This is a genomic window from Vibrio sp. 10N.261.51.A4, from assembly GCF_041471945.1.
In the GTDB taxonomy this organism is placed as follows: domain Bacteria; phylum Pseudomonadota; class Gammaproteobacteria; order Enterobacterales; family Vibrionaceae; genus Vibrio; species Vibrio crassostreae_C.
The window spans coordinates 1-51,815 of the sequence record NZ_JBFRPJ010000073.1 but is presented as its reverse complement, the minus strand read 5'-3'; the positions used below and the strand labels follow the sequence as shown (position 1 = coordinate 51,815).

Annotated in this window: 42 protein-coding genes; 16 read left to right on the top strand and 26 right to left on the bottom strand. The window is 43.5% G+C overall.

Features of this window, described 5'->3' with window-relative positions; translation table 11 throughout:
- Positions 1-57: 57 nt before the first annotated feature.
- The 7 genes from AB4384_RS16465 to AB4384_RS16435 form a co-directional block, all read right to left on the bottom strand.
- The gene (locus AB4384_RS16465) at positions 58-822 is read right to left on the bottom strand and encodes an aspartate/glutamate racemase family protein (RefSeq protein WP_017070494.1); all 765 of its coding nucleotides are present in this window, start codon (positions 820-822) and stop codon (positions 58-60) included.
- A 228-nt stretch (positions 823-1,050) separates the two neighbouring features.
- On the bottom strand, positions 1,051-2,769 hold the full coding sequence (locus AB4384_RS16460; RefSeq protein ID WP_029235239.1) for an autotransporter assembly complex family protein: 1,719 nt from the start codon (positions 2,767-2,769) through the stop codon (positions 1,051-1,053).
- 231 nt (positions 2,770-3,000) lie between these two features.
- Positions 3,001-4,290 (bottom strand): DEAD/DEAH box helicase, encoded by a 1,290-nt coding sequence (locus AB4384_RS16455; RefSeq protein ID WP_017059810.1) that lies wholly within the window; start codon positions 4,288-4,290, stop codon positions 3,001-3,003.
- Positions 4,291-4,433: 143 nt separating this feature from the next.
- Positions 4,434-5,174 (bottom strand): DUF1223 domain-containing protein, encoded by a 741-nt coding sequence (locus AB4384_RS16450; RefSeq protein WP_372129824.1) that lies wholly within the window; start codon positions 5,172-5,174, stop codon positions 4,434-4,436.
- Positions 5,175-5,349: 175 nt separating this feature from the next.
- The gene (locus tag AB4384_RS16445; protein WP_017059812.1) at positions 5,350-5,538 is read right to left on the bottom strand and encodes a hypothetical protein; all 189 of its coding nucleotides are present in this window, start codon (positions 5,536-5,538) and stop codon (positions 5,350-5,352) included.
- Positions 5,539-5,851: 313 nt separating this feature from the next.
- The gene (locus AB4384_RS16440) at positions 5,852-6,853 is read right to left on the bottom strand and encodes a TerC/Alx family metal homeostasis membrane protein (protein WP_372129823.1); all 1,002 of its coding nucleotides are present in this window, start codon (positions 6,851-6,853) and stop codon (positions 5,852-5,854) included.
- Between the two features lie 574 nt (positions 6,854-7,427).
- Positions 7,428-9,167 carry a bifunctional UDP-sugar hydrolase/5'-nucleotidase gene (locus AB4384_RS16435; RefSeq protein WP_372129822.1) on the bottom strand — a complete coding sequence of 580 codons (1,740 nt, stop codon included), beginning with the start codon at positions 9,165-9,167 and terminating at the stop codon, positions 7,428-7,430.
- Between the two features lie 238 nt (positions 9,168-9,405).
- Between AB4384_RS16435 and AB4384_RS16430 the strand changes: the two genes are divergently transcribed.
- A complete protein-coding gene (locus AB4384_RS16430) occupies positions 9,406-11,157 on the top strand; it encodes an ATP-dependent endonuclease (RefSeq protein ID WP_017059816.1) in 1,752 nt (583 codons plus the stop codon).
- 171 nt (positions 11,158-11,328) lie between these two features.
- On the opposite strand, the gene AB4384_RS16425 is transcribed toward AB4384_RS16430, so the two are convergent.
- Both AB4384_RS16425 and AB4384_RS16420 read right to left on the bottom strand, forming a co-directional pair.
- Positions 11,329-11,823 carry a DUF1097 domain-containing protein gene (locus tag AB4384_RS16425; RefSeq protein WP_017059817.1) on the bottom strand — a complete coding sequence of 165 codons (495 nt, stop codon included), beginning with the start codon at positions 11,821-11,823 and terminating at the stop codon, positions 11,329-11,331.
- A 204-nt stretch (positions 11,824-12,027) separates the two neighbouring features.
- Complete coding sequence (locus tag AB4384_RS16420) at positions 12,028-12,933, bottom strand: LysR substrate-binding domain-containing protein (protein WP_136978571.1); 906 nt, start codon at positions 12,931-12,933, stop codon at positions 12,028-12,030.
- Between the two features lie 273 nt (positions 12,934-13,206).
- Here AB4384_RS16420 and focA point away from each other — a divergent pair, with 273 nt between their 5' ends.
- Positions 13,207-14,658 carry a formate transporter FocA gene (gene focA / locus AB4384_RS16415; protein ID WP_017064629.1) on the top strand — a complete coding sequence of 484 codons (1,452 nt, stop codon included), beginning with the start codon at positions 13,207-13,209 and terminating at the stop codon, positions 14,656-14,658.
- 273 nt (positions 14,659-14,931) lie between these two features.
- Here the strand turns inward: focA and AB4384_RS16410 are convergent, their stop codons facing one another.
- From AB4384_RS16410 to AB4384_RS16400, 3 genes are all read right to left on the bottom strand, one after another.
- A complete protein-coding gene (locus AB4384_RS16410; protein WP_065675357.1) occupies positions 14,932-15,501 on the bottom strand; it encodes a YceI family protein in 570 nt (189 codons plus the stop codon).
- Positions 15,498-16,037, bottom strand: a complete 540-nt coding sequence (locus AB4384_RS16405; RefSeq protein WP_050650437.1) for a cytochrome b — start codon at positions 16,035-16,037, stop codon at positions 15,498-15,500. The genes AB4384_RS16410 and AB4384_RS16405 overlap by 4 nt, the downstream gene beginning before the upstream one ends.
- 153 nt (positions 16,038-16,190) lie before the next feature.
- Entirely contained in the window at positions 16,191-16,436 is a 246-nt protein-coding gene (locus AB4384_RS16400; RefSeq protein WP_017059821.1) for a DUF2164 domain-containing protein, read from the bottom strand.
- A 252-nt stretch (positions 16,437-16,688) separates the two neighbouring features.
- On the opposite strand from AB4384_RS16400, the gene AB4384_RS16395 reads away from it, so the two are divergent.
- Both AB4384_RS16395 and AB4384_RS16390 read left to right on the top strand, forming a co-directional pair.
- Positions 16,689-17,324, top strand: a complete 636-nt coding sequence (locus tag AB4384_RS16395; protein ID WP_017069925.1) for a hypothetical protein — start codon at positions 16,689-16,691, stop codon at positions 17,322-17,324.
- 576 nt (positions 17,325-17,900) lie between these two features.
- Positions 17,901-18,638 carry an EAL domain-containing protein gene (locus AB4384_RS16390; RefSeq protein ID WP_017059824.1) on the top strand — a complete coding sequence of 246 codons (738 nt, stop codon included), beginning with the start codon at positions 17,901-17,903 and terminating at the stop codon, positions 18,636-18,638.
- 179 nt (positions 18,639-18,817) lie between these two features.
- Here AB4384_RS16390 and AB4384_RS16385 read toward each other — a convergent pair whose 3' ends face one another.
- The 3 genes from AB4384_RS16385 to AB4384_RS16375 are packed head-to-tail and all read right to left on the bottom strand — an operon-like array spanning position 18,818 to position 24,017.
- On the bottom strand, positions 18,818-21,877 hold the full coding sequence (locus AB4384_RS16385) for an efflux RND transporter permease subunit (protein WP_017059825.1): 3,060 nt from the start codon (positions 21,875-21,877) through the stop codon (positions 18,818-18,820).
- The gene (locus AB4384_RS16380) at positions 21,874-22,929 is read right to left on the bottom strand and encodes an efflux RND transporter periplasmic adaptor subunit (protein WP_372129821.1); all 1,056 of its coding nucleotides are present in this window, start codon (positions 22,927-22,929) and stop codon (positions 21,874-21,876) included. The genes AB4384_RS16385 and AB4384_RS16380 overlap by 4 nt, the downstream gene beginning before the upstream one ends.
- Positions 22,929-24,017 (bottom strand): efflux RND transporter periplasmic adaptor subunit, encoded by a 1,089-nt coding sequence (locus AB4384_RS16375; protein WP_076645376.1) that lies wholly within the window; start codon positions 24,015-24,017, stop codon positions 22,929-22,931. The genes AB4384_RS16380 and AB4384_RS16375 overlap by 1 nt, the downstream gene beginning before the upstream one ends.
- A gap of 150 nt (positions 24,018-24,167) precedes the next feature.
- Between AB4384_RS16375 and AB4384_RS16370 the strand changes: the two genes are divergently transcribed.
- Positions 24,168-24,908 (top strand): TetR/AcrR family transcriptional regulator, encoded by a 741-nt coding sequence (locus tag AB4384_RS16370; RefSeq protein ID WP_017081129.1) that lies wholly within the window; start codon positions 24,168-24,170, stop codon positions 24,906-24,908.
- Positions 24,909-25,035: 127 nt separating this feature from the next.
- Here the strand turns inward: AB4384_RS16370 and AB4384_RS16365 are convergent, their stop codons facing one another.
- The 3 genes from AB4384_RS16365 to AB4384_RS16355 form a co-directional block, all read right to left on the bottom strand.
- Complete coding sequence (locus AB4384_RS16365) at positions 25,036-26,307, bottom strand: DEAD/DEAH box helicase (RefSeq protein WP_372129820.1); 1,272 nt, start codon at positions 26,305-26,307, stop codon at positions 25,036-25,038.
- Positions 26,308-26,364: 57 nt separating this feature from the next.
- Positions 26,365-26,976: an ACP phosphodiesterase gene (locus tag AB4384_RS16360; RefSeq protein WP_048612524.1), complete on the bottom strand. Its 612-nt coding sequence runs from the start codon at positions 26,974-26,976 to the stop codon at positions 26,365-26,367.
- Positions 26,977-27,181: 205 nt separating this feature from the next.
- Positions 27,182-27,310, bottom strand: a complete 129-nt coding sequence (locus AB4384_RS16355) for a hypothetical protein (protein ID WP_017059831.1) — start codon at positions 27,308-27,310, stop codon at positions 27,182-27,184.
- A 446-nt stretch (positions 27,311-27,756) separates the two neighbouring features.
- Here AB4384_RS16355 and AB4384_RS16350 point away from each other — a divergent pair, with 446 nt between their 5' ends.
- Entirely contained in the window at positions 27,757-28,980 is a 1,224-nt protein-coding gene (locus tag AB4384_RS16350) for an aromatic amino acid transport family protein (RefSeq protein ID WP_017059832.1), read from the top strand.
- Between the two features lie 148 nt (positions 28,981-29,128).
- Complete coding sequence (locus tag AB4384_RS16345; protein WP_017064641.1) at positions 29,129-30,553, top strand: methyl-accepting chemotaxis protein; 1,425 nt, start codon at positions 29,129-29,131, stop codon at positions 30,551-30,553.
- 408 nt (positions 30,554-30,961) lie between these two features.
- Here AB4384_RS16345 and AB4384_RS16340 read toward each other — a convergent pair whose 3' ends face one another.
- The 3 genes from AB4384_RS16340 to AB4384_RS16330 all read right to left on the bottom strand — a co-directional run bounded on the left by AB4384_RS16340 (position 30,962) and on the right by AB4384_RS16330 (position 34,356).
- Entirely contained in the window at positions 30,962-31,687 is a 726-nt protein-coding gene (locus AB4384_RS16340; RefSeq protein WP_017059834.1) for an HAD-IA family hydrolase, read from the bottom strand.
- A gap of 305 nt (positions 31,688-31,992) precedes the next feature.
- Positions 31,993-33,801, bottom strand: a complete 1,809-nt coding sequence (locus AB4384_RS16335) for an HD domain-containing phosphohydrolase (protein WP_372129819.1) — start codon at positions 33,799-33,801, stop codon at positions 31,993-31,995.
- A gap of 60 nt (positions 33,802-33,861) precedes the next feature.
- Entirely contained in the window at positions 33,862-34,356 is a 495-nt protein-coding gene (locus AB4384_RS16330; protein ID WP_372129818.1) for a hypothetical protein, read from the bottom strand.
- A gap of 248 nt (positions 34,357-34,604) precedes the next feature.
- Between AB4384_RS16330 and AB4384_RS16325 the strand changes: the two genes are divergently transcribed.
- From AB4384_RS16325 to AB4384_RS16310, 4 genes are all read left to right on the top strand, one after another.
- A complete protein-coding gene (locus AB4384_RS16325) occupies positions 34,605-35,084 on the top strand; it encodes a CreA family protein (RefSeq protein WP_017064645.1) in 480 nt (159 codons plus the stop codon).
- A gap of 129 nt (positions 35,085-35,213) precedes the next feature.
- Positions 35,214-36,518 carry an inosine/guanosine kinase gene (locus tag AB4384_RS16320; protein ID WP_017069885.1) on the top strand — a complete coding sequence of 435 codons (1,305 nt, stop codon included), beginning with the start codon at positions 35,214-35,216 and terminating at the stop codon, positions 36,516-36,518.
- Between the two features lie 295 nt (positions 36,519-36,813).
- Entirely contained in the window at positions 36,814-38,562 is a 1,749-nt protein-coding gene (locus AB4384_RS16315; protein WP_372129817.1) for a formate--tetrahydrofolate ligase, read from the top strand.
- 237 nt (positions 38,563-38,799) lie between these two features.
- The gene (locus tag AB4384_RS16310) at positions 38,800-40,704 is read left to right on the top strand and encodes a diguanylate cyclase (protein ID WP_065584255.1); all 1,905 of its coding nucleotides are present in this window, start codon (positions 38,800-38,802) and stop codon (positions 40,702-40,704) included.
- 63 nt (positions 40,705-40,767) lie between these two features.
- Here AB4384_RS16310 and AB4384_RS16305 read toward each other — a convergent pair whose 3' ends face one another.
- Entirely contained in the window at positions 40,768-41,373 is a 606-nt protein-coding gene (locus tag AB4384_RS16305; protein ID WP_017069882.1) for a beta-phosphoglucomutase family hydrolase, read from the bottom strand.
- 87 nt (positions 41,374-41,460) lie between these two features.
- Between AB4384_RS16305 and arfB the strand changes: the two genes are divergently transcribed.
- Positions 41,461-41,871, top strand: a complete 411-nt coding sequence (gene arfB / locus AB4384_RS16300) for an alternative ribosome rescue aminoacyl-tRNA hydrolase ArfB (RefSeq protein WP_017059842.1) — start codon at positions 41,461-41,463, stop codon at positions 41,869-41,871.
- Between the two features lie 93 nt (positions 41,872-41,964).
- Here the strand turns inward: arfB and AB4384_RS16295 are convergent, their stop codons facing one another.
- Positions 41,965-42,282 (bottom strand): helix-turn-helix transcriptional regulator, encoded by a 318-nt coding sequence (locus tag AB4384_RS16295; RefSeq protein ID WP_017059843.1) that lies wholly within the window; start codon positions 42,280-42,282, stop codon positions 41,965-41,967.
- 200 nt (positions 42,283-42,482) lie between these two features.
- Here AB4384_RS16295 and AB4384_RS16290 point away from each other — a divergent pair, with 200 nt between their 5' ends.
- Positions 42,483-42,809 (top strand): hypothetical protein, encoded by a 327-nt coding sequence (locus tag AB4384_RS16290; RefSeq protein ID WP_029236416.1) that lies wholly within the window; start codon positions 42,483-42,485, stop codon positions 42,807-42,809.
- Positions 42,810-42,909: 100 nt separating this feature from the next.
- Here the strand turns inward: AB4384_RS16290 and AB4384_RS16285 are convergent, their stop codons facing one another.
- The 3 genes from AB4384_RS16285 to AB4384_RS16275 form a co-directional block, all read right to left on the bottom strand.
- Entirely contained in the window at positions 42,910-43,971 is a 1,062-nt protein-coding gene (locus AB4384_RS16285; protein ID WP_372129816.1) for a trypsin-like serine protease, read from the bottom strand.
- A 279-nt stretch (positions 43,972-44,250) separates the two neighbouring features.
- On the bottom strand, positions 44,251-45,384 hold the full coding sequence (gene gcvT, locus AB4384_RS16280; RefSeq protein ID WP_372129815.1) for a glycine cleavage system aminomethyltransferase GcvT: 1,134 nt from the start codon (positions 45,382-45,384) through the stop codon (positions 44,251-44,253).
- A gap of 448 nt (positions 45,385-45,832) precedes the next feature.
- On the bottom strand, positions 45,833-46,456 hold the full coding sequence (locus AB4384_RS16275) for a helix-turn-helix domain-containing protein (protein WP_017105927.1): 624 nt from the start codon (positions 46,454-46,456) through the stop codon (positions 45,833-45,835).
- A 441-nt stretch (positions 46,457-46,897) separates the two neighbouring features.
- Here AB4384_RS16275 and AB4384_RS16270 point away from each other — a divergent pair, with 441 nt between their 5' ends.
- From AB4384_RS16270 to gcvP, 3 genes are all read left to right on the top strand, one after another.
- Complete coding sequence (locus tag AB4384_RS16270; protein WP_059018605.1) at positions 46,898-48,190, top strand: serine hydroxymethyltransferase; 1,293 nt, start codon at positions 46,898-46,900, stop codon at positions 48,188-48,190.
- Between the two features lie 51 nt (positions 48,191-48,241).
- Positions 48,242-48,622, top strand: a complete 381-nt coding sequence (gcvH, locus tag AB4384_RS16265; protein ID WP_017105929.1) for a glycine cleavage system protein GcvH — start codon at positions 48,242-48,244, stop codon at positions 48,620-48,622.
- A gap of 88 nt (positions 48,623-48,710) precedes the next feature.
- A complete protein-coding gene (gene gcvP, locus AB4384_RS16260; protein ID WP_372129814.1) occupies positions 48,711-51,590 on the top strand; it encodes an aminomethyl-transferring glycine dehydrogenase in 2,880 nt (959 codons plus the stop codon).
- Positions 51,591-51,815: the final 225 nt, after the last annotated feature.

The following is a 51,815-nucleotide window of genomic DNA, read 5'->3' as shown; positions in this document are numbered from 1 at the left end:
TATTGGGGGTCAGTTCACTTCGCGGCTTTCTCATGTTTCAAATACACGTATCTGAGCTTATAGACGGTAGGTCATCGCTCTTTGGGCTACGTAGTTCACCATATCAAGCGTTGTGAAGATCGAATTAACATCATTAATGTTGTAATCCACATGTCCACGCTCCACATATTGCTCAGCGAGACGGTAAATATCAACGACACGCTCAGCTACCGCTTCCATAGGATCAATAAAAGTGACTGTTGGAAATGCCGTTTCAAGTTGCTTTCTAACCAAAGGAAGTTCCGTGCATCCCCAAATAACCGTATCAACGCCCTTCTCTACGATGGATTGAATCGCTACAGCAAGCAGTGCGGCATTACGCTCAAACTCGCCCGCTTTGATCCCGTTGGTTTCTCGGATTGCTTGTCCACACTCTGTCATCTCACCGGTTACTTCACCATAGATAGCACTATGCACGTTATGCTCTTGCTCAAAGGAATCTGGCTTAACGAACACCAGATTCGCGTCCGTTAGGTAACGATCATAGATTCCCGAATTGTATGTGCCGTTGGTACATAAAATACCAACAACAGATTCAGAGTTCTGCTCTTTGATTTGATCAACGGTGGTTTGAAGCATGTCGACGATATAAACGTTGGTGTGCTTTTGAACCTCAGGTCTAAAGTAATGAGCGGTGTTACAGGTCATTACGCCAAACTGAACATTGGCATGTTCTAAAATGCACGCTGACTCAATCAGTTCAGGCACAGGATCGGTACCGCCTTCGTTAATCACTTCAGATCGATCGGGGATATCTGAGTTTTTCACCACTATCATGGCCATGTGGTCTTAGTCTTTAAGTGCGCCGTGTTCAATTTCTTTCTTGGCGACGATATCTTGGAACAGAGCATCTGCTTCAGGGCCCATATTACCAAATACACCGAATCGTAGCTTTTTCATTGTTTTTACCTTTGTGTTTGCTAAAGCACAAAGGTTATTACGCTCTTTCGATTTACTTGAATCCTATTAGATGGTTCGCATCCTCGCGAGTGCATAAACAGCGTACAAAAATCAGAATTGAGTACCAAAGGAAAAATGAATACGAAATTCGTCGCCTTCAGGCGCATCTAAGCCGTAAGCAAAATCGAGCTTAACTGGCATTAACTGTGAGTTCCAAATCAAACTCACGCCCGTCCCACGCTTCCAATCCGCTTGTTGATCAAATGCATCACCCACATCAAGAAATGCGCCCAACCAAATTGAACGATAGACTTGATGCTGATATTCGAGCCCAGCAGTTAACATATAACGTGCCCCCGTTAGTTCACCATTCTCGTCTCTAGGGGAGATAGATTCGTAACCATAACCTCGCAGGTTTCCATCGCCACCAGCAAAATACCGCAGTGACGACGGCACATCAGATAATGATTTGGCAATGTTGATGCCTACGTTGGAGCGGAAATGGAGCTTCTGCCTGTCACTAATATCCCATGAAAGGACACTGTTTCCTTCCAACCGCAACAGCCTTGAGTCAGAGAACAGACTAGGGTCAGAATACTCGACAGAATAGATGTGTCGATGATTGAGCTCCAACTGATCATTTTTACGATCAACCTGAGAAAAACTGATGCCAGGTAACAGCAATTGCGATTGCTCTTCCTCAGACGCCTGACGGTACTGTTCGTGCAAGTATTTGACATAAATGGTGCTTTGCCAATCACTGTCTAATTGCCAGTAACGTTCGAACTTAAGATCGTTTGTAAAGCTATTGGTGTCTCGATGATCAATTCGTTTCGATTCAAACTGAATACCAAAGTAATCCGTTGTGACTTTCTCTGTGGGGATTTTGTACCCCAACTGAAGTGATTGCTCCTGTTCAGACAAATATGTCTGTGTTTCAAAGCTGTGGCCTCTCCGGTTATACCAAGGCTTTGACCAACTGAGAGAGGCGCGTAAACCGAGATCTGTAGAATAGCCGCCACCGACCTGCACGATATTTCGAGAACTTGGCTCGGCAATGATTTCAATTGGAACTTCTAGGTTGTCATCAAGTTTGTCAAAGTCACCATGTACGATGACACTTCGAAACCATTGAGTGTCTGACAAATCAGATTGCAGTTCACCTAACTTGATGGTGTCAAAGTCATCACCTTTTTTAAAGGTGGGTATTTTCTCGATACGAGTAGGGTCAACCCCATCATCAGGAATACTTATAGAACCGAACTTGTAGCGTGGACCACTTGCAAAATACAAGTGTATATTCGCGATGTTCTCGCTAGGAATAACTTCAATCTTTGACTCGATAAACCTGCCGTCAAAATAACCTTTCCGCTTTGCTAAAGAGAAAATCGCACGCTTAGTTTGGTCATATTCTTGGTGAGACAAAGTTAAACCTGAGCCTAACTTGCTTTGATTGAGTATATTGATGAACTCCGCATCTAGGCTAGCTTCACCTGTTATTTTTACTATCGATTCTGCGATGCGCATGACAGGACCAGAATCGATGTTAATGATCACGTTATCAGAATCATTAAGGTCGATATCGAGCTGTGGGTGATAATAACCATAAGGGTTGAGTGCATCTTGAATACGTTTAGATAGCTTCGTTTTCGATAGCTGTGATGCAGGAACATCGGCTAAAGGTTCTAAATATAATTCTACATTTTCGGTGAGAGTTTTATTAACCCCTTTAACCTCAAATTCAGCAGCACTAGAAGAGTGTTGGGTAAACAGGAAAAATGAAGTGGCCAGCACTAATTGTTTAATCGAGGTCTTCACGCGGTTACCCAATTGCTCAAAACCCGAACAGGTTATGAGCAAAGCGTTAAATCGCCGAATCTCTTATGGAGGACGCTATCCTTCGAACGGCTTATCGGGTTGTTTAACACTGCAACAGTCGTTTATTAACGACTCAAATCCCAGCCCTACAGACACAAAAAAGGCGCAATTAAGCACCTTTTGAATGTCTATTACTTATTGATTTATATGGCTTGCTGACTCATATAGTTTACTGACTCAAGATCAGTTGTTGTTCAGCCACACATCTTGGTTTTTTGGAGCTTTCTTCTTCTTTTTCTTCTTGCCAGTACCGGCCGGTGGCGCAACAGGTTTTAGTGCTGCGATCAGTTCAGCTGTCGCTTCTTCATCCACTTCAAAGCCTTCAATTTGCTCACGCTCAAGACGAATCTTGTTCTTCTTCTCGATGATTTTGAAGTGGTGGTAATCTTCGTGATCGATCAGAGATAACGCAAGACCAACTTCACCTGCACGACCACTTCGGCCGATACGGTGCATGTAGTCTGACGGGCTGCGCGGTAAGTCAAAGTTGATTACCACTGGAAGCTTCTCAATATCCAGACCACGTGCCGCGATGTCTGTCGCGATCAGAACGTCAATCTCGCCAGATTTGAAATCTTCTAGGATACGAGTACGTGAACCTTGCCCTTTATCGCCGTGGAATACTTCTGCGATGATACCGCGCTTGTAAAGCTTGTCTGCTAGGTGCTCACAGCTGTTCTTCGCATTAACGAAGATCAGAGCTTGGCGCCATTCATGTTGTTGAATTAGGTGTGCGAGTAACGCTGTCTTGCGACCTTTTTCTACTTCGAATACACGTTGAACCAGTGTGCTCGCATTGGCACTTTGAAGTTGAACTTCAATTGGATCGCTTAGAAGTTCGTGAGTCAGCGTTTTAACTTGCTCTGGGAAAGTTGCAGAGAACAACAAGGTTTGTTTTTTGCTCGGCAAGAGCTTCAAGATTGCATCAAGTTCTTCGGTAAAACCTAGGCTTAGCATTCGGTCAGCTTCATCAAGCACTAACGTTTTCACTTTATCTAGTTTGATAGCGTTGCTCGAAATAAGGTCAAGCAGACGACCCGGTGTTGCCACCAATATATCAGTGCCGCCACGTAGCGCCTGCATTTGAGTGTTTACCGATACACCACCAAACACACAAACCGTTTTAATCGCGCCATTGAAATGCACAGCGTAAGATTTAACGCTGTCAGCCACTTGCTTAGCAAGTTCACGAGTAGGAACCAAGATAAGGCCAGAAACAAAGTTACCTTTGCCTGAACGACGGTCCAGAGGGGCATCTTCATGAATCTTTTGTAACAGTGGAAGTGCAAATGCTGCGGTTTTACCTGAACCGGTATTTGCGCCTGCAATCAAATCGCGTCCTGCTAACACACTTGGAATAACTTGCGCTTGGATAGGCGTTGGCTGTTGGTATTCAAGCTCAGATAAACGAGCCATCAAAGGAGAGATTAAGCCAAGATCAGAGAAGTTGGTTGGTGTAGTGGTGTTAGTCATTAATTGCAGGAACTCAAAGCTAAAATAATAGCGCGCTATATTAACGTATTTCAGCAGTATTACGTAACTAAATCGCCCCTTTCTCCCGTGTTTCAGCGATTAAGCCCCTCTAAAACACATCCAGATATCAAGTTATCGCAAATTTAGTTAAGCCAGCCCGCTACCGTTTGCTCTGGCGTGTACGAGTTGAGCTCGGTTAACCAAACAGCGACTGCGTCTGGTGTAGCGACAAGTGGCTCAAAATTGATATTAAATTGCCATTCAGACTCACCACGCTGATAACCATCGTAAACCACAACAAAATCATGTTCGAGTTTCTTACCCCTGTTCTCGCCCGCCTTAACGCTGGTGACTTCGTTCATCGCCAGCAAAGCTATATGAGCAACATAATCCCCTTTGCCTTCGTAACTTACGCTGAACGTATCGCCTTTATAGTTGACCGTTAGCTTGGGGTTATTTTGTTGTTTGAGCGAAGGCAACGTTCTGTCTAACCAGTTAAAGTAACCGCGCCACTCTTTTCCATCGACAACAAAGCCGGGTGTGTAAACCCCACTTGTTACTCCATAAGCTTTGTACAAGCGTTGCTTCTCACTAAACGCCTTACTCGCGAACTTGTCGCCCCAACCTAAGTAATCCCAATAATCGACGTGATAGGCAAGCGGAATAACTTGTGTCCAAAGTTTTGGATGGTCTTCAAAAGTACTGAGGTACTGATCAGCAGGTGGACAACTTGAACAACCTTCAGAGGTGAAGAGCTCGATAACCTGTGCGGGCTGGCCTTCATTACTCCAGGTTTGTGCAAGCGACACTGAGGAATAGAAGCCGATCGGTAAGCCAAATAAACAAAGTTTAATCAATGATGAATTGCGTTTGGCGTGTGACATACCGAGATCCTTGTACAAAGCGAATTGAATGGCGCTCAAATACAGACCGTTATGCCTAGGTTTTTCTTTCAGGTGCTTAGTTTACGAAGAGATTGAGTTTATTTCAGATACAAAAACGCCAGCTTTAGAAGCTGGCGTTTTCTTAAAATTCTATATTTACATGTTAACGCTGAGATTAACGGTTAATACCGATATCGCGTTGCATGTGACCAGATAGGTCGCTTGCGTAGTAACTACGTGGAGAGTTGTCTACGAAAAGAATATCGAAAATGTGTGCAATCAATCCTTTGAAGTTAACCGAGTAGGTTTTCTTATCCATAGAGTTAGGAACAGCGATAGTATTCATTTGTACTGCTTGAGCCATGATTGCCTCTCTATAAATTTATTAATGTGTTTCGTTCTGATGACAAGAATAATAGGTGATCTTTTGCAGGTTAAAAAATGACTAAAATTAGATTTTGGGATTAGTTTTTCTAATAAAACAAACCATTAACAATGCCACAAAATAGATATGCAGATTATGTGAGTACAAATTCAATATAGTGTTTAAATCATGCATTTAGTACAAATACCCCGCAAACAACAGTGGCCAATGTCACAGAAAATTTACATAAATAAATTTTCCACGTCATCAGCCACGTGTTCATTATCGACTTTTCGATAAGTTATATTTGTTTTTAATTTACTTGTTCAATGCCTGGCTTCTTCGCATAAACCGACGCTATAACCGCAATCGTCATCGTAGAAACCAATACCGCCAATGACCAGTAAGTTGGGATAGCCCACTCGCTATCAACCAGAAGCATTTTCACACCAATGAACACCATGATGAATGAAAGCGCGGGTTTCAAATAGATGAACTTGTCCATCATACCTTGCAGTACAAAATACAACGAGCGAAGACCAAGTAACGCAAACACGTTAGCCGCAAGTACCAAGAACGGTTCTTGTGTTACCGCAAAGATCGCAGGGATAGAATCTAATGCAAACATCACGTCCATGACTGCGATCGCACCGATGACCAACATCATTGGAGTGAATGCCCATTTAGCACCCTGTTTAACCATTAATTCAGGGCCATGGAAGTCCTCTGTTACCGGCATCACTTTACGAAGTAGCTTTTCAGGCAGAGTATTCACACTCTCCTCTTCGCCCTTGTCTAATGCCAGCTTAATACCTGTACCAATCAAGAACGCAGCGAACACGTAAAGCACCCAGTGATATTCCGCCAATAGCTGTGCGCCTAGTGCGATCATAATTGCACGAAGCACCAATGCACCAATTACGCCCCAAAGAAGCGCACGAGGTCTTAGATGCTCAGGAACTTGGTATTGAGCAAAGATCATCGCAAAAACAAACAAGTTGTCTACGCTAAGGGATTTTTCTAACAAGTAACCCGTAATGAATGACACGGTTGCTTTTTGCGCTGTGTAGTCACTGTTCGGCGCATAAATGTCCCAAAATAGGTAAATCGAGCCAGCAAACAAAAACGCAAGTACAAACCAGAAAACACTCCAGATTGCCGCTTTCTTGATAGTAACGTTACCGCCACGAGTCTGATAGATATCAATAGAGACGAGAATAACCGTTAGCAGGAAAAAGCCCGCATAAGTCGTCATGATTGGCGATGAAAAAAAGGATTCACTATTTGTAGATAATAGAGATTGAGTTGAGTTCATTATTCCTCCGGGCGGAAGAACTGTACAAAGACCTTCCGCAAACAAAGCATATCAAGCTCCATTACGGATCTTGACTGTGATTGCGTTGGTCTCGTTGAAGTGAAATATGGGATTTCACTTTTACATACCGGATAGACTCTTGGCCTAACGAGATGACGATATGTAAACTTGCGCTAACTACTCCCCAAACGCGTGGATAATAATCCTCTGGTTGTGTTTCGTCTATATAAATTTGCACGGAAAAAGCAAAAAAGGAGCAAACGCTCCTTTCTGATTGATGCCACTTTGTCAAATAGACACGCGAATTGATTCTAAGAATAAATTCGCAAGTCAAACACACTATTGCACTGCGTAATGAAGTTGCAAAAAGAGCAATTTACAGCCCTGCGGCAGGTATTAAATACACTAACGCTGACCAAACTGATACCCAACCGACAACCGCTACCGCATCTAACCAATCTTTCTTATCCATGCATATCTCCACAAGAAGGCGACCTGCAGAGATAAAGCATAAACAATGCCAATTTTATAAATAACCCAAAGTAATAGTGTTAAATATCAGTATCAGCTTTAGTTATCTAAAACACTCCATGCAATTCAACGGTTCATTGAGTTGAAGCGACTCTGGGTGGTCTTGCAGAAACTCGATGAAGCAGTCTGCCATAGAGTCAGTGGTGACCGTGCCATCACCGATCATATCCAACACAGCGTTATAGCCCTCTTTGCCTTTCATTGTATAGGCTGACGACGCGCCCCGGTAAATACGGTTGCGAGAAACAGCTTGCCAACCTGAATCATCAGAGTGAATTTCTAGATGGTGAATCCTGTGTCCTATAGGCGCTTCTTTGTGGTAACAAAACCTCAAATTATGTGTATAAGGAAAGCTACCTGAACCTGTGCCCACGACACCATTATCAATCGCGTTATTGATTGCACCTTCAAGCATGCCAGCGATCGTTTCACCTTTTACTTCATACACACCAATAGGTACGGCAAACGGTAGTAGTTTTCCGGCAATATCGGCAACAGAGACATCGCCGCTGTTCAGTGAATTTCTTACACCACCGGCGTTGTGAATGGCAAAGTCAACCTGATGCCCTTTCTTGTTCATTAGATGGTGAAATGATTGAGCAACCAAGGGGGCTAGTTGACTCGGGCCTTTAGCATCTGGAATACGTACATGGCGAAGTTTAGTGTCTGCATGAGCAATCACTTGTTGCTGAAGCTTTCGAACTCGCGGCTGGTATTTATCCGTCAGAATGCTCTGCAGCTCAGGAGCTTTCTTACACACTGCAATATTAGGGTGATTGTTTAAAAACTCACACGCCATATCGTGGGCATCGTCTTGCCCTACTTCACTCAGTTTCGCGTCTATAAAGAGTCGACGGCCTAATAACAGTTCGTTTTTACCATTGAAGTGCGTCACTTTGCCTTGAGAATCGAACTCGATTTCGCAGTGTCCTAAGCTCATGGCGTGGAAACCCGCTTGCACAACATAGGTATCGCCAATTTTCACACCGTATTCATCATCTTTAACTAAGCCGATATCAGAGAAATCACCTTGTAAGCGATGACTATGACCACCAACGATGACACCAATACCTGTTACGTTGGCTGCTAACTCTAAATCAGCTTCGTAACCAAGATGGCTAAGTAACACAATCTTGTTGATACCTGCTTGATGGATTTGCTCAATGGTCGCTTTTGCTGTTTCCCAAGCATTTTCAAACGGTGTATCGATATCTGGGTTCGCGATGCCTGCCATCTTGTCGATGCTTAAGCCGAATATTGCGACCTTCTCGCCATCAAACTCTTTCGTTATAAAAGAAGCACTTCGTGTTTCAGGCCGATAAGGCTTAACAATGTCGTTGTCCGCTAGCGTATGAGTTTTATTGATATCCTCATTCGATAGATTCCAGTTACCGGCCAACAGCGGGAATTTGATTCTTTTCGCGAAAATCGCAACGGGCTCATTACCCATGTCTAACTCGTGATTACCGAGCGTCATGGCATCTATATTAAGGGCATTCAACAAATCGGCATTGGCTTTTCCCTTGAATAAGGAAAAGTACAACGTGCCCTGGAAGCAGTCACCAGCGTGCAAGAACAAGGTTCCAACCTTCTGACGCTGGGCATCTTGTTCTATTTGTTTGAAACGTGTTGAAATTCGAGCAAAGCCACCAGCACTGACATAAGGTTCAATGATGTGGTTGTTCATTTTAAGTGATAGCTGTAACGAGGTTGGTTCAAAGTATGAGTGGGTGTCGTTGATGTGTGCCAACACTATTTTTGTCGGCTTATTCTTTTTAGTCATATTTTCTTCTCTCTTTGTCCCTTCATACTAGGTCGAGAATCATGACAGAATCGTGAATTTTATGAAACTGCACTGCAAAAAAATACTCGAGATAGATCAAAAATCTCATTTTGCACCGTATTAATAAACAACGGGTTTTATGACAGGTGAGCATACCGGATTTGGATTTTTCGATTATGATTAAAGATATCTGTTAGCTTTCAAATAATTAGCAGAGCCTTCCGTTAGGAGTAAGCCTATGCAACTAGAAAGAATCGAGATTTCTGGCTTTCGAGGTATCAAGCGCATGTCACTCGCGTTTGACGAGCTAACCACGCTTATTGGTGAAAATACTTGGGGTAAGTCTTCATTATTGGATGCCCTTTCCGTCATTCTGCCCTCAGACGGTGTGCCATATCACTTTGAAATGACCGATTTTCATGTCGATTACTCTGTTTCACACCCGCAGTCTCAACATCTTCAAATTGTTCTCGCTTTAAAAGCTAACGATAAGAGCGAACTTAACGCAGGTCGTTATCGCAAACTCAAACCTATTTGGGTTCAAGATGAATTTGGCGTATTTCGCATCTACTATCGCATCAGCGCGACGTTAGAACAGTATGAGACAACAACACACTATGCATTTCTTGGTTTGGACGGTAATCCGCTCAAGCTTCATCATTCAGAAAAGCTTGCTCAAGAATTAATGACCTTACATCCCGTTATCCGTTTGCGTGATGCAAGGCACTTTGATCGTCCTTTCAACGGCAAGTCCCTTAACCACAATGCTCACCTGCCGACTAATGTTCACGCAACTAATGCAAATTCAAACGGGAACGGGAACCATCACACGAGCAATGGCACAACAAATGGAAACGGCGCCAATAACGGTAATGGTCGACAAGCAAGAATAGAAAAACGAATAGACAACACCTGCCGCCGTCTTATGGCGATACCCGGACATGTTAATAAAGGTGAAATGCGCAGTAGCCTAGAGTCGATGCAAAGTTTGATTGAGCACTATTTTTCTTTCAAAAGTACTTCTCGTCGTAACCCTAGAAAACAGCGAGACGGATTGCTTTATTCTGCGGGTACCAATGATCAGAGTATTCATCAACTCGTCGAAGAGACCAAGAACAAACAAACTCGCTTATTATTCATGGGGTTACTTAACGCTTATCTACAAGCTAAAGGGCCAAACGACTTAAGGCGATGTGCGCGCCCTCTGTTGATCCTTGAAGATCCAGAAGGTCGATTGCACCCAACACACTTGGCAAGGGCTTGGAGCTTGATGCAGAAATTGCCCATGCAGAAAATCCTCACTACCAACAGTGGCGACCTACTTGCGGCGGTCCCACTTCAATCGATTCGTCGCTTGGTTCGTCAGTCAGATAAAACCATCGCCAATCAACTCAACATGAACCACTTCAGTAAAGACGAACTTCGACGAATTGGTTTTCATATCCGTTTCCATCGTTCAGGGGCGCTGTTTGCTCGCTGTTGGCTATTAGTAGAAGGTGAAACCGAGGTTTGGTTGTTCAATGAACTTGCCAACCAATGTGGCTATAACCTAGCAGCGGAAGGTGTGCAGATTATTGAGTTCGCCCAATCAGGACTTAAGGCGCTGATTAAGGTTGCACAAGAGTTTGGCATTGATTGGCATGTAGTGACTGACGGCGATGCGGCGGGTAAAAAATATGCCGCGACAGTGTTATCGAAACTCGGTAATGATCAGGAAAGACACAGACTCACCGAACTGCCTGATAAAGATATAGAGCATTATCTATATATGAATGGGTTTGAGAGCTTTTTCCGTGACATGGTTAAGATTCCATACGATCACCCTATCCCTCCGAAGAAAGTGGTCGCCAAGGTCTTGAAAAAACACGCAAAGCCTGACCTTGCACTTGCCATTGTTTCTCATTGCGAGAATCAAGGACAAGAATGCATTCCGCTTTTATTAAGGTGGACATTAAAACGCGTGATCACCATGGCGAATGGAAATACCTAAACATAATTTGTTTTATAGATGCTATCAGTTGCTCTACTGATGAAATATTTAGCTAGTCGCCTCAACCAAAAAAGGCACACCAAACGGTGTGCCTGTATAAATCGATATACAAATTAATTGGGGGTTATCTTGCAAGAGTTCACAGTGACTAACTAAGGTTAGGTTAACGAATTAAGCCTTTGCCTGTTTAGCGTGTTGTTCAACAACTTCCGAAGATTGAGTCGATTTCTCGTGAAGCCATAGCCCCGTTGCTTTCATCAAGTATCCAAATACACCACCAAGCAGTAAAGATGGCACTACAAGTTGCCAATCACCACCTGCAGCAAACGTCGCACAGCAACCAATGAAGGTGCCTGGGATATAACCTAGCCACGCTTGTTTCGCTTGAATACACATAAAGAATGCCACAATAGCAGTAATCATGTAGCCTAAAATCTCTAACCCTGCGAAGGTTGAGCTTTCGATAATCACCATTGCCCAGAATACGCCAGTCATGTTGGTCAATAAGCTACCTGCTAGTCCTTTAACGCCGCCTGTTGGCGAAGCAAAGTAACTGGTGCAACCTAAGAAACCTGCCCATGACAATAAGCCGAAAGAGATAGCAATCCATCCCCATAGACCTGACAAAATACCTGTTGTTAATGAAATCGCGACTAATGTACTCATACTATTTCTAAAGCCTAATTACGTAATTGAACGCAACCGGATTTAGCCTCACTTAAAATCAAGTAAGCATACTATGGGAAGATAGCCCTTATTTAGCCGATCACGATCACGTTAATAATGTATGCAGATGTGTATTTATCACTAGATAGAGACCGAAATCGCTTATTCAACATATTTGGTTATCAGTATTTTATCAATTTATCGTTACAGAAACGATGGCTTGCCTTTCATCATGCGCTTACCTTCTCGCTTAATACACTCAGCAAGTGGGTTCTCAGACATATCTGCACGCCAAATAAAGGACAAGGTTCTTTCCATTTCAAGCTCAGGGACATTTAATGTGACCAGTTGACCAGACTCAACAAACTGTTCGACATCGAGATAAGGTAAACACGTTAAATATGGGCCGTTTGCAACCAAACTTCTTAAAACAGGAACGTGTTCATACTCTCGCCAAACATCAAGATCACCAATTAAATGGTGAATAGAGCTATCAAAAACTTTGCGAGTACCCGAACCATGTTCACGTAATACCCATTTTGCTTGTTCTAATTGCGCCAAGCTTACTCGTTCACGCTTCGCAAACGGGTGATGAGCCGATGCAACCACCGTTAAATGGTCCGTACACCACACTTCTTGGTGAACTCGGTTGTCATCACAACGACCTTCGATAACACCCAAGTCATATTGATAATCTAATACGCCATCAATAACTGCGTCGGTACTTTGCACGCCAAGCGAGATTCGCATCTCAGGAAAGTCGTTATCAATAATACTGATGAGATCCGGAACGAGGTGTTCCGCTGGAGTTTGGCTAGCACCTAATTTGAGTTCGCCACTCAACAAATGCTGCTCGTAAAAACCCATCTCAATTTGCTGCGCATCTTGCAGTAAACGCTTCGCTTTTGGTCTTAACCACATGCCCCAATGAGTCAGGGCCATTTGCTTGCCCTGCCTTTCAAACAAAGGCCTGCCGAGCATTTTTTCCAACTGTGCAAGAGACATACTTGTTGCTGACTGAGTCAACGCCAATTTGTCTGCTGCCTGACTAACGCTCCCGGAGTCTGCTACTGCATCAAATACCGCGAGTTGCTTTAATGAATAACGCAAAATTCATCCTTAATGCTTTTAATTATTTGTGTCCTGATGCTCGTTTTTTATAAAGCCAATGAGCAATCAATTTCATTCTACGCGTAACCAAATCTATATCAATAAATTTGATGTGGTTTCTAAAAATTATCAATTTTACCTCTACCCCTCAACGCCCTAATCTGGAATGGCAGGACACAACGAGCCCTGCAAAACATTACTGATTAACCATTACGGATTAACCAGGTCATTAACACTAGGAATTACACATGACGGATTGTTCAAGGGGGGGATATGGCAACCAGCACTTCTGAAAATCATCAACTGTTCTCACCAACAGAAATGATGGCGGAAGCAGAGAAGTTTGCATTAAGTAAAGCAAATAAAACCAGCAGCATGACATTGAGTTTGGCAATCATGGCTGGCGCATTCATCGGGCTTGCTTTTTTATTCTACATCACGGTAACCACGGGCAGCGCTGATGCTGGATGGGGATTGAGTCGCTTAGCCGGCGGTCTTGCCTTCAGTATGGGTTTGATCTTGATTGTGATTTGCGGTGGTGAGCTGTTTACCAGCTCCGTGTTATCAAGCATCTCATGGGCTAACAAGCAAATCACCTTCACGAAGATGCTGTCTATCTGGGGCAAGGTGTATGTCGGCAACTTTATCGGTGCCATGTTCCTATTGGCTTTGGTAAGCGCAGCAGGCTTGTATCAACTGGATGGCGGGCAATGGGGCTTAAACGCTCTAAACATTGCTCAACACAAGCTACACCACAGCCCAGTTCAAGCGTTTGCTTTGGGCGTGCTTTGTAACTTGTTGGTGTGTTTAGCCATTTGGTTAACGTTCAGCTCTGCTAACGCAATGACCAAAGCAATGATGACCGTGTTACCCGTTGCAATGTTCGTAAGCTCAGGCTTTGAACACTGTGTGGCGAATATGTTCATGGTTCCTCTAGGCATCACGATTCAAACATTCGCCCCGGAAAGCTTCTGGATGCAAATCGGTGCAACACCAGCGCAGTACGCAGACTTAAACGTCATGCAATTTGTCACAGCAAACTTAATACCAGTGACAATCGGCAACATCGTAGGTGGTTCAGTATTGGTCGGCTTAGCCAACTGGAGTATTTACCGTCGCCCACAACTTAAAGCAGCAAAAATTACCGCTATTACACAAACAACAGAAATTACGTCAGTTAAGGAAATTACTATGAACACAGCAACTACTATCAAGCAAATCATGAACACTCAACCAATTACACTGAGCGTAGAAATGCCGACATCAGTCGCGATTGATACACTTTTAGACGCGCAACTTGTTAGCGCTCCTGTTTGCGATGTTGAAGGCCGTCTAGTGGGTATCTTCTCTGTTCATGACGTAATGGTTGACCTTTGGTGCCAAGATTACATCCCAACTAAAGGCCAGAAAGTCGTAGACCTAATGAGCCGTGACGTTGTGGCAATTGATGCAAACGACAAGCTAGTAGATGTTGCTGAGTTCTTATGCATCGACAAAGAGCAACTGTACCCGACGACAAGCATGGGCTTCGCCACTCGCCTGACTTCTCTTTCTCTAGAAGAGCGTGCAAAAGCGATGAAAGTTAGCCAACCACATATGCTTCCAGTGTTAGAAAATGGCGTAATGGTGGGTGTTTTGACTCGCATTGAAGTGATGCAAGCACTGCGTCCAATCTACGGTGACCGACTAAACGTGGTTCCTCAAGCTGAACTAGAAACGGCTTAACTAATCTTAAGTCGAACTATTAGGGATTAGTAGTTCAACTAGATAACTCAGTCATGGCAACGTTGACTGGCTAGAGGTAAATGGTGGCTTTTAACGTACTAAACGGTTTGACACAAAACAGACCTAAACGCGTTGCCATTTATCTCAATAAAAAAGGCGCAAAGTGAAAACTTTGCGCCTTTCTCTATTTCTAACTGTTGCTTTCTAAGTATCTATTTAACTTTTGGTGTTACATAAGAGATTGATACTAGTCAGCGATCATCAATAGCTAGATTACTTCTTTACACCTTCAACGTGTAGATCCATATCTACATAGCTTGAAGCGCCCATTACTGGGATGTTGAAGTCAGCAAGCTCTAGACGAGTTGTACCAACGAAACCTGCACGCTCACCGCCCCATGGGTCTTGACCAGCACCGATGAATTCAGCTTCGATAACGATAGGCTTAGTTACACCGTGAAGTTTCAGGTCACCCATAACTTCAAGTTTGCCGTCACCTTTATCAACTACTTTTGTGCTGTTGAATGTCGCCTCAGAGAACTTACCAGCGTCGATGAAATCACCGCTACGGATATGCTTATCACGTTCTGCGTGGTTTGAATCAAGGCTTGTAGTATCAACCGTTACGTTTACTGTAGACGCTTCAACGTTGCTTTCATCAAATGAGAAGTCACCTGAGAATGTGTTAAAACGACCTTGGATAAAGCTGTAACCTAGGTGGCTAACTTTAAAGTTAACTGAAGCATGCGCACCTTTTGTATCAATCACGTAATCAGCGGCGTTCGCAGCGAAAGGCATTGCCATTGCAAATGCTAATCCTGTAGCGATAATTGACTTTTTCATTTTGAAGCTCCTATCATTTTTCGTAGCGTATCGTCTTTGTCGATAACGTGGTGTTTTATCGCCGCTAAGGCGTGCACTGATGCCATGATGATCAGTACCCATGCAGCATAGTAGTGAATCGTTCCTGCGAGATCAGATTGGTTTGCAAACAGTTCACCCATACTTGGTACAGTGAACCAATTGAATACCTCTATCCCGCGGCCATCTGATGTCGAAATCAAATAACCTGAAATAAATAAAACCGCTAAGTTGATGTACATGAAGCCGTGAGCGATCTTCGCTGCTGCAACTTCATAGCTTTTACCTTCCACTTTAGGTGACGCGGTAACTAGCTTCCAAACCAAGCGGATAACGGTAACAGCAGCCAAAAGAATGCCTACCGAGCGGTGATAGTCTGGCGCTGTTTTATACCACTCGCTGTAGTATGAAAGATCAACCATCCACAGGCCTACACCAAATAAGCCAAATACCGCGAGAGCTGAAATCCAATGCATCGCTCTTGCTAAAGGGTTGTAATTTCTAACGTTGTTGTCCATACATCTCTTCCGAATGTTAACGAGTAGTGTAGTTTCGAAAAGCGTACCCTACACCAAGTTTGTGTAACATATTATTTACCAAGCTTTACATTGGTAACATCATTTCAAATTAAACGAGTTATTCAAATTATTTGAACAAGTTTGGGCTAAACGTTAGATTTCAACGATTTGTTCGATCTCGTAAAGCTCATCTGAGATATCTAACATTTTACGTTCCATCACTTTTTGAGCGTCTTCTATCCCCTTGTTGTAGTAAACAGCACCAAACTTTTTGCTGATGAAGTCGACCAAGAATTCCGTGTCGAACTGGCCAAGCTCCACATCGAGTTCATCTTGCAGGTATTTTTGAAGAGTATGCGTAAGCTCAGACTTTTGCTTCGAATCTAGTTGAATGGTCATGAATGTTTCCAAATAAAGAGTAAGTAGATCAATTGTGATTTGCTAACTAGACTATAATCGAGGTAACTAGCTAGAATTCCTCATAATTTAGAATACAGACCAGTAGAGCGCCAGTGCTATCAATAAAATCACTCAGCAATGGTTAATTTTGATAGAGAGATCAAGAACTCGCACTTTGACAATAGGTAACGGCACCGCAATTACCGTACTATTGCCCATCAATAAGATAGTAACTGTGTATAAGGGACTTCATTGTTATTAGATCTAGTGATTAAAAGCGTTAATCAATTTCAAGACGATTGCCTAAAGCTCTGTGAACGCCATTACCCTACGGTGCACAATCAAGGGATCAGTGAGCACCATATAGGAAAGGCATTTGCTCGCCGAATGGAGCACACCTTCGTTAGCTTTAATCATGCAAGCAACATCAGCCCACTTGAAATGCTTTCTTCTGGCGAAACGCCTCGACACTTCCGAATATCTTCCGAAATTGGTACTGTTTGGATGATCAGTCATCATATGGTGAGCGCCGGGAAAACCTGTCGTAGAAAGTTAATGTTGGACATCCATAATTGGCAACAAGAGTATGGATTTTCCATTCAACCCAATGACGTTTTGATCATTGTCTCCGACCATTGGATTAGCCGAAGTAAAAACAGTGGTGAATTATTGCATTGGTGGATGGGTGAACTCCCAGACGAGATCACGGAATATAGCCAACAAGGTATCACGCTAAGAGAGAGTGATTCTCAATTCGCTACTGACTTAAATAATAATTTTAAAATCAGCCCTTGCTTCATTAAATTTGGACACCCTTTAAAGCGGTCAGGAAATCAACAACTGGTTCGTAAATACCTGCAACTTTACGCAGTACTTCAATGGCAGTAAGAATACGGGTCAACTTTTTTAATCAGTCTTGAAAGTAAATAGTTAGACCTCCATCCCAATATTTTATAAAACCCAACTCAAGCCCTACCCAATAATCAATCAAAATTTATCTTCGATAAAATAATAACTTATCAGCTCATCGTTCATATTTTGAGAAGTAGATATCATTTATATGCAAACAGAGTTGTTTGTTAATAATGTAACTTTGACATTCCCCCATAACCTGAGGCTTTATCCTTACTTTCACCTGGTGTATTGGCGTTGAAAGCTTATATTGATTGGTGTTGATATGAGATAGATTACTCAGAGATTAAATTCACAATAGTCATTATTAATGGTGAATGATAAGTAATTTTAATGACTAATATCAATTATCATGCTGTTTTTTCGTTAATTATATTTATTTAAATATTGACTCTACAAATGAGTTTTTATTAATTGACAATTTACTTACACCTGTCAATATTGTGACAGCCGCGACATGTACGTCCGCCATTGAATAAGCCCTCTTTACTAGCGACTATGATTTTATCAGACAGAAGTGAATTTATTAGCTGTATATCCGTAGATGCTGATATGCAGTTTATTGCGAAATACCAAGACCTGACGCTTAGAAGCGTCTATCAACCTATATTCGACTCTTCTATGACTCAAATAGGTGTTGAGGCTTTGGTGCGCATTTCAAATAACAAAGGTGATATTGTTCGTCCTGATCACTTCTTCCATTCCGACGAAACCTCAAGCACAGACAAAATCAATGTAGAGAGGTTGAGTCGAGCGATTCATATCCGTAACTTCGCACAATCGACAATCCGTCATTTACATCTATTTTTGAACGTTCTTCCAAACGTTGGTGAGTTGTTTGCTGCAGAAAAGGTCAGCGATAGCTTGTTAGCTAAACGCCTTCACGAGCTTAACCTTTCATGCGAACAGATAGTGATGGAGTTGGTAGAGTTGAACGCAGAAAGTGAAGAGCGTTTGAAAGATGCCGCTCTTTCTCTTGCGGATAATGGCTTTCAAATAGCGGTCGATGATTTTGGAACACAAGCATCAACCGAACAACGCGTTCGTCACATTAACCCTCATATCATCAAGATAGACCGCTCGGTTATGTTGGACTTTGAACAAGGCGACACTCGAGAAATGGAGTTAGTACTTGATCTTGCAAACCAAATTGGCGCAAAGACAGTGATTGAAGGCATAGAAACCCAACAACAACTCCAAGCGATGCAGAGCTTAGGCTTCAATATGTATCAAGGCTATCACTTAGCCATGCCAAAGCCGATTGAATTAGACATACGGCTAGCAATCTAGAATTGCCCTATCCTTCTCAAAGCCGCTTGACCATTGAGTAGCGGATTTTTTAATCCTTGCCTATTCGTACCCTCATACCGCTCTCACGTGTCAACACATTTCAGGACGGGACAACACGCATAAAAAACCCAGTCAAATTTGACTGGGCTGGCTTAAAAGAATCTGTTTTATATCATTCCCTAATAACCCGCAGTGGACGGTTTGATTCTATATAAAATAGCGAACATCACCGGTACTACTATTAGCGTTAGTACGGTAGCAAAGCCTAAGCCTGCCATGATGGTAATCGCCATCGAGCCGAAAAATGCATCGAATACCAAAGGAATCATACCCAAGATAGTCGTTAATGCTGCCATAGATACCGGTCGTACACGACTAATCGCACTGTCGACAACCGCTAAATATGGGTCTTTACCTGTTGATAGCTCACTGTTGATTTGGTCAAGCAGTACAATGCCGTTCTTCAAAATCATGCCGCTTAGACTCAATAAGCCAAGGAACGCTGTGAAGCTGAATGGCATATTGGTACCTAACAGACCAATTGAAACACCAATGATAGAGAGTGGCACCGTAAACCAAATCACAAGCGGCTTACGAACCGAGTTAAACAGAAGCATCGTGATGATAAACATCAGCAAGTAACCCATTGGCAGTGAGCCAAACAGAGATTCTTGCGCATCTTTAGAGCTTTCGTACTCACCACCCCAGCTAATGCTGTAGCCTTCTGGTAAATCTAATGCTTCTACCTTTGGTTTCACACGAGCAAACAGACTCGCTGGCGTTTCATCACCAAGAACATCGTGGTCAGCCAATACTGTTAGCGTACGTTTTCTGTCGCGACGCTGAATCAGTGGCTCAGACCATTGAAGCTCTACGCCATCAATCACTTGCTCAACTGGGATGTAAGTTTGTAGTGATGGGCTCCAAATCTTCACATTGTTTAGCGATTCGAAATCAAAACGCTCTTCTTCCGGTAAACGCGCCACGATAGGTAACATATGAGTACCATCACGCAGTAGGCCGATGTTGTAACCGCCAAACGCCATCTGTAATGTCTCAGACAAGTCAGTTTTTGAAATGCCTAGGCGACGAGCCTTAGATTCGTTGAACAGTGGTACAAGTTCTTTAGTGCGTTCACGCCAGTCATGACGAACATTTCGAGAGCCTGGATCGGCAAGCAAGATGTCTTCGACTTCAACTGCAATGTTACGCAGTACTTGTGGATCGGCACCGATAATACGCGCTTCAATTTTTGAAGCGGGTGACGGACCAAACTCAATCAACTTGAACTGGAACGTTGGTTGCTCAAATTCGTTCGCTAAGTCTTTGTCTAGCGCCGCTAGAGCCTTAAACATAGTGTCGCGGTCAGTGGTTCTTACTTGTAACTGGGCGTACGCTTCGTAGCTTTTCTCTGGTTGGTAAGTCAGTGCGAAACGTTGCATGCCCTGCCCAACCGTTGTCGTTACAAACTCCACGTCGTCTTGCTGGCGAATGTAGCTTTCAACTTTTTCTGTCTGCTTGATCGTTTCACGAACATCGGTGCCTTCTGGCATCCACATGTCTACGTAAAACATTGGGGTATTTGACGGCGGGAAGAACTGCTGCTTCACCATACCAAAACCGACGACAGAAACTGCTAATAGAGCGACCATACTAACTACAGTAAGCCATCTAAATCGAAGTGCTACTTTCAGACACGCACCGAATACCACAAACAGGATGCCTTTGTATGGGTCTTCGTTCTCATCAACCTTGTCTTCTTCTTTAAGCAACATCTCGGCAAGGAATGGCGTTAGTGTTAGTGCAGTTACCCAACTCAAAAACAGTGAGAAACACAGTACCCAAAACAGTGAACCCATGAATTCGCCTGTCGCATCCTTCGACAAACCAATCGGTGCAAACGCTGTGATAGCGATAATGGTCGCACCTAACAGTGGCCATTGTGTTTGCTTGACGATGTCTTTCGCTGCTTGAAGCTTGGTTTTGCCTTTCTTCAAGCCCACCAAAATACCTTCAACGACAACAATCGCATTATCCACCAGCATACCCAGCGCGATGATCAGTGCCCCCAGAGAGATGCGGTGCAGTTCAACATCGTTGTAATCCATCAGGATGAAGGTACCGAATACCGTCAATAGAAGAACCAAACCGATGATCAAACCACTGCGTAAGCCCATTGCGAACAACAATACAATGATAACGATGGCTACCGCTTCAACTAGGCTGATTAAGAAGTCAGCCACAGATTTGTCTACTTCTTGCGCTTGGTTGTAGAAGTAATTCAGTTCTACACCCGCTGGCTTAATGCTTTCTAGGCGATCCAGTTCCGCATCCAGTGCTTTACCAATCTCAACCACGTTTACACCAGAAGAGAACGCAATACCCAAGTTGATTGCTGGTTTACCGTTGTACGTTAATACATTGCCCGGCTTTTCTTGAATACCACGAGTTACTTCAGCGACATCTTTCAAGCGAATTAGGTTACCCGTGTCGCGACCATGAATGATTAAGTTTTCTAACTCTTCAACCGTACTTAAAGTGCCGTTCGGTTTAATCGTTAGGTTTTGGCCATTAAGCATTACCTCACCGGCTGACACCACACTGTTTTGTTGTGATAGCAGTGACGTAACCATCGACATATCTAGATTCAGCGCGGCTAAACGCTCAAGTGACATCTCAACAAACAATTGCTCTTGTTGGTCACCTGCAATGCTTACTTTGCCTACACCGTCGACCAATTCGATTTCACGGGTTAGATAATCAGCATATTGTTTAAGCTCAACGTAATCGTAGCCATCACCCGTCAGCATGATCATCACGCCAAACACATCACCGAAGTCATCAATGATCTGAACTGAGTTAACACCACTAGGAAGCGTGGGCTGTAGATCGTTGATCTTACGACGCATTTCATCCCAGATTTGTGGTAGCTCGTCTGGACCGTAGTCCATCTTCATGCTCACCATAATTTGAGACATACCATTCGACGACGTTGAGGTAATCTTGTCGATATAAGGCAGCTGTCTTATCTCTTTTTCAAGCGGGTAAGTCAGCTCTTCTTCAACTTCCATTGACGTAGCGCCAGGGTAAGTTGAAATAATCATTGCATCTTTAATGGTAAAAGCCGGGTCTTCCAAACGGGATAGATTACCAAAAGACGTCACGCCACCAATGGCCAATATGACGAGAAACAGCCAGCTGATTACTTTGTTTTTTATTGAATATTCTGCGATGTTCATTCTGCTTTTCCTGACAATTTGATTCCGTCACGGAGTTTTCTTAGATTCGAGTTTACGAGTCGATCACCTTGCTCAACACCATGAGCGATTAATGCGCCTTGGCCACTGATCTTGTCGACTTCTACTTCGCTATTGAATGCTTGTCCGTCTTCCATTTTCCACACATAAAACTGATTCACTTCAGAACCCGCTTCTAAAGTTGTCATTGGTAATTGGTAGCCTTGAACATCGCTCAAGCCGGCTTTCGCCATATCCACGTTCACCGTAACGCTGGTGCCCGGCAGGATTTCGTTTTTAGGTTGTTGCATCTGCATCCAAAATTCGTAAGTACGCGATTGCGGGTGCAATTCACTGGTGTGCTCCAAATACGTCAGTGGATACTGGCCAGTGTGACCGCCAAAGGTCGCCTCAGGGCGATAGCTATTTGAACGCATGTCTGGACTGATTGATGCCAAGATCGAATCTGATACTTGAATTCGTACATACACCTTATCGTTCTGGTACACGCTTAATAGTGTTTCACCCGGTGTCGTGTTTTCGAAACGTTGCTTGTCCACGGTAGAAACGGTCCCGGAAAATGGCGCTAAAAGCTCTGTGTAACTTAGCTTGCGCTTTGCAGCCGCCAAATTCGCCGATGCCAGCTTATAGTTAGCCGTTAGTTGGTCTAGCTCTGACTGCGACAACATCTTGCTACCAAACATCTCCGTTCCACGGGCCAACTGTTTGCTTGCCAGTTTGAATTGAGATTGAGCATCAGTCAGATCTTGTACGTACGTTGCGTTATCTAAGGTGGCTAATAACTGGCCTTTTTCGACGTTGTCGCCGGCTTCTACCAAGACTTGTTGGATTTCGCCTGCGAGCTTAAATGCCAAGGGGGTCAATTCAGCGGGCATTACCTGACCGTTAAAACTTCTGAATTGATCAGTCAGCGGCGCGCCAACTTCAAAGGTAGAAACTAACAGAGGGGGTTGTTCACGATGTACAGCTTCACTGTTACAGGCTTGAAGTAACATAGCCGACGCGACAACAATTGATAATTTGGAAAGGTTCATTAAATACCGCCCTCACGTAACCAAGCTTTTACTTGCTGTCCATCGGATAACACATCCACACCCGCTTCAACGATAAGGTCGCCAGACGACAATCCATCAATAACCTTGCCTTGCTCATCAAGAAGGACTTGTACTTTAGAAATCAATTGAGAATCAGGGTTATAGCGCCATAGCTCACCATGGTCAGCTTCTTTGGTTAACCAAGCTGAATCAACAATGCCAATACCGTAGTCAGATTTATGCTTCTGAACTTCAACTTGCGCTGTCATCCCAGAAAGTAAATTGATGCCTTCCGGCTTTTCGATGGATACAACCGCTTGGTAGCTGTTGGTGTCTTCATCTGGTTGTGTAGAGATTTCTTTAAAGCGAGTCGGGATACGAATACCACGGTGGCTATCCATCACAACCCACATGTTTGAGCTCGTTAGGTCTTGAATAGAACGATCTTCAAGCTTTGATACTGGAATAGAAAACGTCACGTCCATCTCACTGTGATTCAAAATATTCAGTACAGGCTGCTTTTCTGCGATCAATTGATATTGTTTTCCAAACACCATCGATACCACGCCATCGAATGGAGCAACTAAGGTGGTGTAGCCAAGGTTTGTTTTTGCTTGGTCCAACTCAACGTCAGCGGCAGTAAAGGTGTTTACGGCTTGGTCGTAGTAATCGGTACTGACTAACTTTTTCGCGTACAACTCAGAAGCTTGTTTGTATTGGCTATTCGCAAGATCAAATTTGGCTTGTGCTGCATCAACCGCGATACGGTAATCCGTCGCGTCTAGTACGGCTAACACCTGACCCTTCTTCACTTCTTGTCCCATACGAACATCGAAGGTTTCTATATCTCCACCCACTTGGAAAGAAAGCGCAGCACGGTCAGTTGCATCCACTTTTGCAATGAAGCTATCAAGCTCGATATCCGTCTGCAAAGGAATCTCAAACAGCTTTACAGGCTTAACAACTTGAACCGTTTCTTCTGACTGAACCTTATTACATCCGGTCAAAGAGCCTGCGAGCAATAGTGCTGCAATCACAGCTCCCATGCGCTTGCTCGATATGGCATTGATAGACAAATTGGACTGCATGATGTCTCTCCATTTAATTATTATGATTTATTACACAGGTGGGCAGTATATTCAAAATTCCGTAATCCACAAGATTTACTTTCCACCTGTGCAGTATTTTTTATTTGAGTAAAAACAGTGTAGAATGTGGTAATCAGGTAAATGTGTGAAATGAAGATGACTGAAAAGAAACAAGGCAGAAGAAGCGCAAAAGACGCTGAAGAGACGAGATTTTTGATCATGGGTGTTGCTGCGGATATGTTCTGTGAGCATGGTTATGATAGCGTTTCGCTTCGTAACATCAGTGAGAAAGCAGGTGTATCGCATAGCCTTATTCGCCACCACTTTGGCAGCAAAGAAAAAATCTGGCATGCGATAAGCGATTGTTTACACGCCTATTTTCAGTCTTATATTGCTAAGATAGTGGAAGAGTTACCAAAAGGCGTCGCACCAAACATTACTATCTATTTATTTAGTATGCGCCTTTTTAGCAACATGATTCACTCACGAAAACCGATGCAACTTATCACTGACTCTGTTCGCCAAAAAGACAACTTGGTCGATTATTTTATCGACAATGTTGGCGATGTCGAAAAAGAAATCAACATGTTAGCTGAACAATATAACGATGCGAATCCAGAGAATTTGATCAACATTTATGAGATTAAGTGGCAAATGATCATGTATGCGCACGGAGCGGTATGCCTAACTCCCTTCATGGAGAGCACTTGGAATGAAGGCGATATGGTCACCTCGCCCGAAGATGCCCTACTTAAGCATTGGCAGCTTTTCAACACGCAGATGGTCAGCAAGTTTAGAATAGAAGACCAATGGGTGCTAAACCCAACTAGCCTAGAAGAGCTAATTTATGAAGTGCCCTGTGTATGGAAGTGCAATCAAGAACATCATTAATCCAGTGTTTTTATTTTCCTTGGTCGTAAGTTGATTTACTTAAAACAAAAATGCGCCGTTACAGAACCAACTGTAACGGCGCATTTTTATATCTATAGATCTTTAAACTGGAGCTTTGTCCAGCTTGTTAGCGACGTGCTTTACCGCGGTTTTGGTGAATCTTAAGCTTCGCTTTGATCTTACGTTTTTCTGATGAACGACTTTTACTGCGCCCACCGCGATCAGGGGCTACATCTTTTTCTAGGCTTGGTTCAAAGCCCTCTAACCACTCTTGAGGCAAGCGAGTATCAAGTAAGCGTTCAATGTCACCCAATAGGTACGCTTCATCCTGACTCATCAAAGAAATCGCTAAACCAGTATTACCTGCGCGGCCAGTACGTCCGATGCGGTGAACGTAATCTTCAGCTTTAAATGGCATGTCATAGTTCACAACTTGTTCTAGCTGCTGGATATCAATACCACGAGCTGCCACGTCGGTTGCAATCAACGCTCTCACCTTGCCTGATTTGAAATCGTCCAGTGCTTTTTGGCGCGCACCTTGGCTCTTATCACCATTGATTGATGCCGCTTTGATGCCGTCTAACTTAAGCTCTTTAACTAGAGCATCAGTGCCCTGCTTAGTTTTCGTGAACACCAACACTTGTTGCCAGTTTTTTGAGCCAATCAAATAGGCCAATAGTTCACTTTTACGCGATTTATCAACCGGATAAACCATCTGGGTAACGGTGTCAGCGGTGCTGTTTTTTGGCGTAACTTGAATTTCGCTTGGTGACTGCATCATTCGATGTGCAAGTGCTTTAATTTTATTGTCGAACGTCGCAGAGAAGAACAGGGTTTGACGCACTTCATTCATGCGAGAAAGAATACGTTTGATGTCAGGCATGAAACCCATATCTAACATACGGTCAGCTTCATCCATTACCAGTACTTCCGTTTGGCTCAACATGATGTTTCTAGTGAACATGTGATCAATAAGACGACCAGGCGTCGCGACCAGGATATCTGCACCACCGCGTAGGTTATCAGTTTGAACCTTCATGCTAACGCCGCCGTAAGCCACCACGACTTTAATGTCGGTGCCCTTTGCGTAGCTAGTTAAGTTATCGAAAACCTGTTGTGCCAATTCACGAGTTGGTACTAACACAAGCGCACGAACGAGCTTAGGGTTCGGAATAACATTGTCTTTTGTCTCGATTAATCTTTGAATAATCGGTAAACCAAACGCGGCCGTTTTACCTGTACCCGTTTGAGCACCAGCAAGTACATCTTTGCCTTCTAATACCAATGGAATCGCTTGTTCTTGAACACTGGTAGGAGCCGTAAAATTAAGCTCAGACAGCGTGGCAAGAAGATGCTCAGATAATCCTAGTTGGTTAAAAGATTTTGTAGATTCAGACATAGTATGATGCTCAAAGATTAAATAGGCGCGGATTGTAGCAAACCTGCATTACGCTGTTTACCTTTCCTTTTGATTTTTCTTCATTTGAAGCGCATTAAACTGCTTCGCTTCTTCTAAAACGTTGGGATAAAGCTCATTAAAGTGACACTGCAACGTATCGTAGTGACGTTCGAGGTCATCGTAACATGCCTCGAGCATACCGAGCTTAGGCCTTCTCAACGCCATTCGCTGCAATACCACCTCTATAGACGACATGTCTTGATAGCTCTCTAACCATCGATGCTCAGCCATTTTCTGATGAACCATAACGAAATTTTCTGGCCAGTGTGGCTCTTGATGTTCAAAGATCTGCTCATGGCTATCTAAACAAAAACGTTCTAATGTCTGCTGTGAAAACTGAGCCCAATGATTGGCTAAGCAGTGATCCCAAAACACATCGAGTGCGATAGGCGCAAAGCGTCGTGTTTGGTCTGAGAAAAGTGATTTTGCAGAACGAGATACATCATGACGATCAGTATAGCTATCAACAAATCGATGAAGCCTAATACCGTCAGAAAGGGAATCAGAATAGTGTTTATTAGGGTCGCCTTTAACAAAATCACCTAACAGGTTACCTGCTAAGTTACTGTTACAGTGCTTGGCGATGTGAAGGTGTGCGAGAAAGTTCATTGAACCTCATTAAAGTATCGAGAACTAAGTAACATGGTAAACGTACTCGTTTATCTTCGCGAACTTTAATGAGGATAGTTTTGGTATGACGTGTGAGCGAATACGATTTGCTCAGTTTAGAATTGTTTGCTTTGAGAAGCTTTAGCTAAGAAAACTTTTAGCTTTAAAACGTTTCAGTTGAAACTGAATTAAAGATCTTAAAAGCTTAGTTCGAAGACTTGAAAAGCTCTTCTGCTAACTGTTTCACTGTCTGCTCATAGTCAGACAAATCAATGCCAATTTCCATAGCATCTAACAACTCTAGACTTTCGTCATTATAAGATTGGTCACTCATTGTGCCCCCTCTATTCCTTGATGTGGACATGATGTCCGATTAACTAGTGCACCATCTTGGACTTATATTATGTCACTTTGATGAACGCACTCTACTCTACCCATTCCATATTCATAGCTTAAAGCTACTCGCGATCATTAACGCTTTTTTGCGCTAAAGGGGTATACGCGAACGACATATGTACTGCCACCTTACACCAAGTACAACAAATTACTCTATAAATTTTGAAACCGATCATGGTCAAACGTTTGCTGTGCTCAATTGAATGCTGACACGCCCCTTTGTGTAAATATTAATTTACAGTGGATGTTTTTAATTACAATAAGAATTGCATTTGGAATTAAACTCAATCAGAATACTTCAAAATCGAGATATTCTTTGGGTTTATGCGCTTAAGCTAGAAGAATTACAATGAAAACACACCCTAACGTAAAGAATTATATACAATGAATAAATCAAAGGTTTTTGGTAGTACTTTGATCATTGCAGGCACAACCATTGGTGCTGGCATGCTCGCTCTTCCACTTGCTTCTGCAGGTATTGGCTTTTCAACTTCACTTTTCTTGATGCTGGGTTTATGGGCGTTAATGGCTTTTACTGCGCTATTAATGGTAGAGCTTCACCAATTCGCAGAATCTGACGCTACCCTACACACGTTAGCTCATACCATTTTGGGGACAAAAGGAAAGTGGATTGCGAGCTTCGCGGTGATGTTTCTTTTCTACGCTCTGTGTGCGGCATACATAGCTGGCGGCGGTGCGCAATTTAACCAACGAATTTCGGATATCGCGGGTATCGAACTTAATGCTCAAATCACCACGCTTCTATTTACCCTATTAGTTGCCGGCGTTGTTACGATTGGTACACACAGTGTTGATAAAGTTAACCGCGTTTTGTTTGGCTTAAAGCTTATCGCGATGGTTTTGGTACTCAGCTTCCTAGCGCCAAACATTACCTCTCAATACTTAATGAGCATGCCTTTACAGCAAGGCCTTATTGTTGCGGCTATTCCGGTTGTGTTTACCTCTTTTGGTTTCCACGGCAGCATCCCATCAATTGTTCGATACCTAGATGGTGACGTTCGTTCTTTACGTAAGGTAATGATTATTGGCTCGGCACTGCCTCTGGTTATCTACGTTTTCTGGCAAAGTGTTACTTTGGGCGTGATTAGCCAAGAGCAGTTGTTGTCTGACACAAGCTTGGGCGCGCTATTAGTCTCGCTATCGCAAACGGTTCATCAATCCAACCTAAGCGTGATCGTCGGTGTGTTTGCAGACCTTGCACTGCTGACATCTTTTATTGGTGTGAGCTTGGGCTTATTTGAATTCATGGGCGACTCACTGAGCAAGAAACTAGGTAACGCAAAACGTGTTAAGACAGCTGCTATCACCTTCTTACCGCCACTGGGGTTTGCCTTATTTTACCCACAAGGCTTCATCATGGCTTTAGGCTACGCAGCCATTGCACTTTCAGTGCTCGCGATTCTGTTACCAACAGTGATGGTCTACAAGGTTCGTTACACTGATTTCTCTGTCAAACCACAATCTTCAGAAGCCAGTTACCAAGTGTTAGGCGGTAGCAAAGCGTTGTTTTTAGCAGGTAGCGTTGGCGTATTTATCATTGCGATTCAAGTTCTTATTTCAGTAGGGTTACTGCCTTCTTTAGGCTAATAAACCTATACAGAACTAATTTACTTGATTCAGATCTCATAAATGACATATCACTATCATTAATTTTCACAATTAGTCGATTTAAGTCACATTTTTATTGAGGTCGGTTATTTAGAGTCCACGGTAAAGGATTTACCGTGGAGTTTTTATGAAAGAAGTACAATTTCGAACGATAGACAAACTGTTTATTAAGATGTCGATCAACGACAAGTTTTGGGTCATTTTCTTAATCTTTTTTGCCGCTCTGGCAAGCCTAGCTGGACTGAACTACGTCAACAAAATGGAACACATTGACGTAACTGCAAAACAGCAGGTCGAGTATCAACTGCAAGGCATTTTATCAGCATCAGATTCCCCGGCATCTGTTCGCTCTGTTAGCCAGCAAACTCGCGCTCAACAAACCACTATTTCAAATAATGGTTCTGTGACTGCCACAGCACTCGCACAAGATGGCAACTACTACTCACTTACCGTTTCAACTAACGATATACAGAATCAAAAGCAGCAAGCACTGTACACTTTATTACTGAGCTTCTTGTGGTGTGTGCCTTTTGGTCTTTTCTGTTACTGGGTAGCGACTTTCCTAGGCGGCGCACTTTGGGTTCTTTATTCAACGACTCAAAAGATTGGTGATGGTGACTTAACATCACGCCTTGGCTTCCACCCTGGCCGTGATGAGTTCGGCACGATTGGTTGTGCGCTTGACCGTTCAATGGACACGCTTAGTGAGTTAGTCAACAACGTAAACCACAGTGCAGCAACGCTAAGCGAAACATCGGCTTCTTTCGAAACTGAGATGAAGCGCAGCGAAACACAAATCATGAGCCAAAATGCCTCTCTAGACTCTGTAGCGACAGCAATGGATCAGATGACAGCTTCGGCAAATGAAGTCTCTAACATCTCTGCACGCTCAACTGAACAAACAGAACAAGACGCGCAGCAAATCAACGATAGCCACGCGAAGGTTCAACAGGCAATCTCGGAAATCACCACCCTTTCTTCTTTGATTGAGCAAACCTCATCTTCTGTTACTAGCTTGAATGTGAATACGAGCCAAATTAACGAGGTCATCACGACGATCAATGCTATTTCAGAGCAAACTAACTTACTTGCTTTAAATGCCGCGATTGAAGCCGCTCGTGCGGGCGAGCAAGGCCGAGGTTTCGCTGTTGTTGCTGATGAAGTAAGAACACTGGCAAGCCGCACTCAGTCGGCTACTGTAGAAATCCAAGCGATGATTGAACGCTTACAGCAAGAGAGCCAAAATATCGCGAAGATCACCGAACAGACGGTTGACCAAGCGCAAACCAGTAGCCAGTTGATTTCAAACATTGGTCACGACGTAAACTCGATTGCAGATTCAGCTCAAGCACTAATGGACATGAGTATCCAAATCGCAACATCAGCCGATGAGCAAAGTAACGTTGCCAATACGATTGCAGCAGAGCTTAACGATATTCGAAGCCAATCCGATGTGATTAAAGACGTGGCTCAGAATTCTTCAAATGGCGTATCTAGGCTAACAGAAGCGTCGGTTTCTCTATCTCAGACATTGGCACGCTACCGAACTTAAGGATCAACTGGTGAACTAGCGGCGTGAATTGAAAACAAACTAATGAGGACTCGTAATGGGTCCTTTCTTTTTGGCTTTTGTTTAATAACATTACAAGAACCATGGTCAATAACGATGACATTATCAATTACCATGAAGCAAGTCGCAAAGGAGAGATTAAGAAGTGTCAGAACTGTCTAATATTCGAGCTTAGGAGTAATCTAATTGAACGGGTCTTTTTTCGCTTACCCCCTTGCTGCAGGTGACACATAATGAATAAAACAGAAACACCAAACACCGACGACATTACATGCCCTTTATGCCAACACGACGAGTATCTGCTTTCAGAAAGTGGAGAAAAGTTTACTTGTGCATCTTGCGGTTTCCACACCAAACAATTTAGTAAGGTAGTCAGCCTTCAACTAAGCTCTACCCCACCAAAGCTGCAGAATTCGATATACCACCATTTGAGCAGTGCTTGCCATTAATCCAAACTGAAATTTCTTCTAAACTGTAGATATCCTGAGCCGCGAGTTCTGCTGAGTCGGCTTCGGGATCTACGATTGCTTCATCAATACTCGGGCGTAATCGAAACGATTGGATACCCGCGCGAACACCAGCCTCAATCCCTTTCAACGTATCATCCACGTAGATGCACTCATTTGGCAGAAAGCCCATGTTCATGGCCGTGTACATGATTAGATCAGGCTCTGGCTTCCAGCTGTTAGCATCAAAAGCTGAGAACACTTTGCCTTTGAAGTCGTCTAGCATGCCTGTCATCGCCAATGAAGATTCAACCCTAGATTTCGGTGCATTGGAAGCAATACAAAACTCGATGTCTTGTTGTTTGAGGAATTCAATAAGTTCGATAGCGCCATCCATCGGTTTTAAATGACGCTGGAACAGTGCTTGTAATTCATTGCGATATAACGGCTCAAGTGTATCAATCGAGATAGATAACCCAAGACGTTCTTGTGTATCCATTAAGATGTCGGCTAGCTTCCCGCCTTGAAAGTGCGCATAGCAGTCGTTGACGTTTAGCTCCGCTCCAAAGCCAGTGAAAACGTTCACCAAAGCTTGGCAGCACAGCTTTTCACTATCGATAAGTGTTCCGTCACAATCGAAAATCACACATTTAGTCTGTTCTAACCGCATAGGTATCTCACTCAGATTGAATCCAAGTTTTATCCTATAGTGTTCTTTCAATGCGCGAGATGATTGAGGTAACAGTTTGCAGATACAGGCTTATTTCTCTTCGCGAAATATGGAGTTGATCACTTTATCGCTCAGCATAAGCAACAGTTTTCATTAAATTAACCCAGATTCTACGAAACCAAATACTGCGAGGTTTACATAAGCTACTCAATTTCAGGAGAAAATATAAATCACTACTTCCTAGCCGGATCGTGGTGAATAGATAAAGAAGCCAAGACGTATAGGCCACTCAGATAAAGCAACGGTTAGCTAACAACCGACTCTTCTAAGACCTTAGCTTCAAGCGAAGGTGAAGACGCATATTCTACAGTTCCAGTATCGGGGTACGAATCTCGGATAGCGACAAACTCGGATAAGTGTTTCAGTAGCAATTTAGTTAGCTGAGGATCAAACTGGTAGCCACACTCTCGCTCAAACAAATCGACCACCATATCTAACGGCCACGGTTCTTTGTAGCAACGTGCACTAAGCAGCGCATCAAACACATCGGCTACGGCAGTGATACGAGCAAACAGGTGTATTTCATCACCCACTTTTCCATTCGGGTATCCAGCACCATCCCAACGCTCGTGATGTTCGTTAGCAATGATTGCCGCGAGGTTGGTAATATCACCCGCTCCGCTCTTTAGTAAGTTATAGCCAGCCGTAGTATGAAGCTTCATCACCTCCCACTCTTGGTCGGTTAATTTCCCAGGTTTATCCAAGATTGATTCAGCGACTGAAATCTTACCCACATCGTGCATTGGGCTGATGATCTCAATCATCTCGACCTCGCGATGGCTCAAGCCACGATACTTAGCAAGCAGTGCAGACAACTTGGCTACACGCTTAACATGATTACCAGTTTCGCCAGAGCGGGTTTCAATTGCCTCTCCGAGAACATGAATCATATCCTTTTGGATATTCAAGGTCTGTTTCTGAAGCTTTAAGATTCGTTTGTTCTTATTCGCCAACTCTTTCTTTTGGCGCAGAGTGACAAATTGCATCAAGATGATCAGGCTCAAACCCGCAATCACCATCGACAGCCCCAATAACAACTGGAAGTTTTTGCGAATAAAGGATGAAGGCTCGTTAATGAAAACCGCTTCGTCAGGTAACGCGTTTCCACTAATCCCGTATCTCTTCATTGCAGGGTAATTGAATACAAAACGTTTGTTGTCTCCGGGAGTTAACGGTGTAGTAAAACCAAGTGGAAGGTATTTATCCAACGCATCGACGGCCTGTTCACCCATGCTTTGTGAGTGATTAACGTAACCACCGAGTACATCACCCGAAATATAGAACTGCCATAAAGCAAACACCGGAGCAGCACTCGCTTTTGACAACGTATCCGCAATCTCTTGGTAAGTGTGATAAACCCCTTGCTTTAACTCGGTGTTGTAATGACTGAGCAATACCGCATCGTCCGCAGAGATCCCTTCCAAAAATTGGCTCGTATGCTCCAGCGACAAGTCGCGAATTTCTACGAGATTGATATTTGAAAATTCAGCCATCATTTTGTTCATTTCTTTATGAATCAATTCAGACGTGACACTGTAATCATTTACAAAATAGAGATTCTTTAGATTAGGTCTTAATTTGGAGATCAGCTTAATATTAACGTCTATCTGATCGTTCTCGTAAAGCACAGTTGCTCTGTCAGACACCGCGTACATGTCGGTGCTGAAATCATTGATGCCGGCTGCAACGACAGGTGTGGAGCGATCAATCAAATTAGGCAGAGATTCAAGAAAATTGGCTGCGTTATCGTCCGTCGCAATTACGCCATCAAATTTATAACCTGCATACTTCGCACGTAAGTAGTTCGCGAGAGAGTCGTAATACTCTGGGCTGTGGACACGCTTTGAATCCAAATACTCTATTGAGAGTTTAACTTCGGTTTGAGACTGGCTGAACGCACTGTCTATCCCTTTTTGGAAGTCAGCTGTCCATTGATAAGAAGGTTCGTATGAGTGTAAAACTAGGATGCGTTTAATATCCCAGTCGTTAGCAAAACTGAGTGAAGAATAAGCGCTAACACATAATACAGCGATTGATATCAATAGCTTGTACATACAATACCCTTTAAATAAGACGGGGTATTGTACTTAGATTAACGCTTTGTCAAAGAATCTTTAGTTCTCGATCCATACTTTATCGCAAGAAGCATGATCTTGTGCCCAAAAATCGTGTAACTGCTTAGCAAAGTTGTTGATACTTTGACCATTTTCAGCAACGACATCCGAGATCAATAGGGAACCATCCGCTTCTGTGACGATAGCGCTCGCCACAACTTCACCGTTTTGAGTACCAATATATAATACATGATCGTCAGAAAGCATAATTTGGCTCAAGAACTCAAGCATGTGTGCCCTTTCGATTTCATCTTGGTAAACGCTTGCTTGGTTGAGTGAAAATAGCACGGTCAATTTATGGAAATCGACTTTATGCAGTTCATCAATTTGGGAAGGAGTTTGATCTTTTGCTAGGAGTTGGTATGTCTTGGATGGAAGTTTGCTTTGATAAAGTTCACGGCCGAGGAGGCTCTCTTTTGCGGGGTAAGCAATATCGAGCTGACTAAATAGCCATTGGTTTTTCTTGTGTGCAATTTCAGGTATTTCGTTATTCATTCTTTTAGTACCTACGGTTAGTATCCCCAAATATCGCAGTTATTTGGAAGACATACGGTCGGCTGAGGTGCCGAGCTACAAGCAGAGAGCATACAGAGCATGACCAAGGCCAACAAGTACTTTAAATGCTTCATATTTTTCATTATCCAACAACATCCTTTAAGAACTTAACGAAAAGCTCTACACTCGTATCCAAGCTTTCAATATCCTTATAGTAAACAGAACTATATAAATAAAAAGGACTTCTTATGAAAAAAGCCTTAATAGCAGCAGGTATCGTGACAATGTTAGCTGGCTGTTCGGACAACGAGGTTGGCGACGTCTCACTGGGTTTCTTCACAATGAAGGATATCAAGATGTCTTCATTAGATGACGATAAGATCGCGGGTGTTACCTGTCATATCGCATCAATCGAAGCAAACCTTAGCCTTTCTGATCCAAGTGATAGCTCTATATCTTGTCGTCAAACAGGTGAAATTACACCAGAAATGATTGCTCAAATAGACAAGAGTAAGTCTGGCGAAGTGGTATTCAAGCAATCGAAAAGTATCTTCTTTAAAACAATGAAGGTTCGTCGTATCTACGATGCAGAGAATCAGTCGCTGCTTTACTTGTCTTACACCACCAAAGAAACAGAAGGTAGCTTCAAACACAGCCTTTCAACTGTTCCACTATGGGGTACAGAGGCTTACGTTGATCCAGCGACGTTAGTACAGCCAACCGAGTAGTTTCAAACATATAGTTAGTTGAATCACCTGTACAGACATTGTGCAGGTGATTCAAAATGTAATAAAAATGAAAGAAACAGAAACAAAATGTGATATCATGCGGCAAAATTTTTTCACTGTATTTTTCATATGAAGTTTCCTGGACAGCGTAAATCTAAGCACTACTTTCCAACTCACGCACGTGATCCGTTGGTCAACCAAATTCAACAAACGCCTAAGCTTCACCGCGCAACGATTGTGGGTGTTGGCCAAACGATTGTTGATATCGAAGCCCGTGTTGACAACGAGTTCCTAGAAAAATACGAGCTGAGTAAAGGTCACTCACTGGTATTGGAAGAAAGTAAAGCAGATGCGCTGTATGAAGAGTTAGTTGAGCGCGGTTTGATCACGCATCAATATCCTGGCGATACTATCGGCAACACACTGCACAACTATTCCGTACTTGCGGACAGCAAATCTGTCCTGCTTGGCGTAATGTCTAAGAAGATTGAAGTTGGCTCATTTGGTTATCGTTACCTTTGCCGCACTTCTTCTCGTATGAATCTAAACCACCTTCAAACTGTTGATGGTCCAATTGGTCGTTGTTACACGCTGATTTCTGAAGATGGCGAACGTACGTTTGCAATCAACGAAGGCCACATGAACCAACTTCTTCCAGAAAGCATTCCTGAAAAGGTCTTCGAGAAAGCTTCTGCATTGGTTGTGTCGTCATACCTAATGCGTGGCAAACCTGAAGATCCGATGCCAAAAGCGGTACAAAAAGCGATTGAATACGCGAAAGCGCACAATGTGCCTGTTGTACTAACACTTGGTACTAAGTATGTGATCGAAGGCAACGCTGAATGGTGGCAAGAATACCTGAAAGAAAACGTAACCATCGTCGCGATGAACGAAGATGAAGGTGAAGCGCTAACGGGTGAAAAAGATCCTCTATTGGCTGCTAACAAGGCACTTGAGTGGGTTGACCTAGTTCTATGTACTGCAGGTCCTATTGGTCTATACATGGCAGGTTACACTGACGAACCAGCGAAACGCGAAACCACACTGCCATTATTACCGGGTAACATCCCTGAGTTCAATAAATACGAATTCAGCCGAGCGATGCGTAAGCAAGACTGTAAAGACCCAGTAAAAGTGTACTCTCACATTGGCCCTTACCTAGGTGGCCCACTTGAGATTAAGAATACCAATGGCGCTGGCGATGGTGCACTTTCAGCACTACTTCACGACATGGCAGCAAATAGCTACCACCACGTGAATGTACCAAACTCAGAGAAACACGAGCACACTTGCCTGACGTACTCTTCACTGTCTCAAATTTGTAAGTACGCAAACCGTGTGAGCTACGAAGTGTTGACTCAGCACTCTCCTCGCCTTTCTCGCGCACTACCTGAACGCGAAGATAGCTTAGAAGAAACATACTGGGATCGTTAATCGACTATATTAGGCAGTTACCTCTTAAAGGTTAACGCCAAGTGAGATTACCCATTCCTTAAAGGGCTGCTATATGCAGCCCTTTTTGTATACAACGCCAATATAACTGCAGCTCAAGGTAATCAGATCGAATATTTTGCTCGTTTAAGATTTGATCTCGCGCAATGACTCTTTAGATCTGTTATCTTCCAGCACATAATTCGTGTGGTTTGCCTTTACTTGGCAAATTTATACAGTACTATCGCCACGCAAACGTTTACGTACCACCTTTTCGGTTCTGATATAAGGATCAAATATGCTGTCTGATATTGATATTTGTCGCTCTACTCCCCTTAAAAACATCAGTGAGGTTGCCAAGCAAGCTGGCCTGCACCACAACGAACATCAGCCATTAGGGCAATTCAAATCAAAAGTGTCTCTCACATCACTTGAACGCCTCGCCAACCAACAAGATGGTAAATTAGTCGTAGTCACGGCGATCACACCGACACCTCTTGGTGAAGGCAAAACCGTCACTACTATCGGATTGGCACAAGGCCTCGCAAAGATTAACCAATCGGCCATGGCCTGCATTCGCCAGCCTTCAATGGGTCCGATATTTGGCGTAAAAGGCGGTGCTGCGGGTGGTGGTTACTCTCAAGTAGCCCCTATGGAACAATTAAACCTGCATCTGACAGGCGATATTCATGCTGTTACGGCCGCTCACAACCTCGCCTCTGCCGCCATTGACGCACGTTTGTATCATGAGCAGCGTGAAGGGTTAGAAGCCTTTGAAGCGCGCTCAGGCTTAAAAGCACTGGATATCGACCCAAGCAGAATCGTTTGGCGACGTGTACTTGACCACAATGATCGCGCATTACGCATGATCACGGTTGGCAAAAACGAAGCAGATAAAACAATTAACGGCTTTGAACGCGAAGATGGATTTGATATCTCAGCCGCTTCAGAGCTAATGGCCATTCTTGCTCTAGCCAATAACCTTCAAGATTTGAGAAAGCGTATCGGACGAGTGGTACTTGCTTACAACAAACAAGGCTTGCCGCTAATCGCAGATGACTTCAACGTTGCAGGCGCAATGACCGTAACCATGAAGGATTCTATTGAACCAACATTGATGCAAACCCTTGAAGGCGTCCCTACCCTAATTCACGCCGGGCCTTTCGCGAACATCGCACATGGTAACTCTTCAATTATTGCCGATAAGATAGCGTTAAAACTGAGTGACTTTGTTGTAACCGAAGGTGGTTTTGGCTCAGACATGGGTTTTGAGAAAGCATGCAACATAAAAGCGAAAGCGTCGAACAAAAAGCCCGATTGCGCTGTGGTTGTTGCAACATTACGTGGATTAAAGGCCAACTCTGGTTTATACGATTTGAGACCGGGCACTCCATTACCAGATTCAATTTTTAATGATGACCAAGACGCGCTAATTGCAGGCTTTGAGAACCTAAAATGGCACATCAACAACGTTAAGCAATACCAAGTGCCTACAGTTGTTGCGATTAACCGATTCCCACAAGACTCAGCGCAAGAGCTCGATGCTTTGAAGCAGATGATCACCGACTTCGATCCAAGCGTTAGCGTTGAAGTAAGCGAAGCATTTGGTCAAGGTGGCGAAGGGGCAACTCAACTGGCTCACGCTGTAGTAAAAGCTTGCCAAAAACAGAGTGAATTTAAGCCTTTGTATCACTCAGAGCAAAGCCTAGAAGAAAAGCTGATGGCAGTTGCTGAAGTTGGCTATGGCGCGGCAAGTATTTCGCTATCTCCACTGGCTAAAAAACAGCTGGCTGAATTCAAACTTCATGGCTATAGCGACCTATCGGTTTGTTTGGCAAAAACACCACTATCAATCTCGACAGAAGCACACATTAAAGGTGCACCAACCCAATTTGACGTGCCTGTTAGAGAACTAAAATTGTGTGCTGGTGCTAGCTTTATTTACGCGTTGTGCGGCAATCTGATGACCATGCCAGGCTTGCCTGACAAACCGGCATTCATGTCGTTAGATATTGATAGTAATGGAAATATCGTTGGCCTAAGCTAGCTGCCCTTAGTTAGATAATCGGCAATTAATCGCGATTAATTTAGCTTAGGTTTCGGAGCAGTGTTCTATATTGAGTAATCATTTACTAACGAAGTGATTGCTCAACAATCAAGCTTAAATGCAAAAAGTTGCACTTAAATCGTAGTTATATGCGAATCTTGTCTTAACTTCTCGGTCAAGATCACATTAAAAACCCTATAAAATATATAGTATTGCGCTGATTCTTTGAGGACAGTGATGAATACAAGTATAAAAAAACTAGTCAGCCAATTTCTATGTACCATCTTTGCCCTAGGACTAGTCCCTGCCCTCTACATCAATTCTGAACTTGACAGAATTGATGCTCAGCACACTCTAAATATTAAGCAGTCTAGCCAAAATCAAATCGAATACAGCTTTCATGAACTCGCTGTTATTGTTGAGCAAATCTCTAACTCTGTTCCTTCAATCGCCGACTCTCAAACACTACTCCGAGCGATTCGAGAACCTTCTATTATCCATAAAGAAACCCTGCAAGATCTTTGGGTGATGTTAGCTCGTGGCCAAAAATACTATTCTCAGCTTCGTTACCTCGATCTAGCTGGCAACGAAGTGTTTCGCGTTAATTATAAAGACAATCAAGCAATCGTGGTTCCAGATAGTGAACTGCAGAACAAGTCTTCGCGTGATTACTATGAGGTACTACAGCAATTAAAGATTGGTGAGATTAGCTCTCGCGGTATTGATCTTGAAGTCGAAAACGGAGAGATCGTTCGCCCTTTGATTCCAGCACTACGCATTATGACGCCAGTCGCTGAAAACAACCGCATTATTGGTTACTTCATCGCAAACCTGAACATGCTTGAGATTTATAAGCGCCTTCACTATCAAATTGGTGCATCTTCTGCTGTTCCTATTATTCTCAACAAAACCGGACACATAATCATGGGGCCGGATCCTACGGAATCTTTCGGACATGTAATTGAATCACGTTCAGAGCAGACTTACGCAAAGTTATACCCTGAGCTTTGGACTGCGATTCAAGACAAGACATCTTCGAGCTATTTCGATGGTGAGAACTGGTATTTTCATTCCGACATCAGCCCTAAAATCAAACAGTTTGAAGGCCCTATTTACATGGTTCTTCACATTGAAAATCAGCAGTTCAGCAGTCAATACCGACAAGAAAAACAAGCGATCGTCGTTCAGATCATCACCTTGTCTTTCTTGATTTCGATGATCTCCGCTGGCTTCGTATTGTGGAACAGCAACCACAAGAAGAACAGTATCGAGAGCCAACTTGCTAAGGCCGCAATGAATGGCATGTCTGCCTTGGTGATTACCGACAGAAACAACCGAATCATCAAAGTAAACCAAGAGTTCACCCGTGTGAGTGGCTACGAGTTAGAAGACGTAAAAGGCCGCCAACCGTCCATGTTTGCCTCTGGTCGCTACAACGAAGAGTTCTACATCAAGATGTGGAGCATCATCAAAGAGAAAGGCATGTGGGAAGGCGAAGTGGTTAATCGTCGTAAAGACGGGTCTTTGATCACGGAAATATTGCGAATCCAAACCATTAAAGACTCGAAAGACGTGATTCAGTTTTATGTCGCTTCATTTGTGGATATAAGTAAACACAAAGAGCTAGAAAACAAACTGAGAAACCTGAGTGAAAAAGATGCCTTAGCTGGGTGTTGGAACCGCCGTAAATTCGATCTTGAGCTGCGAGATGAGTGCTCTCGTGTTAATCGTTACCCTACTCGCGAACAGTCTTGTTTAGCGATTTTGGACATAGACCACTTCAAACGCATCAACGACAGATTTGGTCACGATTATGGAGATCGCGTCATTCAAACCGTTGCTCAAGTATTACAACGAGAGTGCCGAGAAACTGATTTTGTGGCTCGTATTGGTGGCGAAGAGTTTGGCGTTATTCTGCCTCATACCACAACAGAAGAAGCTGAGTATGTACTTAACAGATTGAGAATCGCAGTCAGTATTGAGCTCGATAACGTGGTGACGGTCAGTGGTGGAATTACCAACCTGACCAACGACCCTGCTCTTAACTACAAGTGCGCCGATTTAGCACTTTATGAAGCCAAAGCAGCAGGTCGAAACAGTGTGTGCCTGTTCCTAGACAGCGAAATGAGCGAAATCGCCTAACAGAAAATCAGTATTGTTCCGCTAGGCTATTAGTTTGGCGGTTTAACAACCCAATCCTTGCAATCAGCTTGGTGCAGGATAGAACTCTAGTTTGTTCCCCTCTACCACTAGAATACAATCCATGTTCGCAGCATGAGCAGCCTGCTTACCTAGGTTCGTATCTTCAAACACAACACACTGCTTTGGCTGCAAACCCATACCAAAACACGCATCTAAGAAAGTATCCGGATTTGGTTTGTGATTCTTAACGTCTGTTGCTGTCACGAGAATATCGAGCTTACTCAAGATCTCTGTCTTATCCAGTAACTGTTCGGCACTTTTACGTTGACTGCCCGTTCCGACTGCAATCTTCTTGTTACCCAGATGCTCTAACAACAGAGAGTGAGTACAAGGGATAACGTCTCCTTTGTCTTCGATAGCCGCAAACGACGCCATTTTAAACGTAGAAACCGCTTGTGGGTCGAGCGATAAACCGTATTTGCTGTTCACCTCACCGGCTATCTTATAACTCGGCATGCCACCTAAGCTATGCAGCCAAGACGCTTCAAAATGAAAGCCAAACTCTTCAGCCGTTCGCTCCCACGCCTTTACATGTGCAGGCATTGTATCGATCAACGTACCGTCCATATCAAAGATTAATCCTTCATATGCCGTTAAATCTATTTTCATCACTACTACCACTCTTAAATAAAGTTACTGATACCATAACCAATATTCAGTATCATGGCGCCATATTACCGTTCAAAATGGATGTTTATGTTACAAATATCTAACTCTGTTTCGATTCAAGACTGGGAACTCCAGTTAACAGCGATCAGAGCACAAGGAGCCGGCGGTCAGAACGTCAATAAAGTATCGAGCGCGATACATTTACGTTTTGATATCAAGCACTCTACCCTACCTGACTTCTATAAAGAAAAGCTCCTCGCACACAAAGATAGCCGCATCACCAAAGACGGTGTGATTATCATTAAAGCGCAACAGTATAGAACTCAGGAACAAAACCGAGATGATGCTTTAGTGCGCTTGAAAGAATTGATCTTGGAAGCGACAAAGGTTCAAAAAGTAAGACGAGCAACTAAGCCGACGCGTGGCTCTCAGAAAAGACGTTTAGAAAGCAAAAAACAAAGAAGCACCACCAAACAGCTGCGTGGAAGAGTGAGCTGATGGCTTCATGCCCTCAGAGAACACATTACCCTAGAAGTATCTGTCAATTTGACTAACGAATCGATCTATTACGCTGTTTATTTGAAAGAAAGACTACTGCTTCTTTTTGACCGACAAAATCAGCTTGATCAACAACAGGCGCTCTTCGCTGGTCAGCAGACGACTGACCGCAGCTACATCTTCCGCTGTTACTTGTGATGCGCCAACAATATCAAGCACCACATCCAAATCCGTCACTTTTAAGGTTCTAGTGATTGAACGATACTGAGACATCTTGATGTCCGCCTCTCCGCGTTCAATCCTTTGATAGGTTTTTAAGCTCATTCCTGCACTCGAGGCTAACTTTTCTTGAGACAAGTTGGCTTGTTTCCTACGCTCAATCAGCGCCAATATTATGGGTTCTTGTGACATAAGCTCATCCTCAAAAGACAGTTATGTCCTAAATTCAGCAAGAAGCAGACCATATTGACTTGTGATGGTTTACATAAGCCATCAAAGCCATATTATTCGCTTGATAAAACCGTTACGTTTCATAAACCTTCACACTGATATCAGTTGTGAACGTACAGGCTAGGTAACTTGAGTATTCAAGTGTTGGGAAATAATAAAAATTGCATATTGCGAATAAGAAAGACGTCAAATTGGAAATTGCGAATCGCTATACATTGGCATTTCCTTGCATTAGTCACGCATTAGAATCAGACAATCCCCGCCCAGAAATTATTGCAATACAACATAAGCTACTCACGTACAAAGAGGTGTTGCTGCACGGGAACATGTTGGAAGGTAAGGAATTAAAGCAAGCTTTTTCTGCATTGAACGAAAATGAAAAAGGTGTGGCTCAAGGTGGGATTAAAAGCATCAATGCTGCGATAAAAGAGATGGATGAGATTCTAGAAAGATACAGCCGTAAAGCGGTTATCGAGCTGAGTAACTAGTTCTACAAGCAACTAACCAACTGCACACCTGCAAAAGTAAAAAATAAAAAGTCGACGCTATCTTTAAATAAAGCGTCGACTTGTTCAAAACATTGAAGATCTAACGTTTAACTGCTTTTCTAACACCAGCAATCAACATCAGCATCCCTAGCAAACCAAATGAAATACCTCCGCCACTGCTACCAGAGCCAGTTGACGCACTTGTCCCAGCAACAGCAACTCGTTTTGCCTCTGTCGCGGTAAACTGGAGAGTTTCCGTGCTATCATTTACCCCTTTAGTTACATCCGTAATCCAATCTTTATAATCATATACCTCTGTAAATACAGATGTTACGCCGATGTCATCACCGCAAGTAGTCGGCCCAAAACTCGTTATACCGACCTGTTCATATGTAGAGCCATTTTTCCAAAACACCGGACCACCAGAATCGCCTTGGCATGTACCCCCGTATAAGCCATTATTCGGTCCGTTACCGTTGAAACAAATTTGTTTATCAGTGACTAACGGACCGAAAACAGCTTTACAATTAAGAGTATCAACATATGTCAGGTCAACTTGTTGTAGCAATGTCGTACCATCAACATCAGTCTCGATGTCACCATGGCCAACTGCAACGAAATCATTCGCAGCATTAAGGTATGTATCAAATTGAGGGATAACAGTTTCAGCTGAGGATTGAAGGTTAAGAGAAGCTTCTAACTTTAAAATCGCAATATCATTTCTTAATAGTTGATTGATACTGTTTGAATAATCCGTTCGATAATACACCTCAGATACTCGTACTTTCTGGATGCTACCGTTAGGGAATAGAGAAGTATCTTCCAATTGAGGAACAACTACCGTGAAAAGTTGAGCATTCTCATCACCATAAATACAGTGTGCAGCAGTCAGTACATGATAGTTATCTAAAATTGTCGCACCACAGTAAGGGCCTGTTGAGTAAACACCGTCATAATCAATACGATCAATGAACAAGCTTGCCATCGAAGGAAATTCCGTGACTGAAGCGTCGCTACCATTCACAATATAGGGTGTTACACCCAAATCAGGAGTACTTTCGTCCGTGTTTTCCGTTGCCATAACACTTGATGTGTAAATTAATGGCGCTAAAAGCCCTAAAACGGCTTTACGAACCGGACTCATTGTATGGTTTACGTTCATAGTTAACTCCTTGTAACCCCTACTACTTATTTACAAAAATGATGAATCGTCACCATAACACGTCACAATCGTGATTATAGTAAGTATTTGTAACGATATCGCCACATATCTCATTTTATAAACGAATTTTAAGTAACCGTTGTTAGTGGGTAACGTTAAAAGCAATACGTTACCAAAGACATACGCTACCAAAATCAAAAAAGCCTACCGTTAGGCTTCCCAATAAAGAGAAGCAAACAATAGGCTTTCATTTAGCTTAGTGGTTTCTCTTAAAAGAGATTAGCCACGATAGTAACGCTGAGGTACGAATGGCATTTTTTCTACTGTCATTGGTAGCTTCTTGCCACGAACTTCAGCGAATACTTCAGTGCCAATAACCGCTAGGTCAGTACGAACGTAAGCCATAGAAACAGGCTTGCCCGCGTTAGGACCCGCAGTACCACTTGTTACAACGCCAATCTTGTTGTCTTCAGCATCGAACAGCTCAGCGCCTTCACGTACTGGTGCTTTAGTCTGACCAACAAGACCAACACGCTTGCGTTGAACGTCTTTAGTCGCGATTTGCTCAAGGATGATATCAGCGCCAGGGAAACCGCCTGCACGTTCACCGTCAGTACGACGCACTTTTTGGATACCCCATAAAAGGCTAGCTTCTACCGGCGTTGTTGTTGTATCTAGATCGTGACCGTACAGACATAGACCACACTCAAGACGAAGTGAGTCACGAGCACCAAGGCCAATCCACTCTACTTCTGCTTCTGATGTTAGTTTACGAGCAAGTGCTTCAGCGTGATCGTTCGGTACTGAGATTTCGTAGCCATCTTCACCGGTATAACCACTGCGGCTTACGATGCACTCTACGCCGTCGATATCGACTTTTTGAACATCCATGAACAGCATGTCTGCAACGCTTGGTTGGAAACGAGCCAGAACTTCAGACGCTTTCGGACCTTGAAGTGCTAATAGAGCGCGGTCATCAATCACTTCCATTTTTACGTCTGCAGGAAGGTGAGCCGTTAGGTGGTCGATATCTTGTGTCTTACAAGCTGCGTTCACAACAACAAATAGGTGATCGCCAAGGTTCGCAACCATCAGGTCATCCATGATGCCGCCCTGCTCGTTAGTAAAGAACGCGTAACGCTGCTTACCAGAAGGAAGGTCAATAATATCTACAGGAACCAAAGATTCTAAGACAGCAGCTGCATTTGCACCATGTAGACGAAGTTGCCCCATGTGAGAAACATCAAAAAGACCGGCAGCGTCACGAGTGTGTAAGTGCTCTTTCTTTACACCTAGTGGGTACTGAACTGGCATATCGTAGCCAGCGAAAGGGACCATTTTCGCACCCTCTTCAACGTGAAGTGCATGCAGTGGTGTTTTTAGTAGGTCTTGATTAGCGTGTTCTTGAGTCATTTTATTCTCCATGAAGCGTTGCAGGCTGTCCAAAATCGAGTCTGCCGCTTATATCTCTATTTAGAGTCGCCTCTAACGATACGGGTGAACGTTAGAAACAGTAGATAGTAAAAAGTGATGTCTTTTATATAGGCTTATATTGTTAGCGTTATAAATATGAATGACTGTACAAATCCTATACAACTCACTTTCTAAGAATTCACTTCAGTAAACTTCAATCAACATGAGTAAACCGTGTTCACTATAATAAACAAGCCTGAGTGAGTTTTACACCCTTAACAAGATTAAAACAGCTCAAAATGTGACATTTAACAATTTAAAAACAATTATTCGATACATACAAAAACGCGATATTGATGATTTTCACATCAATATCGCGTCATTTGACAAACGTTAGAAATAAAAGCAAACGTTTGCATTCACTATAAGAAATTCTAAGTTTGTTAACTTATTTTGCAGTCACCCACAAAATCAGCGCATCTTCTGCACTAGTAGAAATCAACATGTGGCCCATATTGGCATCGTAATACATGCTGTCGCCTTCGCTCATTGGTACGGGTTCGTAGAATTCTGAGTAGAACATCACATCACCGGAGATAATCATTAAGAACTCTTCACCATCGTGACGAACCCAATCATTATATTCTTCAAAAGTACGCGCTCTTACGCGGCTTTTGAACGGCATCATCTTCTTATTAGAAAGCTCAGTCGCAAGCAGTTCATGTTCGTAAGTCGGTGTTGGATGAGGTTTACCCTGGCCTGCCTTGGTTAAGTCTCGACGTCCTGTTGCGACTTTTTTCCTTGGAGGCTCAAAGAGTTGCGGCATATCAATTTGCAAACCCATCGCCAATTTTTGCATTGCTTGAAAGGTTGGCGAGATTTGTTCATTCTCGATTTTGCTGAGCGTAGAACGCGCCAAGCCAGTTCTTTGGCTTGCTTCTTCTAACGTAATCCCAAGCTTGCCGCGGATATCTTTAATACGCTGGCCTAGCCTAAGTGGTTCTATATTCTGGTCTAACGTTTCTTTCGCCAACGTTAAAGATGGGTACTCATCATAAATGTCTTCTGACATAGGTCCCTCATTATTTTCTTACTTCCTGTCTATTCATTTCATTGTTGCATGAAGCGCTTTGTTGATTAAAGAGCACACACAGAAATAAAGCGTGCTCCCTGTAGCAAAACGAGAAAAGTTGTTTCCTATTGGAAATTTTTGTTGAAAATTGATTTTATCAGAGCTATGTTATCGACTTGTTAGATGAAGAGATGCTACTTCAGCTTGCAGCAAATGATAGATTTAACATTTGTAAGAGCTGTTTTTTACCCGAACTTTTTGGGAAACAATTCGTGCTGCATTGACCCTACAACGATCGCTTAGACGCTGTAAGAGTATATTTATAACGCAATTCACGTTTATCTATACCTACATAGCGCAAACGATACCGATGCAGAAATCAACGTAAGACTTAATGGACTATAAAAACAATCACCATTAGCTTAATGAAAGGTCTCGACAATGAACGCTTACCAAAACCATAGCTTAGACAGTTTTTTCTCTACGAACCTATCTGCGACTGACGACGCAGTATTTGCTGGAATCCAAGCAGAGAACACTCGTCAAAACGAACAAATCGAACTTATTGCTTCTGAGAACATCGTTTCTAAAGCAGTAATGCAAGCTCAAGGCACTTGCCTAACCAACAAATACGCTGAGGGCTACCCAGGTCGTCGTTACTACGGCGGTTGTGAGCACGTAGATACAGTAGAAGCTATCGCAATCGAACGCGCTAAGCAGTTGTTCAAATGTGAATACGTAAACGTACAGCCTCACTCTGGCGCTCAAGCAAACGGCGCAGTTAAACTTGCCCTACTTCAACCTGGCGACACTATCCTAGGTATGTCTCTTGACGCTGGTGGTCACCTTACACACGGTGCACGTCCTGCAATGTCTGGTAAATGGTTCAACGCAGTTCAATACGGCGTAGACCGCGACACTCTTGAAATCGATTACGAAGCAGTTCGCGCTTTAGCTATCGAAAGCCAACCTAAAATGATTATTGCTGGTGGTAGTGCTATCCCACGCGTTATCGATTTCGCTAAGTTCCGTGAAATCGCTGACGAAGTTGGCGCAATCCTAATGGTCGATATGGCACACATCGCGGGTCTTATTGCGACAGGTGCTCACCCTAGCCCACTACCACACGCTCACGTTGTTACGACAACAACGCACAAGACACTTCGTGGCCCACGCGGCGGTATGATTCTGACTAACCACGAAGACATCAACAAAAAGATCAATTCTGCAGTGTTCCCTGGCCTACAAGGCGGCCCACTAATGCACGTTATCGCGGCTAAAGCAGTAGCATTTGGCGAAGCACTTGGCCCAGAATTTAATACTTATATTGATTCAGTGATCGACAACGCAAAAGTTCTTGCTGAAGTGTTGCAAACTCGCGGTTGTGACATTGTGACTGGCGGAACAGACACGCACCTAATGCTGGTTGACCTTCGCCCTAAGGGCTTGAAAGGTAACGTAACTGAAGAAGCATTAGAACGTGCAGGGATCACATGTAACAAAAATGGCATACCATTCGACACAGAGAAGCCTATGATTACTTCGGGTATTCGTTTAGGTACGCCAGCTGGAACCAGTCGTGGTTTTGGCACTGAAGAATTCAAACTTATCGGTGAATGGATCGGCGATGTACTTGATGGCTTAGTTGAAAGCCCTGAAGGCAACGCTGAAGTTGAGCAACGTGTTCGCAAGCAAGTTAAAGAGCTTTGCAAACGCTTCCCTCTTTATCGTTAAACCGTTTTTAAGATTTAAATTAAAACCTCATAAATTTTTGGAGAATAAGCAATGGACAATACACTAAAGTTTGCAGACAGCCACGAGTGGGTAAAAGACAACGGTGACGGTACTGTAACTATCGGTATTTCTGAGCACGCTCAAGAGATGCTAGGTGACGTTGTGTTTGTTGACCTGCCTGACACTGGAGACGAAATCGAAGCCGGCGAAAGCTTCTCTCTAGTTGAATCAGTGAAAGCAGCTTCTGATATCTACGCACCAATCTCTGGCGAAATCGTAGAAATCAACGAAGAATTAGAAGATAGCCCTGAGTTAATTAACGAAGAATCTTATGAAGGTGGTTGGATTGTTAAAGTGAAGATGTCTGATGCGTCTGAACTAGACAACCTTAAGGATGCGGAAGAATACCTAAGCTCTATCGAAGAAGACTAATAGGTTCCTCATTACGATAAAGCTGCTCTTTAGAGCAGCTTAATTTTAGGGGCTAGCTCACGGCTCCAAAGAGAAAGTAGAACATATCATGACTGAATTACTTCAAAGCCAATTACTAAAAGACTTGGGTACTCAAAACGAGTTTGTTGCTCGTCATAACGGCCCTAATAAAGCAGACCAGCAGAAAATGCTTGATGCGATCAACGCGACTAGCTTAGACGCACTGATCGACGAAACGGTTCCTGCACAAATCCGTCTTGAAAAACCAATGACACTTGCTGCGCCACTGAGCGAAATGGACATGCTGACCTCTCTTAAAGAGATCGCTAACCTAAACCAAGTGAAACGTACTTTCATTGGCCAAGGCTACTACAACACATTCACTCCAAACGTTATTCTACGTAACGTTTTAGAGAACCCAGGCTGGTACACAGCTTACACACCATACCAACCAGAGATTTCTCAAGGTCGTCTTGAATCTCTACTAAATTACCAACAAATGGTAATGGACCTAACCGGTATGGAAATCGCGAACGCATCCCTTCTTGATGAAGCGACAGCGGCTGGCGAAGCGATGACACTGTGTAAGCGTGCTGGTAAAAGCAAGAGCAAAGTATTCTTCGTTGCTGACGATGTTCACCCTCAAACACTAGAAGTTGTTAAAACTCGTGCTGAGTACATCGGTTTTGAAGTAATGGTTGGTGCTCTTGAAACACTTCCAGAGCAAGACGTATTTGGTGCGTTAGTTCAATACCCTGGTACAACAGGCGAAGTTCGTGATCTAACAGACATCATTGCGAAAGCTCAAGCAAACAAGACTCTTGTAACGGTTGCAACTGACCTACTTGCTTCTGCTCTACTTAAGCCAGCTGGCGAAATGGGCGCAGACGTAGTAATCGGTTCAGCGCAACGTTTCGGCGTTCCTATGGGTTACGGCGGTCCACACGCTGCATTCATGGGTACTCGTGAAAAGCATAAGCGTACAATGCCAGGTCGTGTAATCGGTGTTTCTATCGATACTCACGGTAACCAAGCGCTACGTATGGCAATGCAAACTCGTGAGCAACACATCCGCCGCGAGAAAGCGACATCGAACATCTGTACAGCTCAAGCACTTCTAGCAAACATGGCGTCTTTCTACGCGGTTTACCACGGTGCAGAAGGCCTACGTACTATCGCTCGTCGTACACACCACATGACAGCTATCCTAGCGGCTGGCCTGACTAAAGCGGGTTACGAGCTAACAAACAACAGCTTCTTCGATACCATCACAATCAACTCTGAAGAGAAGACAGATGCACTGTACGCGAAAGCACAAGCAGCAGACATCAACTTGCGCCTTCTTAAAGGTAAGATCGGTATCAGCTTAGATGAAACAACCACAGTCGACGACGTGAATGCCCTATTCGCTATCTTCGACGTAAAAGAAGACGTTCAAGCGCTATCTTCTGACATTGCATCAAATGAGTTTGCGGCAATTCCAGAAAACTGTCGTCGTGAATCAGAGTTCCTAACTCACCCAGTGTTCAACACGCACCACAGCGAAACGCAAATGATGCGTTACCTAAAACAGCTTGAGAACAAAGACTTCTCACTAACGCACGGCATGATCCCACTGGGCAGCTGTACGATGAAGCTGAACGCTGCTGCTGAGATGATTCCAGTAACATGGCCTGAGTTTGGTTCAATTCACCCATTCGCACCTCTAGAGCAAGCGGCGGGTTACACAGCACTAGCAAAAGATCTTAAAGAGAAGCTATGTGAAATCACCGGTTACGACGATTTCTCACTACAGCCTAACTCTGGAGCATCTGGCGAATACGCAGGTCTAATCGCGATTCAACGCTACCACGCAAGCCGCGGTGAAGGTCACCGTAACGTTTGTCTGATTCCAAGCTCGGCGCACGGTACTAACCCTGCAACAGCATCAATGGTTTCTATGAAGGTAGTGGTTGTTAAGTGTGATGAAGATGGCAACATCGACATGACAGACCTAGCAGCGAAAATCGAGAAGCACAAAGAAAACCTATCAAGCATCATGATCACTTACCCTTCTACGCACGGCGTATACGAAGAGCAAGTGAAAGAAGTGTGTGAACAAGTACACGCAGCGGGCGGTCAGGTTTACCTAGACGGCGCGAACATGAACGCTCAAGTAGGTCTAACTTCACCTGGCTTCATCGGTTCAGACGTATCTCACTTGAACCTACACAAAACATTCTGTATCCCACACGGTGGTGGCGGGCCGGGTATGGGTCCTATCGGTGTTAAATCGCACCTAGCACCTTTCCTACCAGGTCACATCGAAAACGGTGTACAAGGTTCTGACTACGCGGTATCAGCAGCAGATTTAGGCAGTGCTTCAATTCTACCTATCTCTTGGGCTTACATCGCGATGATGGGCGAACCTGGCCTAACAGACGCAACGAAAGTAGCGATTCTGAACGCGAACTACGTGATGGAGAAACTACGTCCTCACTACCCTGTTCTTTACCGTGGTACTAACGGCCGCGTAGCGCACGAATGTATTATCGATATTCGTCCGCTTAAAGAAGACACAGGCATCAGCGAAGAAGATATTGCTAAGCGTCTAATGGACTTCGGTTTCCACGCGCCTACGATGTCTTTCCCAGTAGCTGGCACACTAATGGTAGAGCCAACTGAATCAGAAGATTTAGAAGAGCTAGACCGTTTCTGTGAAGCGATGATCGCAATCCGTCACGAAATGGCAGCAGTAAAAGCGGGTGAATGGCCACTAGACAACAACCCTCTAGTGAACGCACCGCACACGCAAGTTGACCTTTCAGGCGCAGAGTGGGATCGCCCTTACTCTCGCGAACTTGGTTGTTTCCCATCTAAAGCAACGAAGAACTCTAAGTACTGGCCTACTGTTAACCGTGTAGACAACGTATACGGCGACCGTAACCTAATCTGTTCTTGCCCAAGCATCGACAACTACGAAGACTAATTCGTAGCGTGTCACATCACAATAAAGTTTGTGACTAGATTAATTAAGTCTGTGACCGCAATTAAGTTTGTGACGTAAACCATATAGAAAAGCGAACCGAATGGTTCGCTTTTTTCGTCGTTGTATCGGTCTCTTTGGCCACCGCGTTCAATTATGGACTAAAAGTACAAAAGGCTTGTACATCCGTTAGCTTGTCTCATGAGTCTTAGGTAAACGCCCCATGAA

Bases quoted from the DNA above. Each gene is read 5' to 3' on its own strand.
- AB4384_RS16465 (WP_017070494.1), bottom strand. From the start codon at position 822: ATGGCCATGATAGTGGTGAAAAACTCAGATATCCCCGATCGATCTGAA.
- AB4384_RS16455 (WP_017059810.1), bottom strand. From the start codon at position 4,290: ATGACTAACACCACTACACCAACCAACTTCTCTGATCTTGGCTTAATC.
- AB4384_RS16450 (WP_372129824.1), bottom strand. From the start codon at position 5,174: ATGTCACACGCCAAACGCAATTCATCATTGATTAAACTTTGTTTATTT.
- AB4384_RS16445 (WP_017059812.1), bottom strand. From the start codon at position 5,538: ATGGCTCAAGCAGTACAAATGAATACTATCGCTGTTCCTAACTCTATG.
- AB4384_RS16440 (WP_372129823.1), bottom strand. From the start codon at position 6,853: ATGAACTCAACTCAATCTCTATTATCTACAAATAGTGAATCCTTTTTT.
- AB4384_RS16435 (WP_372129822.1), bottom strand. From the start codon at position 9,167: ATGACTAAAAAGAATAAGCCGACAAAAATAGTGTTGGCACACATCAAC.
- AB4384_RS16430 (WP_017059816.1), top strand. From the start codon at position 9,406: ATGCAACTAGAAAGAATCGAGATTTCTGGCTTTCGAGGTATCAAGCGC.
- AB4384_RS16425 (WP_017059817.1), bottom strand. From the start codon at position 11,823: ATGAGTACATTAGTCGCGATTTCATTAACAACAGGTATTTTGTCAGGT.
- focA (WP_017064629.1), top strand. From the start codon at position 13,207: ATGGCAACCAGCACTTCTGAAAATCATCAACTGTTCTCACCAACAGAA.
- AB4384_RS16410 (WP_065675357.1), bottom strand. From the start codon at position 15,501: ATGAAAAAGTCAATTATCGCTACAGGATTAGCATTTGCAATGGCAATG.
- AB4384_RS16405 (WP_050650437.1), bottom strand. From the start codon at position 16,037: ATGGACAACAACGTTAGAAATTACAACCCTTTAGCAAGAGCGATGCAT.
- AB4384_RS16400 (WP_017059821.1), bottom strand. From the start codon at position 16,436: ATGACCATTCAACTAGATTCGAAGCAAAAGTCTGAGCTTACGCATACT.
- AB4384_RS16390 (WP_017059824.1), top strand. From the start codon at position 17,901: ATGCAGTTTATTGCGAAATACCAAGACCTGACGCTTAGAAGCGTCTAT.
- AB4384_RS16385 (WP_017059825.1), bottom strand. From the start codon at position 21,877: ATGAACATCGCAGAATATTCAATAAAAAACAAAGTAATCAGCTGGCTG.
- AB4384_RS16380 (WP_372129821.1), bottom strand. From the start codon at position 22,929: ATGAACCTTTCCAAATTATCAATTGTTGTCGCGTCGGCTATGTTACTT.
- AB4384_RS16375 (WP_076645376.1), bottom strand. From the start codon at position 24,017: ATGCAGTCCAATTTGTCTATCAATGCCATATCGAGCAAGCGCATGGGA.
- AB4384_RS16370 (WP_017081129.1), top strand. From the start codon at position 24,168: ATGAAGATGACTGAAAAGAAACAAGGCAGAAGAAGCGCAAAAGACGCT.
- AB4384_RS16365 (WP_372129820.1), bottom strand. From the start codon at position 26,307: ATGTCTGAATCTACAAAATCTTTTAACCAACTAGGATTATCTGAGCAT.
- AB4384_RS16360 (WP_048612524.1), bottom strand. From the start codon at position 26,976: ATGAACTTTCTCGCACACCTTCACATCGCCAAGCACTGTAACAGTAAC.
- AB4384_RS16355 (WP_017059831.1), bottom strand. From the start codon at position 27,310: ATGAGTGACCAATCTTATAATGACGAAAGTCTAGAGTTGTTAGATGCT.
- AB4384_RS16350 (WP_017059832.1), top strand. From the start codon at position 27,757: ATGAATAAATCAAAGGTTTTTGGTAGTACTTTGATCATTGCAGGCACA.
- AB4384_RS16345 (WP_017064641.1), top strand. From the start codon at position 29,129: ATGAAAGAAGTACAATTTCGAACGATAGACAAACTGTTTATTAAGATG.
- AB4384_RS16340 (WP_017059834.1), bottom strand. From the start codon at position 31,687: ATGCGGTTAGAACAGACTAAATGTGTGATTTTCGATTGTGACGGAACA.
- AB4384_RS16335 (WP_372129819.1), bottom strand. From the start codon at position 33,801: ATGTACAAGCTATTGATATCAATCGCTGTATTATGTGTTAGCGCTTAT.
- AB4384_RS16330 (WP_372129818.1), bottom strand. From the start codon at position 34,356: ATGAATAACGAAATACCTGAAATTGCACACAAGAAAAACCAATGGCTA.
- AB4384_RS16325 (WP_017064645.1), top strand. From the start codon at position 34,605: ATGAAAAAAGCCTTAATAGCAGCAGGTATCGTGACAATGTTAGCTGGC.
- AB4384_RS16320 (WP_017069885.1), top strand. From the start codon at position 35,214: ATGAAGTTTCCTGGACAGCGTAAATCTAAGCACTACTTTCCAACTCAC.
- AB4384_RS16315 (WP_372129817.1), top strand. From the start codon at position 36,814: ATGCTGTCTGATATTGATATTTGTCGCTCTACTCCCCTTAAAAACATC.
- AB4384_RS16310 (WP_065584255.1), top strand. From the start codon at position 38,800: ATGAATACAAGTATAAAAAAACTAGTCAGCCAATTTCTATGTACCATC.
- AB4384_RS16305 (WP_017069882.1), bottom strand. From the start codon at position 41,373: ATGAAAATAGATTTAACGGCATATGAAGGATTAATCTTTGATATGGAC.
- arfB (WP_017059842.1), top strand. From the start codon at position 41,461: ATGTTACAAATATCTAACTCTGTTTCGATTCAAGACTGGGAACTCCAG.
- AB4384_RS16295 (WP_017059843.1), bottom strand. From the start codon at position 42,282: ATGTCACAAGAACCCATAATATTGGCGCTGATTGAGCGTAGGAAACAA.
- AB4384_RS16285 (WP_372129816.1), bottom strand. From the start codon at position 43,971: ATGAACGTAAACCATACAATGAGTCCGGTTCGTAAAGCCGTTTTAGGG.
- gcvT (WP_372129815.1), bottom strand. From the start codon at position 45,384: ATGACTCAAGAACACGCTAATCAAGACCTACTAAAAACACCACTGCAT.
- AB4384_RS16275 (WP_017105927.1), bottom strand. From the start codon at position 46,456: ATGTCAGAAGACATTTATGATGAGTACCCATCTTTAACGTTGGCGAAA.
- AB4384_RS16270 (WP_059018605.1), top strand. From the start codon at position 46,898: ATGAACGCTTACCAAAACCATAGCTTAGACAGTTTTTTCTCTACGAAC.
- gcvH (WP_017105929.1), top strand. From the start codon at position 48,242: ATGGACAATACACTAAAGTTTGCAGACAGCCACGAGTGGGTAAAAGAC.
- gcvP (WP_372129814.1), top strand. From the start codon at position 48,711: ATGACTGAATTACTTCAAAGCCAATTACTAAAAGACTTGGGTACTCAA.